This window comes from Alteromonas sp. HB246098 (assembly GCF_054890645.1).
On sequence record NZ_JBTZUG010000008.1, the window covers coordinates 57,672 to 113,999 of the forward strand.

Annotated in this window: 63 protein-coding genes and 3 tRNA genes (2 of these 66 running past the window's edge); 49 read left to right on the plus strand and 17 right to left on the minus strand. The window is 41.4% G+C overall.

Annotation, left to right across the window (positions count from 1 at the left end; translation table 11 throughout):
* The 15 genes from ACYTPF_RS15905 to ACYTPF_RS15975 all read left to right on the plus strand — a co-directional run.
* Positions 1-552 carry the end of a cryptochrome/photolyase family protein gene (locus tag ACYTPF_RS15905; protein WP_461852895.1) on the plus strand. The gene continues 873 nt to the left of window position 1, outside the view, so only the last 552 of its 1,425 coding nucleotides appear in the window; its start codon lies beyond the left edge, outside the window; the stop codon is at positions 550-552.
* 3 nt (positions 553-555) lie between these two features.
* Complete coding sequence (locus ACYTPF_RS15910) at positions 556-2,094, plus strand: cryptochrome/photolyase family protein (RefSeq protein ID WP_461852896.1); 1,539 nt, start codon at positions 556-558, stop codon at positions 2,092-2,094.
* On the plus strand, positions 2,081-2,227 hold the full coding sequence (locus tag ACYTPF_RS15915; protein ID WP_071951583.1) for a DUF2256 domain-containing protein: 147 nt from the start codon (positions 2,081-2,083) through the stop codon (positions 2,225-2,227). The genes ACYTPF_RS15910 and ACYTPF_RS15915 overlap by 14 nt, the downstream gene beginning before the upstream one ends.
* 290 nt (positions 2,228-2,517) lie before the next feature.
* The gene (locus ACYTPF_RS15920) at positions 2,518-3,885 is read left to right on the plus strand and encodes an MATE family efflux transporter (protein ID WP_461852897.1); all 1,368 of its coding nucleotides are present in this window, start codon (positions 2,518-2,520) and stop codon (positions 3,883-3,885) included.
* Between the two features lie 97 nt (positions 3,886-3,982).
* On the plus strand, positions 3,983-5,863 hold the full coding sequence (locus ACYTPF_RS15925; RefSeq protein ID WP_461852898.1) for an IucA/IucC family protein: 1,881 nt from the start codon (positions 3,983-3,985) through the stop codon (positions 5,861-5,863).
* Positions 5,853-7,667, plus strand: a complete 1,815-nt coding sequence (locus ACYTPF_RS15930) for an IucA/IucC family protein (RefSeq protein ID WP_461852899.1) — start codon at positions 5,853-5,855, stop codon at positions 7,665-7,667. The genes ACYTPF_RS15925 and ACYTPF_RS15930 overlap by 11 nt, the downstream gene beginning before the upstream one ends.
* The gene (locus ACYTPF_RS15935) at positions 7,660-8,964 is read left to right on the plus strand and encodes an AMP-binding protein (protein WP_461852900.1); all 1,305 of its coding nucleotides are present in this window, start codon (positions 7,660-7,662) and stop codon (positions 8,962-8,964) included. The genes ACYTPF_RS15930 and ACYTPF_RS15935 overlap by 8 nt, the downstream gene beginning before the upstream one ends.
* A gap of 8 nt (positions 8,965-8,972) precedes the next feature.
* Entirely contained in the window at positions 8,973-10,295 is a 1,323-nt protein-coding gene (locus ACYTPF_RS15940) for a DUF6005 family protein (protein WP_461852901.1), read from the plus strand.
* Complete coding sequence (locus ACYTPF_RS15945; protein WP_461852902.1) at positions 10,292-11,137, plus strand: sugar phosphate isomerase/epimerase family protein; 846 nt, start codon at positions 10,292-10,294, stop codon at positions 11,135-11,137. The genes ACYTPF_RS15940 and ACYTPF_RS15945 overlap by 4 nt, the downstream gene beginning before the upstream one ends.
* A gap of 38 nt (positions 11,138-11,175) precedes the next feature.
* Positions 11,176-11,511 carry a hypothetical protein gene (locus ACYTPF_RS15950; RefSeq protein ID WP_461852903.1) on the plus strand — a complete coding sequence of 112 codons (336 nt, stop codon included), beginning with the start codon at positions 11,176-11,178 and terminating at the stop codon, positions 11,509-11,511.
* Between the two features lie 246 nt (positions 11,512-11,757).
* Entirely contained in the window at positions 11,758-13,314 is a 1,557-nt protein-coding gene (locus ACYTPF_RS15955; RefSeq protein ID WP_461852904.1) for a PepSY-associated TM helix domain-containing protein, read from the plus strand.
* Between the two features lie 18 nt (positions 13,315-13,332).
* The gene (locus ACYTPF_RS15960; RefSeq protein ID WP_461852905.1) at positions 13,333-14,463 is read left to right on the plus strand and encodes a heparan-alpha-glucosaminide N-acetyltransferase domain-containing protein; all 1,131 of its coding nucleotides are present in this window, start codon (positions 13,333-13,335) and stop codon (positions 14,461-14,463) included.
* 192 nt (positions 14,464-14,655) lie between these two features.
* Entirely contained in the window at positions 14,656-15,996 is a 1,341-nt protein-coding gene (locus ACYTPF_RS15965) for a DUF2254 domain-containing protein (protein ID WP_461852906.1), read from the plus strand.
* Between the two features lie 1,802 nt (positions 15,997-17,798).
* Positions 17,799-19,055: a tyrosine-type recombinase/integrase gene (locus tag ACYTPF_RS15970; protein ID WP_232091171.1), complete on the plus strand. Its 1,257-nt coding sequence runs from the start codon at positions 17,799-17,801 to the stop codon at positions 19,053-19,055.
* 221 nt (positions 19,056-19,276) lie between these two features.
* The gene (locus tag ACYTPF_RS15975) at positions 19,277-19,627 is read left to right on the plus strand and encodes a hypothetical protein (protein ID WP_179983494.1); all 351 of its coding nucleotides are present in this window, start codon (positions 19,277-19,279) and stop codon (positions 19,625-19,627) included.
* A gap of 35 nt (positions 19,628-19,662) precedes the next feature.
* Here ACYTPF_RS15975 and ACYTPF_RS15980 read toward each other — a convergent pair whose 3' ends face one another.
* Positions 19,663-20,085: a universal stress protein gene (locus tag ACYTPF_RS15980; RefSeq protein ID WP_461852907.1), complete on the minus strand. Its 423-nt coding sequence runs from the start codon at positions 20,083-20,085 to the stop codon at positions 19,663-19,665.
* 183 nt (positions 20,086-20,268) lie between these two features.
* On the opposite strand from ACYTPF_RS15980, the gene ACYTPF_RS15985 reads away from it, so the two are divergent.
* On the plus strand, positions 20,269-20,742 hold the full coding sequence (locus ACYTPF_RS15985) for a c-type cytochrome (protein WP_461852908.1): 474 nt from the start codon (positions 20,269-20,271) through the stop codon (positions 20,740-20,742).
* 222 nt (positions 20,743-20,964) lie between these two features.
* On the opposite strand, the gene ACYTPF_RS15990 is transcribed toward ACYTPF_RS15985, so the two are convergent.
* On the minus strand, positions 20,965-22,596 hold the full coding sequence (locus ACYTPF_RS15990; protein ID WP_461852909.1) for an FMN-binding glutamate synthase family protein: 1,632 nt from the start codon (positions 22,594-22,596) through the stop codon (positions 20,965-20,967).
* A gap of 331 nt (positions 22,597-22,927) precedes the next feature.
* Here ACYTPF_RS15990 and ACYTPF_RS15995 point away from each other — a divergent pair, with 331 nt between their 5' ends.
* The 3 genes from ACYTPF_RS15995 (at position 22,928) to bfr (ACYTPF_RS16005) (ending at position 25,577) form a co-directional block, all read left to right on the plus strand.
* Positions 22,928-24,499, plus strand: coding sequence for a cation:proton antiporter domain-containing protein (locus tag ACYTPF_RS15995; RefSeq protein WP_461852910.1), 1,572 nt, complete (start codon positions 22,928-22,930; stop codon positions 24,497-24,499).
* A 134-nt stretch (positions 24,500-24,633) separates the two neighbouring features.
* On the plus strand, positions 24,634-25,110 hold the full coding sequence (gene bfr, locus ACYTPF_RS16000) for a bacterioferritin (protein ID WP_014949586.1): 477 nt from the start codon (positions 24,634-24,636) through the stop codon (positions 25,108-25,110).
* Positions 25,110-25,577, plus strand: a complete 468-nt coding sequence (gene bfr / locus ACYTPF_RS16005) for a bacterioferritin (protein WP_014979359.1) — start codon at positions 25,110-25,112, stop codon at positions 25,575-25,577. Before bfr (ACYTPF_RS16000) ends, bfr (ACYTPF_RS16005) begins: the two co-directional genes overlap by 1 nt.
* 125 nt (positions 25,578-25,702) lie before the next feature.
* Here bfr (ACYTPF_RS16005) and ACYTPF_RS16010 read toward each other — a convergent pair whose 3' ends face one another.
* Entirely contained in the window at positions 25,703-26,179 is a 477-nt protein-coding gene (locus tag ACYTPF_RS16010; RefSeq protein WP_461852911.1) for a hypothetical protein, read from the minus strand.
* Between the two features lie 229 nt (positions 26,180-26,408).
* On the opposite strand from ACYTPF_RS16010, the gene ccoN reads away from it, so the two are divergent.
* The 12 genes from ccoN to ACYTPF_RS16070 all read left to right on the plus strand — a co-directional run bounded on the left by ccoN (position 26,409) and on the right by ACYTPF_RS16070 (position 37,885).
* Positions 26,409-27,842, plus strand: coding sequence for a cytochrome-c oxidase, cbb3-type subunit I (gene ccoN, locus ACYTPF_RS16015; protein WP_014949589.1), 1,434 nt, complete (start codon positions 26,409-26,411; stop codon positions 27,840-27,842).
* 15 nt (positions 27,843-27,857) lie between these two features.
* A complete protein-coding gene (ccoO, locus tag ACYTPF_RS16020) occupies positions 27,858-28,463 on the plus strand; it encodes a cytochrome-c oxidase, cbb3-type subunit II (RefSeq protein ID WP_118494702.1) in 606 nt (201 codons plus the stop codon).
* 1 nt (position 28,464) lies between these two features.
* Positions 28,465-28,626 carry a cbb3-type cytochrome oxidase subunit 3 gene (locus ACYTPF_RS16025; protein WP_012518547.1) on the plus strand — a complete coding sequence of 54 codons (162 nt, stop codon included), beginning with the start codon at positions 28,465-28,467 and terminating at the stop codon, positions 28,624-28,626.
* A 16-nt stretch (positions 28,627-28,642) separates the two neighbouring features.
* Entirely contained in the window at positions 28,643-29,596 is a 954-nt protein-coding gene (gene ccoP / locus ACYTPF_RS16030) for a cytochrome-c oxidase, cbb3-type subunit III (RefSeq protein ID WP_461852912.1), read from the plus strand.
* Between the two features lie 230 nt (positions 29,597-29,826).
* A complete protein-coding gene (locus ACYTPF_RS16035; protein WP_461852913.1) occupies positions 29,827-30,306 on the plus strand; it encodes a FixH family protein in 480 nt (159 codons plus the stop codon).
* Complete coding sequence (locus tag ACYTPF_RS16040; RefSeq protein WP_461852914.1) at positions 30,306-32,792, plus strand: heavy metal translocating P-type ATPase; 2,487 nt, start codon at positions 30,306-30,308, stop codon at positions 32,790-32,792. Before ACYTPF_RS16035 ends, ACYTPF_RS16040 begins: the two co-directional genes overlap by 1 nt.
* 1 nt (position 32,793) lies before the next feature.
* A complete protein-coding gene (gene ccoS / locus ACYTPF_RS16045) occupies positions 32,794-33,024 on the plus strand; it encodes a cbb3-type cytochrome oxidase assembly protein CcoS (protein ID WP_179983502.1) in 231 nt (76 codons plus the stop codon).
* Positions 33,011-33,670, plus strand: coding sequence for a sulfite exporter TauE/SafE family protein (locus ACYTPF_RS16050; RefSeq protein ID WP_461852915.1), 660 nt, complete (start codon positions 33,011-33,013; stop codon positions 33,668-33,670). Before ccoS ends, ACYTPF_RS16050 begins: the two co-directional genes overlap by 14 nt.
* A 45-nt stretch (positions 33,671-33,715) precedes the next feature.
* Positions 33,716-34,456, plus strand: coding sequence for a fumarate/nitrate reduction transcriptional regulator Fnr (fnr, locus tag ACYTPF_RS16055; RefSeq protein WP_179983504.1), 741 nt, complete (start codon positions 33,716-33,718; stop codon positions 34,454-34,456).
* A gap of 292 nt (positions 34,457-34,748) precedes the next feature.
* A complete protein-coding gene (gene uspE, locus ACYTPF_RS16060; RefSeq protein ID WP_179983505.1) occupies positions 34,749-35,672 on the plus strand; it encodes a universal stress protein UspE in 924 nt (307 codons plus the stop codon).
* 233 nt (positions 35,673-35,905) lie between these two features.
* Entirely contained in the window at positions 35,906-36,859 is a 954-nt protein-coding gene (ttcA, locus tag ACYTPF_RS16065; protein ID WP_461852916.1) for a tRNA 2-thiocytidine(32) synthetase TtcA, read from the plus strand.
* A complete protein-coding gene (locus ACYTPF_RS16070; protein WP_179983507.1) occupies positions 36,860-37,885 on the plus strand; it encodes a patatin-like phospholipase family protein in 1,026 nt (341 codons plus the stop codon).
* Between the two features lie 23 nt (positions 37,886-37,908).
* Here ACYTPF_RS16070 and ACYTPF_RS16075 read toward each other — a convergent pair whose 3' ends face one another.
* The 9 genes from ACYTPF_RS16075 to ACYTPF_RS16115 all read right to left on the minus strand — a co-directional run bounded on the left by ACYTPF_RS16075 (position 37,909) and on the right by ACYTPF_RS16115 (position 44,917).
* Entirely contained in the window at positions 37,909-38,556 is a 648-nt protein-coding gene (locus ACYTPF_RS16075) for a DUF2987 domain-containing protein (protein WP_179983508.1), read from the minus strand.
* Positions 38,553-39,344: a glucosaminidase domain-containing protein gene (locus tag ACYTPF_RS16080; protein ID WP_179983509.1), complete on the minus strand. Its 792-nt coding sequence runs from the start codon at positions 39,342-39,344 to the stop codon at positions 38,553-38,555. The genes ACYTPF_RS16075 and ACYTPF_RS16080 overlap by 4 nt, the downstream gene beginning before the upstream one ends.
* Positions 39,337-40,068: a YciC family protein gene (locus ACYTPF_RS16085; RefSeq protein WP_461852917.1), complete on the minus strand. Its 732-nt coding sequence runs from the start codon at positions 40,066-40,068 to the stop codon at positions 39,337-39,339. Before ACYTPF_RS16085 ends, ACYTPF_RS16080 begins: the two co-directional genes overlap by 8 nt.
* A gap of 83 nt (positions 40,069-40,151) precedes the next feature.
* Positions 40,152-40,778 (minus strand): LysE family translocator, encoded by a 627-nt coding sequence (locus ACYTPF_RS16090; RefSeq protein WP_179983511.1) that lies wholly within the window; start codon positions 40,776-40,778, stop codon positions 40,152-40,154.
* 12 nt (positions 40,779-40,790) lie between these two features.
* Positions 40,791-41,516 (minus strand): Sir2 family NAD+-dependent deacetylase, encoded by a 726-nt coding sequence (cobB, locus tag ACYTPF_RS16095; RefSeq protein ID WP_461852918.1) that lies wholly within the window; start codon positions 41,514-41,516, stop codon positions 40,791-40,793.
* Between the two features lie 123 nt (positions 41,517-41,639).
* Positions 41,640-42,470 (minus strand): sulfurtransferase, encoded by an 831-nt coding sequence (locus ACYTPF_RS16100; protein ID WP_461852919.1) that lies wholly within the window; start codon positions 42,468-42,470, stop codon positions 41,640-41,642.
* A gap of 119 nt (positions 42,471-42,589) precedes the next feature.
* Positions 42,590-43,087, minus strand: a complete 498-nt coding sequence (gene tpx / locus ACYTPF_RS16105) for a thiol peroxidase (protein ID WP_461852920.1) — start codon at positions 43,085-43,087, stop codon at positions 42,590-42,592.
* Positions 43,088-43,161: 74 nt separating this feature from the next.
* On the minus strand, positions 43,162-43,854 hold the full coding sequence (locus tag ACYTPF_RS16110) for a tRNA-uridine aminocarboxypropyltransferase (RefSeq protein ID WP_461852996.1): 693 nt from the start codon (positions 43,852-43,854) through the stop codon (positions 43,162-43,164).
* Between the two features lie 478 nt (positions 43,855-44,332).
* Positions 44,333-44,917, minus strand: a complete 585-nt coding sequence (locus ACYTPF_RS16115; RefSeq protein ID WP_461852921.1) for a hypothetical protein — start codon at positions 44,915-44,917, stop codon at positions 44,333-44,335.
* 532 nt (positions 44,918-45,449) lie between these two features.
* Here ACYTPF_RS16115 and ACYTPF_RS16120 point away from each other — a divergent pair.
* Genes ACYTPF_RS16120 through ACYTPF_RS16130 form a run of 3 tightly spaced genes read left to right on the plus strand, consistent with a single transcriptional unit; the run spans position 45,450 to position 46,648 of the window.
* Complete coding sequence (locus ACYTPF_RS16120; RefSeq protein WP_461852922.1) at positions 45,450-45,926, plus strand: PH domain-containing protein; 477 nt, start codon at positions 45,450-45,452, stop codon at positions 45,924-45,926.
* Between the two features lie 13 nt (positions 45,927-45,939).
* Positions 45,940-46,383, plus strand: coding sequence for a hypothetical protein (locus ACYTPF_RS16125; protein WP_461852923.1), 444 nt, complete (start codon positions 45,940-45,942; stop codon positions 46,381-46,383).
* Between the two features lie 46 nt (positions 46,384-46,429).
* Positions 46,430-46,648: a hypothetical protein gene (locus ACYTPF_RS16130; RefSeq protein WP_461852924.1), complete on the plus strand. Its 219-nt coding sequence runs from the start codon at positions 46,430-46,432 to the stop codon at positions 46,646-46,648.
* Between the two features lie 663 nt (positions 46,649-47,311).
* On the opposite strand, the gene ACYTPF_RS16135 is transcribed toward ACYTPF_RS16130, so the two are convergent.
* A complete protein-coding gene (locus tag ACYTPF_RS16135; protein WP_461852925.1) occupies positions 47,312-48,133 on the minus strand; it encodes a hypothetical protein in 822 nt (273 codons plus the stop codon).
* Between the two features lie 622 nt (positions 48,134-48,755).
* Here ACYTPF_RS16135 and ACYTPF_RS16140 point away from each other — a divergent pair.
* From ACYTPF_RS16140 to ACYTPF_RS16200, 13 genes are all read left to right on the plus strand, one after another.
* Positions 48,756-48,920, plus strand: a complete 165-nt coding sequence (locus ACYTPF_RS16140; RefSeq protein WP_461852926.1) for a hypothetical protein — start codon at positions 48,756-48,758, stop codon at positions 48,918-48,920.
* A gap of 248 nt (positions 48,921-49,168) precedes the next feature.
* Positions 49,169-49,393 carry a hypothetical protein gene (locus ACYTPF_RS16145; protein ID WP_461852927.1) on the plus strand — a complete coding sequence of 75 codons (225 nt, stop codon included), beginning with the start codon at positions 49,169-49,171 and terminating at the stop codon, positions 49,391-49,393.
* A gap of 2 nt (positions 49,394-49,395) precedes the next feature.
* Complete coding sequence (locus tag ACYTPF_RS16150; RefSeq protein WP_461852928.1) at positions 49,396-49,527, plus strand: hypothetical protein; 132 nt, start codon at positions 49,396-49,398, stop codon at positions 49,525-49,527.
* 122 nt (positions 49,528-49,649) lie between these two features.
* Positions 49,650-49,865, plus strand: coding sequence for a hypothetical protein (locus tag ACYTPF_RS16155; RefSeq protein ID WP_461852929.1), 216 nt, complete (start codon positions 49,650-49,652; stop codon positions 49,863-49,865).
* A 28-nt stretch (positions 49,866-49,893) separates the two neighbouring features.
* A complete protein-coding gene (locus ACYTPF_RS16160) occupies positions 49,894-50,211 on the plus strand; it encodes a hypothetical protein (protein WP_461852930.1) in 318 nt (105 codons plus the stop codon).
* Positions 50,212-50,307: 96 nt separating this feature from the next.
* Positions 50,308-50,529, plus strand: coding sequence for a hypothetical protein (locus ACYTPF_RS16165; protein ID WP_461852931.1), 222 nt, complete (start codon positions 50,308-50,310; stop codon positions 50,527-50,529).
* 23 nt (positions 50,530-50,552) lie between these two features.
* Positions 50,553-50,816 (plus strand): hypothetical protein, encoded by a 264-nt coding sequence (locus ACYTPF_RS16170; protein ID WP_461852932.1) that lies wholly within the window; start codon positions 50,553-50,555, stop codon positions 50,814-50,816.
* A complete protein-coding gene (locus ACYTPF_RS16175; protein WP_461852933.1) occupies positions 50,816-51,151 on the plus strand; it encodes a hypothetical protein in 336 nt (111 codons plus the stop codon). The genes ACYTPF_RS16170 and ACYTPF_RS16175 overlap by 1 nt, the downstream gene beginning before the upstream one ends.
* Positions 51,152-51,215: 64 nt before the next feature.
* Entirely contained in the window at positions 51,216-51,713 is a 498-nt protein-coding gene (locus ACYTPF_RS16180; RefSeq protein ID WP_461852934.1) for a helix-turn-helix domain-containing protein, read from the plus strand.
* Entirely contained in the window at positions 51,697-51,993 is a 297-nt protein-coding gene (locus ACYTPF_RS16185) for a hypothetical protein (RefSeq protein ID WP_461852935.1), read from the plus strand. The genes ACYTPF_RS16180 and ACYTPF_RS16185 overlap by 17 nt, the downstream gene beginning before the upstream one ends.
* Entirely contained in the window at positions 51,990-52,703 is a 714-nt protein-coding gene (thyX, locus tag ACYTPF_RS16190) for an FAD-dependent thymidylate synthase (protein ID WP_461852936.1), read from the plus strand. Before ACYTPF_RS16185 ends, thyX begins: the two co-directional genes overlap by 4 nt.
* A 159-nt stretch (positions 52,704-52,862) precedes the next feature.
* Positions 52,863-53,042: a hypothetical protein gene (locus ACYTPF_RS16195; RefSeq protein ID WP_461852937.1), complete on the plus strand. Its 180-nt coding sequence runs from the start codon at positions 52,863-52,865 to the stop codon at positions 53,040-53,042.
* A gap of 117 nt (positions 53,043-53,159) precedes the next feature.
* Positions 53,160-54,224: a putative periplasmic lipoprotein gene (locus ACYTPF_RS16200; protein ID WP_461852938.1), complete on the plus strand. Its 1,065-nt coding sequence runs from the start codon at positions 53,160-53,162 to the stop codon at positions 54,222-54,224.
* Between the two features lie 41 nt (positions 54,225-54,265).
* Here ACYTPF_RS16200 and ACYTPF_RS16205 read toward each other — a convergent pair whose 3' ends face one another.
* Positions 54,266-54,529 (minus strand): hypothetical protein, encoded by a 264-nt coding sequence (locus tag ACYTPF_RS16205; RefSeq protein WP_461852939.1) that lies wholly within the window; start codon positions 54,527-54,529, stop codon positions 54,266-54,268.
* 37 nt (positions 54,530-54,566) lie between these two features.
* Between ACYTPF_RS16205 and ACYTPF_RS16210 the strand changes: the two genes are divergently transcribed.
* Positions 54,567-54,773 carry a hypothetical protein gene (locus ACYTPF_RS16210; RefSeq protein ID WP_461852940.1) on the plus strand — a complete coding sequence of 69 codons (207 nt, stop codon included), beginning with the start codon at positions 54,567-54,569 and terminating at the stop codon, positions 54,771-54,773.
* The gene (locus ACYTPF_RS16215; protein WP_461852941.1) at positions 54,757-56,007 is read left to right on the plus strand and encodes a tyrosine-type recombinase/integrase; all 1,251 of its coding nucleotides are present in this window, start codon (positions 54,757-54,759) and stop codon (positions 56,005-56,007) included. The genes ACYTPF_RS16210 and ACYTPF_RS16215 overlap by 17 nt, the downstream gene beginning before the upstream one ends.
* A 25-nt stretch (positions 56,008-56,032) precedes the next feature.
* On the opposite strand, the gene ACYTPF_RS16220 is transcribed toward ACYTPF_RS16215, so the two are convergent.
* From ACYTPF_RS16220 to ACYTPF_RS16230, 3 genes are all read right to left on the minus strand, one after another.
* A tRNA-Leu gene (locus tag ACYTPF_RS16220) sits at positions 56,033-56,119 on the minus strand.
* 59 nt (positions 56,120-56,178) lie between these two features.
* Positions 56,179-56,252 (minus strand) — tRNA-Cys (locus tag ACYTPF_RS16225).
* A gap of 41 nt (positions 56,253-56,293) precedes the next feature.
* Positions 56,294-56,328: transfer RNA gene (locus ACYTPF_RS16230), tRNA-Gly, on the minus strand; it runs 41 nt beyond the window's last position.

Here is a 56,328-nt window from a genome sequence, read left to right on the forward strand (position 1 = left end):
CCAAATAAAAACTTCAACGAAAAATTTAATAAGTTCCCTTGGCGTTCAGATGCTAAAGCGCTTAAGGCTTGGCAAACAGGAAAAACCGGAATACCAATTGTCGATGCGGGTATGAGAGAACTATGGCAAACCGGATACATGCACAACCGTGTACGCATGATTGTGGGATCATTTTTGGTGAAAAACTTACTGCTTAGCTGGCATGAAGGTGAGCGGTGGTTTTGGGATACACTGTTAGATGCAGACCTTGCCAGTAACAGTGCCGGTTGGCAATGGGTAGCAGGTTCTGGTGCCGACGCTTCGCCATACTTTCGCATTTTTAACCCTATATTGCAGGGCGAAAAGTTCGATAAAAAAGGCAGCTATGTTCGCAAGTTTTGTCCAGAATTGAATAAGCTATCTGATAAGTACATACACAAGCCTTGGGAAGCACCTAGTGCAATACTAAAAGATGCAGGGATTGAACTTGGTAAAGAATATCCCAAGCCACTAGTTGATTTAAAAGCATCACGGCAGCGTGCTTTAGACGCATTTCAGCAAATAAAAGAGTAGGGTATGGCAGCACTTATTTTAGTTTTAGGCGACCAGCTTACCGAAACCTTACCGGCTATTACCGATGCTGTAAAAAGCAAAGATACCATTTTAATGGCGGAGGTTCGTGAAGAAGCGACGTACGTAAAGCACCATAAAAAGAAAATAGCGTTTTTATTTAGCGCTATGCGCCACTTTGCTAAACGTTTGCGTGATGAAAACTATAACGTTAACTATGTACAGTACAACGATAGCGCTAACAAAGGCGACTTACTCGCTCAAGTTAAGCACACATTAAGCGAAAAGGATTTTGCTGAAGTAAAAGTGACCATGCCTGGTGAATACCGCTTGTTAAAAAGTATAGAGCAGTGGGAAAATGTGCTTGGCATACCCGTTACTATTTGCAAAGACAATCGTTTCTTATCCACACCCCAAGAGTTTAGCGACTGGGCGGAAGGTAAAAAGCAGCTTCGAATGGAGTTTTTTTACCGTGAAATGCGCCGTAAGCACAACGTACTTATGGAGGGGAAAAAACCCATTGGTGGTAAGTGGAATTACGATGCCCAAAATCGTGAATCTATGCCTGAAACTCACAAAGTGCCTAAGCACACCACATTCGACGTTGACGACATCACTTCGAATGTAATTGAACTAGTAAAAGACGAATTCAGCGATCATTTTGGCGATATTGATAACTTTCACTTTGCGGTCACGCGGGAAGACGCCCTTACCGTTTTAAACACCTTTATAGAACAAAGGCTACCGAATTTCGGTCAGTATCAGGACGCCATGGTCGAGGGGAAGCCTTGGCTTTATCATTCCCATATCGCGTTCTACCTAAACTGCGGGTTATTAACCCCCAAAGAAGCCATTCAAGCCGCCGAGCAAGCGTACCACGCTGGCCAAGTACCTCTTAATTCTGCCGAAGGGTTCATTCGACAGATACTGGGCTGGCGTGAATATGTGAGAGGTTTTTACTGGCACTTTATGCCGAATTTGAAAACGGACAATTATTTCAATAACGCTCGCTCGTTGCCTTCGTTCTTTTGGAATGCGCAAACCAATATGAACTGTATGCGCCAATGTATAAAAGAGACTCAACAAAACGCGTATGCGCACCACATACAGCGGCTGATGGTGATTGGTAACTTCAGCCTGTTAACCGAACTGAGCCCTGAAGAGGTACAAGCATGGTATTTGCTTGTTTATGCCGATGCTTATGAATGGGTTGAACTGCCCAATGTCGCGGGAATGATCTTGTACAGCGACGGTGGAAACTTAGCAAGCAAACCCTACGTCGCTAGCGGTAGCTATATCAACAAAATGAGTAACTATTGCAAAAACTGTGGCTATCAGGTCTCAAAAAAAACGGGACCAAAAGCTTGCCCCTTTAACTACCTCTACTGGCATTTCATTGATAAGCACAAAGAGAAGTTAAGTAACAATCACCGTATGGCTATGATTTATAAAACCTATGGGCGGATGAAAGAAGAGAATATTGAAACCATGAAACAGGACGCCACGATATTTTTATCAAAGCTAACCAAAAATGAAGAAGTCTGATTTACCTACAAAAATGTGCCCGGTCTGTGAAAGGCCGTTTACATGGCGCAAAAAGTGGGAGAAAAACTGGGAAAACGTGCGCTACTGCTCAAAGCGCTGTTCTTCGACAAAAAAGAAAGTTAGAAAACTTTAGTTAGTGAAGGCAACTAAACTGGCAGATTATGGCTAATGCAGATAATAGCGCTTCTTAATTTGCCGTTGTTATATCGAAGCACGAGTTTTCCGCTACCACCCACAGTATAAGATCAGCACCATTGCTTTCTCGGAAATTAGGCTTTTAAGAGCTCTCGTTGTTCTCTACTTGCGTATGCCCGTAACAGTGTTTATGCAACATACTATTAACATATGTTTCAAATGTAACCTTCATTGAATGGGCCGCTGAACGAACTTAGGATTACGACAAACCAAGTTCGAGAAGTAGTAATGGCACTGTCTACAAAAGCTGCAATTTTAAACAACCCTTTATTAAGCACTTTTTTCAAACAATCGTTTTTATCACTAATTGGCCTTACTGCTTTAACAACCGCTAGTTTAGTTGATGGTATCTTTGTAGGCCAATACGTCGGCCCTCTAGGATTAGCAGCAGTAGCGTTACTTTTACCCTACATTACGTTTCTCGTAGCGCTCTCCTTAATGCTCGCAATAGGCGGAAGCGTTACTATCGGCACTTTTATGGGGAAGGGGGATACCCGTTCCGGCAGCGCTTTGTTTACGCAAATATTAATAGTTACCGTAACACTTAATGTAATATTGGCAGTATTAAGCTACGTCGCCGAACCAGCTTTGTTTTGGCTACTTCATGTTCCTTCTGACATCGCGCCACTGACAAAACAATATTTTTCCGTGCTTAGATGGGTATTCATTCTTCAGTTCTCAGGTATGGTGCTTTACTACCTTGTACGCGCAGATGGCTACACCAAACTTGCTACCGCCGCATTACTTATAGGTGCAGTATCTAACATAGCGTTAGATGCGCTATTCGTAGGGCATTTGGGCTTTGGCATGGAAGGTGCAGCTTATGCAACTGGCCTAGCACAAGCTCTTCAGCTCATTATATTACTGGCATTTTTCGCTGATAAGAGCCGAGCAATTACGCTTTCAACGTTTAATAAACCGTGGCGGCGTCTATTTTACGTTTTAAAGAATGGCATTTCAGAGTTTACTAATGAAATTTCCGTGGGTGTGCTTTTCTTGGTCATCAACGCACTACTTGTAATAAGGTCTGGCAGCGAGGGTGTAGCTGCATACAGTGTGGTTAATTACTTTATATTTTTAAGTATTATGATCAGCTTTGGTATCGCAGACGCACTTCATCTACTTGTTAGCTACAACCGGGGTGCCTCACAACCGACAAGAGTCAATGCTTTCCTGTTAATAGCATTAGCGACAGTATTTGCTGTCGGGCTAATATTGACAGCGTGTTTGCTGTGGTTTAAACCTTTCTTCGTTGGCCTTTTTCTTGCCCCAACACAACATGAAGTATCTAACTACGCGTATATCATTATTCTGTATATTTGGCCGCTTTTCCTAGTAAACGGCTGTAATGTACTACTTAGTGTGTTTTTAACTGCCATTGAAAGGCCGTTTCATTCTGCTGTCATTGCATTAGGCAGAAGTATTCTGTTTCCAGTTTGCTTTTTACTATTTTTATTCCATTTCACTACTTCAACATCATTAGATAAAAGTACGGACTTTTCGTTTCTTATAGCACTTCCCATTGCAGAGTGGGTGACGCTGGGCTGCGCAGTCTTTTTTGTTTGTAAACATTATTATCTAAAACGAAACACTTAAAAAATAACCACATGTAACAAATGTAAAAGTCTTTGCTAATGATAACCATTCTCACTAAATTGGCCCAGTAATTTGCTCATCTTAAAAGGGTCTATGCATGACTTCAGTCGCTAAGAAACAGGCTAATAACGCGTCGTTTCAGGCATTCATGAATGCTTATATCAAAGAAATCGATACGGGGGTTTGGCACACTAAAGCAGAGTGGGTAATACGAACAGGTATTCAGTTACATCAAAATGATAAATATGCCGTTGAGCTTTTTCTAACCGCTAATAATACTCGGTTATCAGTATTCGCATCATATCGTTCCACGGTAGGACGCCATATATTCACCTCGGTATACAAACAACTTCCTAATAGTCTTCAATGGGAAGAAATTTCCTTCATGAGCGCTATTCTATTGCTTATCGACGAAATCTACAGTGAAGGCGAAACAAACACAATCGCAGAGCAAAGCTTAGAACTTTACGCCAGGACCATCGAAAGTCATCAAATTATGGCGATGTATCTAGAAAATCGTGCAGGCGATCCTGACCTGGAAAGTAATCGTTTTATCGACTCTGAACAAGCTATTCTCTTTGGGCATTGGTTACATCCCACACCCAAGTCCAGACAGGGAATGCATCGATGGCAGCACGAACTTTTCACGCCAGAACTAAAAGGCCAGTTCAAGCTACATTATTTTGCGGCTAAGCAACCTATCACATTTTCTAATAGCGCTGAAACAGAGTGCGCTTTTGAAATACTTGAAAATATAGCGCTAAGTGATGGAACCTCTTCTACCAAATCACTTATTGAAGAATTACATCGTAAAAATTTAAAGTTATTAGCGGTACATCCACTTCAAGCTGACTGGCTGTGCGCTCAGGCTCCTATACAAAAAATGCTTATTGAAGGTGAGTTGCTCCAACTAGGAGAGTTAGGGCCTTCATTTACGCCTACGTCTTCAGTGAGAACTCTGTATAACGCAGAGTTAAACTACATGGTGAAAGTTTCTATACCTGTGAAGGTAACTAATTCTTTAAGAAAGAATATGCACCATGAATTAGAGGCTGGCGTCACCCTTTGCCGTCTACTTAAACGATGTGGCTTTTCTACACATTATCCTCAGTTCAGATTTATTGAGGACCCTGCATATATTTCTCTAAACGCAGGTAACGGTAAAGAAAGTGGGTTTGAGTTAATACTAAGAAAAAACCCTTTCAATAAAACTAATGAATCTGCTGGTTCTTGCACAACGCAGTCTATAGCAGCCCTAGTTCAAGATCCTCTCGTGCCCGGTGGACAATCTCGACTTGCTTCTATCATTCACTCGCAGGCACAAAAAGAAGGCATTGATAGTAGTGAGGTGGCTGCAAAATGGTTTGATACTTATTTGAATTGTGCCATTGAGCCAGCAATAAGACTCTTCGACCAATGTGGAATAGCCTTAGAGGCGCATCAACAAAATTCACTATTAGCAATAGCTGAAGGCTATCCTACAGCTTACTATTACCGTGACAACCAAGGTTTTTATTTGTCAAAAGAAAGGCAACAAATACTTGAAACCATGGAGCCTCAACTCGTTCACTGCAAAGACCTGTTTTACAGTGAACAAATGATAATTAATCGATTTACATATTATCTGTTTTTCAATCAATTATTTGCTGTGATCAGTCGCCTCGGTAGCGACCAACTCGCGTTAGAGCCTACCTTACTAAATAAAACCTACCATAGATTAAAATCCATGCTGCCTAGTTTAGGTTCACTGGGCACCGCTTTCGTAACCTCAGTTTTGGCGCGAGCGAAACTTCCTTTTAAAGCCAACCTTCTTACCCGGGTAGAGGATGTTGATGAGCTTGAAGCACAAGATGAGTTAGCTGTGTATGTATGGGTAAATAACCCATTTAAAAATATTGAACAGCTTAGTGAAGCACCATCGCATGTTAACGAGCAACGACAGGAAAGTTCAGATAGGGTAGTTGCCAATGCTTGCTAACCCCAGTATACAAAAAACGATAGCACCTGAATTTGTATTGAAAAAAACACATGTTCCAGTAATGTGCGAAAATGAGAAGCGCGTTGTTCGACAGTTGTTTGAAGCGTTGCTTTATGAGGGCATAGTCGAATACTGTTTTAAAGGCGGGAAATTTACGCTAAATGTTGGCAAGGCACTGATAACAGCCCAGGGCCAAATAACTCACTTTAGTAGAGTTCGTTTAAATCCTAATTCGCTTAAAATAGATGGTGTACCGTTAACACTGTCACGCGCTATCAACGTCATTGCTTCGCTATCTTGCTCTGATGATAAGCGGAATAAACTCGTCGATGAATTAAAACACACGCTATTACTTTGCCGCTGGAATCAAAAGAATCTGGTTCAAATGCCGAGCAGACGCGCGCTTAGTTATAACCGCTTAGAATCTGCACTAATAGAAGGCCACCCGTACCACCCATGCTTTAAATCAAGAAGCGGTTTTAGTGTTGCAGATCATGAACAATACGGACCTGAAGCTGGCGGAACGTTTAAGCTTCAGTGGCTTGCGATAAAGCGTGAATTTTTAAGTGCAAACTTTAACGGCGAGACTGAACAAAGCTTCTGGAAAAGAGAGCTAGGCCATTCTACCTACAATTATTTGACCGACATCTTGCGCCAGCAGGGTGGGAATCATCAAGATTGTGGCCTGTTGCCCGTACACCCTTGGCAGTACAAAACCATTAGGCCTCTTCTGGAGCAACCTCTAGCAAATAGTGACGTTTACTCCCTTGGGCTAGCTGGAGATGACTACCAAGCCAGCACGTCTTTAAGAACCCTGCTTAATACAAGCAATGTAAATAAAGCCAGTGTAAAGCTACCGCTTAATGTGGTGAACACGTCGTCTTTGCGCACAATTGAACCTCATTCAGTGTGTACTGCACCCCATATATCTAATTGGTTAGCCACCTTAATTAATAATGATGAGTGGCTACAAAGGCAAAGTGTTTTATCTATTCAAAAAGAATACGCGGGTATTGCGTTAAAAAATCCCCGGGATGATAGCGAAAATAGTAGCTGGGCTACTGCATTAGCACCGAGTCTTAGCACTATTTTTCGTGACGCTAGCGTGTTAAACGAGCCTAACTCTCAGACCGTACCGTTTGCCATCCTTGCTAGTACTGAACAAGACGGTAAACCATTTGTCGCCCATTTAATTGAAAAGCACGGCGTAGAAAAATGGTTAGACGCACTCATTAATACTGCAGTGCTTCCCGTGTGGCACTTATTGGTTAATCACGGTATTGCAGTAGAAGCACATGCGCAAAACATGTCCTTAATATTGAAAGATGGTTTACCCAAGAAAGTAGTGCTACGTGATTTTCACGAAAGTTTAGAGTATGTGCCAGATTTTATTGCGAACGAATGCAGCGTGCCTGAATTTGAAAAGATTAACTCTGATTACGTCAACGCTCCCGTTAATCGCTATTACTGGATGGACAATATCGGCGCATTGCGAGAGCTATTCGTTGATACCGTATTTGTCTATAACTTAGCGGAGTTATCCTTTCTCTTTTCTAAACACAGTTATTGTAGCGAGGGGTTCTTTTGGTCAAAAGTCGCTGGCGCTATACGCTCATACAACGATAGCGGAATTACAGATTATTCCCGTATAGATCGCCTGAGTCTATTTGAACCACGCATTATTACTGAATCGCTCTTGAAGAAAAAACTCCATGCAGGCAATGCGCATGAAGAGTTTCATCACACCATTGAAAACCCATTAGCCAAATTTTTCAAAGATACTTGTGGAGAGTCACATGCTTAGTATCAACGATAAAGTCATCTCAGCCCAAGATATAAGCTCAAAATTTAAGGTATTTTCAAATACCTCTTACCTAAAAGCACAAAAAGGCAGTGTTGCTGTGTGCATAGAAAGCGTTACTGATTGGCTTTCACTGTGTTTTTACGCAAAAGAAGCTGGGCTTACTGTTATGCCTATTCATGCTAGTACTCCAGAATCGCTGGCCAAAAAGTACGCCGATAGAGCCGGGTGCTATGCACTTATTTACCAAACACTGGACAATGTGATTTTATTTCCGTATAACGAAACGCCTGACACAGCGCCGGGCTTAATCCAAATGAGTTCGGGGACCACCGGCGAACCTAAAAGCATCAAGCGCTCTTGGCGTAGCATTAATCAGGAAGTATCTGCTTACGTTTCTCATTTCAGTGCGCCAAACTCTATGACTCCAGTTATTGCTTGCCCAGTTACTCACTCATACGGGCTTATATGCGGGATATTAGTTGGATTAGCGCGAGGTAAACACCCTAGAGTCTTTACGAGTATCAATCCCAAGCATTTACTCAAAGCGCTGCTTAAACTTGAGCAACCTCTACTGTATTCGTCACCATTAATGATAGATACCATATGTATGCTATGGCCCAACAACAGTAAGCTTCACGCTGTTATGACCTCTGGCACTTTAATGTCAGGCCCCGTGTTTGAGCGAACCAAATCCAAAATCAAACATTTTTATCAGCAATACGGATGCTCTGAAGCTGGATGTGTTGCAATAAGCAAAACCTTTGACCGCGCTAATGTAATAGGTGAAGTGCTTCCTCATGTTACCGTTAAAGCTGGTGATAACTCAAAAACACCGAGTGAAATGGTAATAAAGGTAAAGCAACCACTCGATGGTCAAGTTTCAGAGATCCACACCAGCGACCTTGGATATTTCGAAACCATTGATGGCAGGAGACAGCTATGCTTCGTTGCGCGCCAGGATGACACCATAATTGTTTCGGGACTGAACGTTTACCCCAAAGATGTTGAAGACATTGTATTAACCCATCCCCACATTAAGGATGCGGTTTTATTTAAAGTAAAAGACCACAGCACAGGCTATCGAGCTTTCCTACAATTTTGTGCGCCTCATCGCTATAGCGATGAGGATAAAGCCGCGTTAAGACGCTGGTGTCACCAGCACTTAGCAACCTATCAAGTCCCTTTTGATTTTGTTCAAGTCGACGCTATTACCCGTTTGCCTAATGGCAAGGTAAATAGAAAAGCCATAGCAGAAAGCTACCAATTAGAAGCAGAAGTACAAGCGGTTACAGCCTAGAGCACGTTATGAATTTAGATTCTTTAATAAATACAATTAAGCATGTGCTTACGCACGACATGAAATCACAACACGCTGAAAAGTTTTCTCCTTCGGCACGCCTGAATGAAGATCTTTACATTGATTCAGTGGTGCTAATGCAGATGCTGATTCAACTAGAATTGTCTTACGACATTGAAGTGCCTGAAAGTGCAATATCTCAAGATGACGTTAAAACGGTAGAGAGTCTTGCGCGTTTTATTTTATCTCATCAAGGTGCAAATCAAGACGAAGATACTACCCAGGTTCAAGAAGTGCCCTTTGAAGATATAAAAGTTCACTGTTTTGTAAGTTGCTTGTGTGAAAGTATCAAAGCTTCTCCACAAGTCGACCACCGACCTTTTTACTTCGGAGTGTGGGATGCCGATGTTGTCGTAACGAAGGAATATACGCTTGCTTATCATGACGAGTCTGTCAGCCACGACTTCTTTATTCAGTGGTATAAACGTATTTATGGTGTAGAGGTTACGCCTTGGTATGACAACACGAAAACTAAGGCACAGAATATAGCCGAATTAGAAAGCTTACTCGACAATGCCACTGCTTCGCAAAACATCATGGTAATGCTAGACATGTACTTGCTACCAGAACGGGAGAACAAGTTTAACCAGAACCCATTTCCTCACTATGTGATGTTAAAGAAAACAGACAACCAGCAACGTTGGTTTATGTATGATCCAGACTTTAGGTGGGAAGGAGAGGTTGAACGCACGGATGTTATCAATGCCATCACATCACCACATGTTGCAGGTGGGTATCTATTCGACAGCAATGATATCGTGCCTTCGTCACTTGAAACTATTACCGAATACTTTAAAGCTACTTTTTTACCCGAGCATAACGTTCTTACAGATGCCATAAGGAAAATTGTCGTTGCCCATCGTGATAATCCTAACGGCAAGGGGGCTCAATTAGGCGAAGCCTTAAAGCAAATACCCGTTCTTGCCATTAGAAAGTATGCATATGAACACGGGTTCGCTTATTTCTGGCGTGACATTGGGTTTCCAGAAGTCACGTTTGAACTGTGGTGCGAAGAAATAGAAAAACTTGTATCGACGTATAAAGCAATACAATACCGTGCTATCAAACTTTCAAAGCTGGCGAAGGAAAGCAAAGAGACTGCACCGCTTTTCGAAGAAATTATTAGGTTACTCGATGAACAAGATAGTACTGAAAAACAAATAAAGTCAAAGCTTAACGATGTGTACTTTGAATGGTTGGCGTTTCACCAGCTTCATATTAAAGCACAGCCCGGTATAACGAGTGCTTGTGACCTGGAGGCTGCCCTATGAACCTTTCAGTATGCACCATATCGTTCAGACACCAGCTTATATCAATAGCTGAAATCGCAAAGTGGTCTGTGGCGAATAGCTTCCAAGGTATTGAACTGTGGGGAGCGCATGCGACCAATTTAGAAGATCAGCCTTTATACGGTAAAGAGTGGCTTTCAAGTTACTCATTGAGAGCCACAATGCTAAGTGACTACTTGCCTCTTTTTGAGGAGAGGGACACATTATATTCCAAAGTCCACCGACTCTGCCGCTTAGCTAAGCATTGGGGAGCCACTAAGATTCGTACGTTTGCCAGTAATGAAGCGAGTAGCGTTATACCCGACGACAAGAAGCATTTACTTTTTGAACGCCTGAAGCTCGTTTGTGATTGGCTGAGTGACTATAACCTTAACTTAGTGATAGAGACACATCCGAATACCTATGCCGACTCTGTCGCGTCTACTATCGAGCTTTTTGAGGAAGTTAACAAAGCGAATCTGCAACTAAACTACGACGTGTTACATGTGTGGGAGTCTGGCGCAGATGTTATTGCATCTTGCGAATTACTCGCTCCATACATTAACCATTTTCATTTCAAAAATATTAGTAGCAGTAAGCATTTAAGCGTGTTTGCACCCGATAATGTTTACGCTGCTGCAGGTTCACGAGAAGGCATGGTGCCCATTTTTGACGGTGCGGTAGATTATCAAGGGTTCATTGAATACCTGTATTCAAAGCCACAACTACGCAACATAGATTCGTCGTTAGAGTGGTTTGGCAACAACTGTAAAAACGTTCTTAGTCAAGACAGGTACAAACTTCAAAAAATGAGTCAAGCAGCCGTCACTGCTCTCGCCATTTAAACCCAATGGTAAAGATAAGCAAAAGGATTTGAATCTATATGTTTTTAATTACAAATATACTCGCATTACAAACATTATGGGGCGGGTGCGCAGCACTTTACTTTTCATCTACGCATCAAAGAACGGATGCCCCCACCATATCGAAGGTTTTAAGCAGAACTCTGTTCGTCGCCGCATTAATAGTGGCTGCTTTTCTTTTAAAAGAGCAATACAACATTTGGGCGGTTGTGTTTTCCATCATCACTATGATCATGATGAACTTTATTTTAATAACCCTTATCGGCGCACATGAAAATCGCTCATTAAGGGTTGTTGTGTATGGCACCGTAATCAACTTCGCCTTGTCTTTAATGGGAGGGGTTTATGTGGCGTAAAACACTGCTTTCATTCTTTATCGGGTTAGTGCTTAGCGTAAGCATTATTTTAAATATAAACCACTTTTTACCTGTTGATGTAGACAGCAAATTACTAGTGGGTTACATACTCGGCTTTTTACTTTGGGCTGGGTTGATCACCTATTTTTACTGTTTTGAAACCATCAAAAAGCCGTTCCTTCAATGCTTATGCGTTTTATTAGTTTCGCTTGTACTAAATGTACTTATTAAGATAGGAGTTGTCGCATGAAAGCCAGTGCAATTCGTTCTGCATTAGAAGGTCACGGATGGATAGGGCTCTTCATTTCAATTCCTCTGTTTATCGTGTTTTGGGCTGGTTCTCTTACTTTGTTCTATCCAGAATTAAAGGCCTGGTCGGTTTTACCCCATACAGAAGCCCGCTCAGAGTCAAACGCTTTATCGTTAAGTGAAATAGTAGATACGGCTCTCTCTGATTATGATGTGGACACGCAAGAAAGAATGTTCGTGGTACTGCCAACTGACACGCTGCCACTGTATGAGCTTTATCTTCCTGAGAAAAAAGATGGCACCGCTCATAGTGCGCTAACTTCGCTGTATGTAGACCCGATAAATGGAGAAACCGTAGCTTCTATTGACAGTTTCCACTTAGCTGATTTTCTTTATGGTTTACATATTGATTTAAATTTGCCATTAGGCGACCACATTGTTGGAATAATTACCTTATTTTTCACAGTTGTCATTTTTACCGGCCTAATTGTTCAGTTTAAAAAGCTAATAACACACTTTTTTTACTATAGAGGCTCAAAAGCTACACTGCGTAATCATCTTACAGATATGCACAATGTAGTAGGGGTGATGAGCTTACCTTATACGTTTATGTATGCGCTTACCGGCTTAATGTTTAATCTGGGCTTGATTTCGCAAATCGTCACGCTTTTATTTGTCTACGATGGCGATAGAACTGCGCTGATTAATGACTCAGGGTTCCCCAGAATAACAGAGTCGTACGCTGGCATCGAAAGAGAAATGCCAGACCTAGACGCACTGGTCGCATCGTGGGAAGAAGAGCAAAATGCAAAAGCTCACTCGCTACGGCTGACAAATTATGGTGACGAAAACGCGTTAATTCGCATCATAGGTCAACATGAAACAAACTTTTCCCAGCGAATAGATATGACTTACCGCGTACGTGAAAATGCATTTTCTGCAGAACTAAACCCCATTGAAAGAAATGCTTTTGCCGACGGAACCCGCTTTCTTTATGCGCTACATTTTGGTCACTTTGCAGGCCTTGATGTCAGAGTTGTTTTTTTCATTCTGGGCCTTGCCGTATGCGGTCTGATAATTGTTGGCAACATGCTGTGGCTTAATAAATTTCAAAATAATCGCAGTATCTCACAACGGTTTAAACGTAATATCTCCGCGCTTACTTTAGGAGGTTGTGCGGGCATTATTCCAGCTACCGCGACTGCATTCCTACTTGAGAGAACATTAGCTGCCAGTTTGGATAACAGGGCACTGATGGTTGAAGCTGCTTTCTTCTTAGTTTACGGCCTTTCGGTAGTCGCCGCATTTTTCTCGCAAAATGGGCTTAGAACAATAAGTGGCATGGTGCTACTGAGCGGGATCATTCTTGCATTTTTAACTGTGGTTGATGTGTTTGGCCACAGCCATAGCATAATGCAATATTTTAATACTAACTATAAAAGCCTTTTTTCTGTGTCTTTCATTTTTTTGAGTTGTTCCTGCCTGCTTCTTTGGTTAGGTATGAACTTATTAAAAAAGAGTGAACTGACAGGCAAAACCTTTACTGACCACTAATTATAAAAAGCGAAACGCATGAAACTATTCTATTTACCCCATAACTCAGCCACGCCCAGCGTTAATAGGCAACTGACTTTTGACGTAGCAAAAGGTGTGGCAGTGTTACTTATGATAATGATTCATGTACTCGATTTTTACGGTTTGGACGAGGTCAGGTTCAGCACAACTGGAATTGCAATCAAATTCGCTATAGGTTGGCCTGCAGCATCAATGTTTGTTTTTATTATGGGAGTTTTTGTAGGGTTCTCCACGTCGTCCACACCCCACGAGGAAATTAAACGCGCACTGTCGCTATTCGTACTTGGCTACCTACTCAACCTTGTTCGCGGAACAATACCCATGTGGCTATCGATTGAGTTAGGGCTTGTAACTTATCAGGATGTTGCACCTCACACGCCTTTAAGTGAACTGCTAATAGGGGATGTATTCCAGTTCGCTGGTATTTCTCTATTAATATGTTCCGCGTTGAAACATGCGACCAATAAAATCTACATTTGGTTAGGCGCGGCTACCGCTATTGCTTTTTTATCGCATAGTGTTTGGGATAAATACACGTCACTAACTATTTTTGATGAGTTGCTGAAACTATTTGTTGGGAACGAAGAAGTAGGGGCTATATTTCCTATTTTTCCATGGGCTGCTTATCCCATTGCAGGAATGGCATTCGGGCGCTTTTTGAAACGCAAAAATGATTGCGACGCTATAAACTTCACTTACTGTCTTAAGCTAGGCGTTGTTTGCACAATATTGGGCGCTGCGCTTACCTTAAGTAACCCTGACTATCACATCGTTACAAACCTTCGAAGTGGTCCGGGTGTAGTCTTGCTAATGACTGGCATTGTTATGCTATTTATCTTTGCAATTCATTTGTTTGTAGCTAGGTTCAAAGCAACCTATGTGGTTTCGCTATTTGCTTTTTGGGGTAAAAATGTTACCGCACTATATGTCTTACAATGGATATGTATAGGTTGGGGACTTATGCTAGTTGGACTACAGCAGCTATCGATGTTGAGCACCTTAGCAGCCATGCTTATTGTTTTATTCGCCTGTCACTACTTGGTATTACCTTGGTGCAACTATAAAAGCAGAACAAAAAGCGCCCCGCCTAAACCTCGCGCTTCAATTAAGGTCAAGGCACCAGTTTAGCGCCTGAACCGGAGATGTTTTCTACATGCTTTATCTAATGTACAGGTCTATATCGTTAGAAATAAACGCGCAATAGGCCTCCCTTTTAACGTATAGTTTTACGTACTGCTCTCATCTTATAAAAGTAAGATAAATCAGAAATCTAATAACTTTCGTACTTATTATTGAAAAGTTAACTAAAAAGAGAGCAACGTGGAAGCCCCAATAACTGTAGATAGACTCAGATTCCTTATTTATAGCCTAAAAGAAAAGCTTTGGGTGAAACCTCTCGGGTTTTGCCTTCTTTCTATTTTTGCAGTGTTTCTAGCCAAAGTGGCTGATGGCACTTCACTAGCTGAGCATATCCCTGAAATTAAACCTGAATCTGTAGAAACACTGCTTTCAATAATGGCATCTAGCATGATGGTTATTGCCACATTCTCAGCAGGGACTATGGTTAACGCCTATGCATCAGCAAGTCAATCATCTACGCCTCGTTCATTAAGCCTAATTATCTCTGACGATGTATCGCAAAATGCATTATCCGTCTTTATTGGTGCATTTATTTATAGTGCCGTAGCGCTTACTGCAATGACCCAGGCTTTTTTTAATGAAGCCGGACTTTTCATTTTATTTTGCCTAACCTGCTTAGCCTTTGTGATAGTTATTCTAACTTTTATTCGGTGGGTAGATAGTGTTGCTCGTTTAGGCCGTGTGGGACCTACGCTTTTAAAAGTGGAAGCCGCCACGGCGCGCGCGGTAAAAAATAGAATAGACAGCCCATGTTTAGGCGCAGTACCCCAAGAGCAAATAAAAGAGCAGGGGAGTTACGCTATTTTCACTGAGAAAGTAGGGTATATCCAGCTAATCGATATCGCAAGGCTTCAAGCCTTAGCAAAAAGCGAAGACTGCTTTATCAATGTCACCTTACTACCTGGTGAATTTGTTACTCCAGAGCGCCCGTTGGCGTATACAAACAAGGATATTAATAAAGATGAGATTGTTGGCGCTTTTACCATAGGCGAAGCACGATCGTTTGAAGCTGACCCCAGGTTTGGATTTATTGTTCTAGCTGAGATTGCATCGCGAGCATTGTCACCATCTGTTAACGACCATGGTACAGCGATAAATGCCATCAGTAGTATCACCAGACTAATGTTACTGTGGCACACACCCGTGCAAAGTGAGCATGGTGGTAAGAATAACAATGGCCATAATTCCCAGCAAGTTGGTAAAAACGAAAACAAGCAGAATCAGACTAAAAGCAACATCAAGTATGATCGGGTTTCTTTACCTAAAATAGGTGTGGATGATTTATTCGATGACGCTTATACAAGCATTGCTAGAGATGGTGCAGCTAATATAGAAGTGGCGATACGAATTCAAAAATCTCTTAACACTATAAAAGCGTGTTTCGATAACAGCGACATAGAGCTAGATAATGACTTTAAAAATGCAGCGCACAAATTAGCTAAACAGAGTTATGAGCGCGCAAAACTAGCACTAAACTATGCTGAAGATATAAAGCGAATTGAACAAACTTATAAAGACTGAGCTTAAACCAGTATTTAAGCTTATAACTGAAAGCTAACGCGGGATTCTTTAAATCTATTGTTTAGTATTACCTTTATTAAAACAACAAACTAGGTACCTGGAAAAGCACGGCAAAACAATCAATCTTTAATGAGATTGGTTTGACGCTTTTTAATTACGTCTTCATTTTATGTATTCAGCATTTCTAAATATGCAAACCCTGAGTAGAAAACAATTTAGCTTTTAAAAAACCTAAGTGTTTAATTATTCGTAGTTCTTAGGCTAATTCACTAAAAATTTTAACGTAACGCTACGTGAATGAAATTATATTTTGTAAGGTGTAGTGCACCAGATTTCACGTAGCGCACGATTTAATTTCACGACTCAATTCATCGTTCCAAATCAAAACATCTCAGTAGTTTAAAATTAAAAGTACTCGCGTAAGTGAGATGTTGACGCACGAGCTTAAAGCTAAGCACTGGACCAACACAACAGCCACGCATAAAAGTCTGTAAGTAATCACAGCCAACAAACCAATCGAATTAAGCGACATCAACGACCGAAATGTCCACACACACAATTACGCATAATGTATATTATGTTAAATAGAGTATGGAATTAGAAGTAATAAGAACGAACGACGCTTAACACTGTCCCAATGAACTAACCTTCTATGTGTAATTCATTTGTGTCGCATTTAAAAAGTATTATTACTAGGAATTTAATCCTTAATAACCATAGCGATATTCACATGTGTCAGCTCTATAACTGCGAACCTTTTATAAACTTTAAGAGACTGTGTATTTAATTTGCGTTCTTTTTTACCTTTATTATTTAGGGCTGTTTGAATCTATTCGTTTAAAAGAACTCTTTCTATATGATTAATATGCTTTATGCGTTTTGAGCTCTGTGGGTAAAAACTAACGCTGGTAATAGATGTCTATGGTTTTTAATTAACTAATAAATGCTGGGCCGCTGGAATGCTTTTCCAAATATTCGCGTTTTCATCGATATAGTTATTCAAGGATTAAGAAACTTATGAAGGTCGTTTCGAATAATATAATTAAACTAAGCAAAGCGTATCTATTTAGGAATAGCGCTAGTGTTAGGTGCTTGAAAGTTTTCAATTAGTGACTGGCGATGTTCGCGACTAAAAATAACGTTCGTAGAAGTTAGGCCCAATTAGCACTACGAATATAAAGCATTTAGTTTAGCTGCCACGTTAATTTTAAGCGCAAAGGCAAAAGTATGACTTATAAAAACTATCACCTATTCCTTTTCGAAAGATTGAAAAATCTGGCTCCCTAGATCAAACCAGTTGCTACTATCGTTTATTGCCAACACTTCAATAAGCATAATTTGCCCGGGTGAAATACAAACTAGGAATACAGATTTCCAAGCTATATATTCATGCATTTTGGCGCTCAATATTTAGGCGTCGCTACGTAAAATCTGAAGCAACATTAGGGGTATTGCCTTACAGATTTCACCTAGCGCACGATTGATAAATGGGGGTAAATTGAACAATATCGGCCTACAAACGCCGTTAAAGCTAATATAGCGACAGAGTTTTTTAGTTTTTGTGTTGCTTGCTTGTACATATTGCGGTTATAACTGTTCGTATATACAGTATTGTGGTAGAGTGTCACACAGTGATCGGCAAAGTTAGGGTTAAGCAAGTTATGCGTTTCGGTGAAATAGGCTCTTATATTCACGCATGATAATTACAGTTATCATGCGTGAATTATTTTAAATATCAGTACTTTACAGTATTTCTCACGTTCTAGCATAATACACACATATCGTGGCTATCGGGTTATTTAATGTCTTCAAAACCAAACAATTTGCACTTATCTGGGCGCAGAATGACTAAAGGCGTTACTAATAATTCTTCGATGAAAATTAAAAAGAGCACTGATAAAGCAAGTTATCCCTCAAACTCAACTGTAGTTGCTAATACTGCCGATAGTTATTTTACCAAGTCCGAACCTAAGGTACAGTTTTCAAGTAGTGCTACTGAGACTCAAGAAACATCATCCCTCCAGGTAACGTCTAATGACAAGAGTTTCGAAAATTACTACCAGCAATACTATCAGGACATTTTTACCAAACTTCCTTATAACACACAGCGTGCCTATATAAGTGACTATAACGAATTTGCAATTTTTTGCAGACAGCACGGCTTTGATGGTTTCAAAAACGATTTTGAACACAATGAAATCTGCATAAAAAATTATGTAGAAGAGTTGTGTCGTTCTCCCCTAGCCTATAGAACCATAAAGCGTCGCCTATCCGCACTTAGTAAATTTCTTGGCGTTGCCAAGTTACCTAATCCCATTATTAGGTCAGCGTACTTAAGAGACTTTATTCGACTGTCACTAATTGAAAATAGAAAGTATAGGCTCTCACATAAACAAGCGGTTCCTCTTACTATCGATATGGTCGAACAGATTAACAATGCAATAATTCCAGATTCATTGCTGGAACTACGCGACCTCGCTATTATTAATTTGATGTTCGATGCCTTGCTACGCGCCGATGAGCTAGTGAGAGTTTGTGTTGAGGATATATCTGCTCGAAATAACACACTGCTCGTTGTTTCATCTAAAAGCGATCAAACTGGCCAGGGCCAATATCGTTACGTTTCGTCTAGTACCATTTCTATGGTTCAAGAATATATCAACGAAGCAAATATAGACCCAAAGTCCAAAACTCAAAGACTACCTTCTGATTTACGCGGCTTGCACAAAGGCATTTTGTTCAGGCGACTTACGAATCATAAAACTGCACTTTTACCTTTCGACGAAAACATACCAAGCCATAAGGCTAACGTACTTAACTACTCGAGCGTATACAGAATTTGGCAACGCATTGCTCATCGTGCTGGTATTAGTGAAAACATTACACCACATAGTGGTCGTGTCGGAGGCGCGGTTTCTCTTGCAGAAGATGGGGCATCTCTACCTGAGCTTCAACTAGCTGGGGGCTGGCAATCACCTGAAATGCCCGGTCATTATACAAAACAAGCCAACGTAAAACGTGGTGGAATGGCAAAATTATCGGCGAAACGAAAAAGATAAATATCAGTAAAACAACAAGATACAACTACAAAATGTTACGCGTAACCAAATTTAGTATTTATATTCTCACTCACCTACTCTCTTTATCAACATACCAATCTGAATTGCCATAACGCGCGTATTTATAGTGCATGGTTAAATTGTTTTCTACAGTTTGTGGCACTAACTCAACAACTAGTTAGTTAAAAAATAGTAGAACGCACAAAATAAAGGAGTTATATATGAGTAGTGGTATTGATACTAAGCATGGAAAATTACTCGCGGAGTTGGTTGTCCCTTCTTCCTCATGGAAAGTCCAGCCAGAGAAACAAGACCCCTTTAAATCGCAAGAAGCTGCAATTGATTATTTAAAATCAAATAACGAGCCGTTATATCTTCATGTTCCCCTTGCGCAGTCTGACGATTTTGTTCGTATTTGTGTTACATCTCGCGGTGATGATGCCGTATTCACGATCAAAGACATCAATAAAGGCGGTGAGACGTCTGTGCATTATTCACATATAAAAAATCTAGAAAGTACCATTAGAAGTCTAGTCTTAGAATGTTGCGATCAAAAAATCAAAGCCCTTTAAACAGGGCTTTTTTATCTATCAATCGTAGTATTAAGTTATACTTTCACAGCTAGCACGTCGGTTTTAACGCCATGTAAAACCGCATTAGCTGTGGAGCCTAGTAGTAACCTTAGCCCGCTTTGGCCATGGGTTCCTACAACAATCAGGTCTGCACTAATTTTTTCCGCCATGTGATGAATTTCATCCGCTGGCGAACCAATCTCGACGTTTATATGGCTGTAAGGAATATCGTGTTTTGCGGCGACATCCTTTAACTGCCTTTTTGCCTGCTCCCTTACCTCTTCGGAAAAGTCTCTTTCTAAGAATAATCCATAAGGCTCAACATTAGTTTGTGGGTAAGCAACATATAACAAATGAATCTTATGGCTGTTACCGGCTATAGCAATCGCTTTTTCCACTACAAGTTCGTAATCAGAATATATATCAATGGGTACTAGTATGGTTTCATAGCTTTGCACTTTTACTCTCCTCAGCCTTGTTTTGTTAAGATTTTCGAGGCAACTGTTGTTTAGTACTTCACATAATAGAGCCTTACAAATATATATTCATTGCGCTAGGTCAATGTTTAGATTGCAAACTCGTTCATACTTAATTCTATACACATAGCTTTTTACAAACGTTAAACGTGTGAGGGGAACGATATGAAAACAACAATAATAGTTTTAGCAACACTTTTACTTTTTGCGTGCGACCAGGGACCGAAGTCGCCTCGCGGTTTTAGCTTACCGGAAGGTAACATGGAGCAAGGTTATCAGGTATTTAAGAAATATCAGTGCCAAGACTGCCATAGAATAGCTGGGGATAAAGAGCCGGAGGACGCTCAGTATTTAGTGGCAAAGCCCATTCCACTAGGTGGAAGTAGCGGTCGAATTAAGACATATGCAGAGTTAGTAACGAGTATTATTAACCCTTCACACAAGCTTACGCCTCGTCAGCCTGCCAGCTTTACGAGTGAAGATGGAGTTTCATTAATGCGGGTAGTCAATGACGAATTGACGGTTGCTGAACTTATTGATTTAGTTGCATACCTTCAGCCTAAATATAAAGTAGCGCCTTATAGAACCAGTGACTATCGCTTGTATCAATTGCGTATACCCGAAAAGTCCAATGAGTAGCGGCACCATATCTAGTTGCTAATAACCACTAAGCCAAGCCTTCGAATTTCTATTTAATTGAAAAGCTGGCTTAGTGGTGTTTTGTATTGCGCGTTTTGTCTTGCCCGTTATAGGTTGCGCTGTCATTTTGGTTAACTAACAAGGTTACCGGCTTAGCAAAACAATTCCGTGCACAGTACTCTTATCCTGCAAACCGGGCATGTGCTTACTCATAAGCAAACACTATGATACGTCCTTCGTTTCTTTTTCTATTTCAGCTAACAAACTACAGGGCATAAAACTTTGGGCGTTTGCTTCTTTTAAATGAAGTTTAAACCTGTCGGGTACATCGTCAGTTAGAAAGCTGCCCGTTTTAACCAGTGGGAAAATTTCGTCATAACGGGCAACATTGCATTGATCAACCCGTCTAAAAATATGGGTACGATTCAGTTCACTGGTTTTAACATGGCCGGTTGACGACAAGATATCCATCAATGCATGAATAGTCTTTTTATGAAAGCGGTACACACGTTCATACTTATCTTCAACGTTTAAACCTTTTGCTAACTTAGGGTCTTGAGTCGCAACACCGGTCGGGCATTTATTTGTATTGCAGGATAAAGACTGTACACAACCAAGTGCCAGCATCATCCCCCTGGCGCTGTTACAAATATCCGCTCCCAAGCTCAGATTTTTGGCTAACTGAAAGGCGGTAATAATCTTGCCCGATGCTATTACTTTAATTTTGTCACGCAGTCCAAAACCTGTAAGGCAGTCATCCACAAAAGCGAGTGCTTCACGTAGCGGAAAGCCAATAGAATTAGTATATTCAAGTGGCGCAGCTCCTGTACCGCCTTCGCCGCCATCAACCGTAATAAAGTCCGGTGTAACACCTTTTTCTACCATCGCTTTGCACATAGCAATAAATTCGCTTTTTCTGCCAAGGGCGAGTTTAATTCCCACCGGTTTATAACCACTTAACTCTCTAAGCTGGCTAATGAAATCAACCATTTCTAACGGCGTCGAAAAAGCTTTGTGTCTAGGTGGAGAATCGACTTGGGTACCAGGCTCAACGCCTCTTATTTCAGCTATTTCTGGGGTGTTTTTATATGCAGGAAGAATACCGCCGTGCCCGGGCTTAGCCCCTTGACTCAGCTTTATTTCTATCATTTTAACATTTTCGAGATTGGCTTTTTCTTCGAACAAATCAGGGTCGAAACCGCCATCCTTGGTTCGACAACCAAAGTAGCCCGTACCGATTTGCCACACAATATCGCCGCCGTTTTCAAGGTGATACGGGGTCAACCCGCCCTCGCCTGTGTTGTGGTAAAACTTACCCTTCGCTGCACCTTTATTAAGCGCTAAAATAGCATTTCTCGATAAACTACCAAAACTCATGGCACTGATATTAAGCACACTAGCGCGATACGGTTTTTTACAATGGGGACCTCCTACCAAAACGCGAGGGTCCTCATCCATATCCTCTACTTCTCTGGCGGATAGAGAGTGTCCAATCCATTCATAACCATCTTTATAAGTATCTAGTTGGGTGCCGAAAGGTACCGTTTCTCTACTATTTTTTGCTCGTTGATAGACAATAGAGCGAAACATGCGGGAAATAGGCGTACCGCCGGTGTCTGTTTCTATAATGTATTGCTGGATGTAGGGTCTTAAACCTTCTACCGTCCAGCGCACTCTGCCTATTAGTGGGAAGTTTTTCAAGATGGCGTGTTTAGTTTGGAAGGCGTCGTAAAGACCAAAAATCAATAGCGTGACAGATAAAAGCAAAAACCACCACACCGGTGCCCAGAGTAAGCCAATTACTAAATTAAAGGCGACCAGCAAGATGAGTATGGTTAAAATAGTTAAGCGCATTAAGAGTCCTTCTTTAATTCGGCCATATTTAAACTAGATAATATGCCTATAACCCTGTTCAATACACCTCAAACCTAAAACTAGATTCACTTTAAAGCTAAATGATTGATTTAAAGTTTTAATTTATACAACCAGCTCTAAAAAAACACAGGTTACGCGTTACCTTTTTATTGCTATCCGTTACTTTTTTAGCTGCGAAAACAAGTCATTACATGCTAGTCTACAAGCATTAAATTAGTGTGTTTACCTACTATCTGTAAATAGTGGGTTATAGATAATGTGACCTGTTAAGGGTAACGGATTTTACGTTCAACATTTTGAAAGGTAATTCATGGAGTATGCATTTCTTCTTTTCGCATTTATATGTGGCTTATCAGTAAAACTAATTGGCATTCCTCCTCTTGTCGGCTATTTGGTTGCAGGTTTTTTATTAAACTTTGCAGGTTACACACTCACTGAAGGTTTAACACAAATAGCCAATTTGGGTATTACCATTATGCTATTCACCATCGGCTTGAAACTCAACATCCGTGATTTAAGTCGTCGGGAAGTTTGGGCGGGAAGTGTTTCACATACCTTAATATGGGTGGGCGTTATTACCTGTTGTGTTTATGCAATAGGTGCGGTTGCCGCCAATTTCGTTGACGGGCTTACATGGAAAAGCGCTGCGCTTATCGCTTTTGCACTCAGCTTCAGTAGTACCGTGTGTGTAGTTAAAGTGTTAGAAGAAAGTGGCGAAAGTAAAACACGCCACGGCCGCCTTGCCATAGGCATTTTAGTTATGCAGGATGTTTTTGCTGTTATCTTTCTTGTTGCAGCAACCGGAAAGCTCCCTTCAGTGTGGGCGCTTGCCTTGTTAGCCTTATTCCCAGCAATGCCAATCATCAATAAAATGATTAATAAATCTGGGCACGGTGAATTGCTCCCACTCACTGGCTTTATCCTCGCTCTAGGTGGCTATCATTTGTTTGAACTGGTTAATATTAAGGGTGATTTAGGGGCGCTCATCTTTGGAATCATGTTGGCGCAACATGAAAAGGCTTCGGAGCTAGCGAAATCACTACTCAGTTTTAAAGACCTATTTTTAATCGGCTTCTTCCTTACTATCGGCCTAACCGCCCTTCCTGATCTCAGCATGATCGTGCTCGCTATTGTGTTCTGCTTATTTATACCGTTAAAAGCTGCACTGTTTTTTGGCTTATTTACTTCTCTTCGCCTTCGGGGGCGAACTGCGTATTTAAGCAGTTTAGTGCTTTCAAACTACAGCGAGTTTGGGCTTATTGTCGGTGCACTGGCAGTTTCCCTAGGGCTGTTAGAAAACACCTGGCTAGTGGTTATTGCTTTGGCCGTTTCCATCTCATTTGTGATTACCAGCGTGCTTTATCGTAATTCACATTCTCGATATCACAAGCATAAGCACACCATTAAGCGTTTCGAGAAAGAAGAACGTTTAAAAGAAGATATTTATCCGACACTTCATAATGCAGAATTCTTAGTGTTAGGCATGGGACGTGTTGGACGCGGTGCTTTTAATGCACTATCCAAATTAACCGGTGTTAACGTGTGGGGAATGGATGCCGATCGCGTAAAAGTAAAAGAAATGGCAGATGAAGGCTTTAATGTAATTTGTGGCGACGGTGAAGACGTAGATTTATGGGATAATCTAGATATCAAGCAAGTAGAGCTTGTCCTTCTTGCTTTACCTTCTATTCAAGATTCAATCAACATTACGCGACAACTCAAAAACGCAGGTTACACTGGCAAAGTTGCTGCAATTGCGCGCTATGAAGATGAAGTATCTCATCTTTTAGAGAACGGCGTTGATAAAGTGTTTAACTTCTTTACTGAAGCAGGGCTAGGTTTCGCAGAAGAAAGTCTTGCTTACGCCCACGCGCAACGGTAATGCTGTTCTAAATGCGAACAATGGATGAATTGAGAAACGTTATCGTTTGTAAACACCTGTTTTAAAAAGACTTTTTTGACAACCTCACTCATCTAGACTAAACTTCACGCAAATACGTTGATAGGGTTTACACAATGCAAGGTGATAAACAAGTTGTTGCGAAATTGAACGAAGTACTGACAAGTGAACTTACTTCGATAAATCAATACTTTCTGCACGCTCGTATGTTCAAAAACTGGGGTTTTTCTGAACTTAACGAAAAGAATTATAAGAAGTCTATCAAAGACATGAAACAAGCGGACGATCTCATCGAGCGCATTTTATTTCTTGAAGGCCTTCCTAACCTCCAAGCATTAGGCAAGCTATATATCGGTGAAGATACCGTTGAAATGCTGTCATGTGATGCGCGTTTTCAAAAAGAGCAGCTTCCACTACTTCGCGAAGCCATCGCGTTGTGCGAAGAGAAACAAGATTACGTTTCTCGTGATCTTCTTGAAGACCTTCTTGAATACGAAGAAGAGCACCTGGACTGGATTGAAACGCAAGAATACCAAATTGATGCAATGGGTATTGAAAATTACCTACAAGCGCAAGTAATGGGAGATGACTAATGAAAGGTAACCAGGCAATTATTAATGGCTTAAATGAACTACTCTCTTACGAGCTAGCCGCCATGGATCAGTATTTCATTCACTCTCAGATGTATCTAGATTGGGGTTTGAATAAACTTTATGAACGCATTGATCATGAATTTGACGATGAACGCGGTCACGCCACTAAGCTAATTGAACGCATGCTGTTTTTAGAAGGTACGCCTGATATGACAAAGCGTACAGGCTTTAAAGTAGGTAAAGACGTACCTGAAATGCTTGAGAGCGATTTGCGTGTAGAATATGAAGTTGACGCAAAGCTGCGCGAAGTTATCGCACTTTGCGAAACTGAGAAAGACTATGTTACCCGGGACATGCTTATTGTTTTATTAGACGATACAGAGATGGACCATGCACACTGGCTAGAACAGCAGCTGGGTCTTATCAAGCGTCTAGGGCTTCAAAACTATTTGCAGTCGCAAATGTAAAAAATAGCGTTCACGCTACAATTTACAGGTAATTAATAAAAGGCCGCTCTTAAATAAAGAGCGGCCTTTTTTGCGTGTTTACTCCCCTTTCTTTAGGGAGAGTCTTATTGCTTTTAATACAGTTACTACTGTGTAACAAAATACAAATAGCTGGGGCTTTCTTTATCTTTAATATTTAGACGTAGCTGCCATTTCATCACTGGCTCACTACAACTGCCTAACATAAACCAACCCGACCACTTTCCTTGACCGTCGTTATCTAACAGCACGGGAATTTTGCCCATATACATGTTTACGCCTTCAATCCACGCGCTTTCTATTACCTCGCCCTCGGGAACTAAAAGCTTAACCGTTACCGACTCTTCGGCTTCAGGCATGGTAGAAAATGTGGCAATTGCCAACTTGTCATCAATTAAGAATTCGCAAGTTTCATTGACAAAGTTGCAGCTGTTTCCTATTCCATTAACTACGCTCGTGTCTTTTAACACTGAAGACTGGAATTTATGTGCAAGGTATACACACACAGCTACGATAATAATAGCCACTAGCGGCAGCTGCGAATGTAAAATTTTTGATCGTTTATTGTTATCGTTATTTAGCATTTCTTAAATTTTGTGTATTTCTTCATTGATGGAGATCAAGCTTACGTAGTTTATGGTATCTTTTTGTAATTAAAAACCTTATCATCCGCGTACCAACTGGCTTGGAGACAATAATTATTACTCTTTCCGAGCTCGGTGTGAAGCGTTATTCCTTAGCTGATACACGTCTCGACCGTACTATTCCGGCAGTTGGAGACCATAGTTCATTTGAAGTGGAAGATTCATTAAAATGAGTGAAATAAGCCAAGCACAACCTGACTACAATTATAAAGTAGTTAGGCAATTTACCATCATGACCATAGTCTGGGGTATCATTGGTATGGGCCTAGGGGTATTTATTGCCGCGCAATTATTTGCACCTATGCTTAACTTTGACACACCATGGCTAACATTCTCACGTTTGCGTCCGTTGCACACTAATGCCGTTATTTTTGCCTTCGGCGGCTGTGCGCTATTTGCAACGTCGTACTACATCGTTCAGCGTACCTGCCAGGTAAGACTGTTCAGTGACAAACTTGCCGCATTTACCTTTTGGGGTTGGCAAGCCGTAATCGTTTTAGCAGTTATCACCCTGCCTATGGGTTTAACTAGCTCGAAAGAATACGCTGAACTAGAATGGCCAATTGATATCCTTTTGGCACTGGTTTGGGTCGCTTATATCATCAACTTCTTCGGAACCCTAGTAATCCGTAAAGTTTCGCACATCTATGTTGCAAACTGGTTCTTAGGCGCGTTCATGTTAACTGTTGCAATTCTTCATATTGGCAACAGCATGGCTATTCCGGTATCTTTCACTAAATCGTATTCACTGTATGCGGGCGCAGTAGACGCCATGATGCAGTGGTGGTACGGCCATAACGCGGTAGGCTTTTTCCTAACTGCGGGCTTCCTTGGTATGATGTACTACTTCGTACCTAAGCAAGCTGGTCGCCCGGTTTATTCATACAGACTTTCAATTGTTCACTTCTGGGCACTGATCTCTCTGTATATCTGGGCTGGTCCTCACCACCTTCACTACACTGCCCTACCCGACTGGACTCAGTCACTAGGTATGGTGATGTCTATTATCCTATTCGTTCCATCTTGGGGTGGTATGATTAACGGTATTATGACGCTATCTGGCGCGTGGCATAAACTTCGCACCGACCCAGTATTGCGTTTCCTTATTGTTTCGTTGTCTTTCTACGGTATGTCTACCTTCGAAGGCCCAATGATGGCAATTAAGACCGTTAACGCACTATCACACTACACTGACTGGACAATTGGTCACGTACACTCTGGTGCACTAGGTTGGGTTGCAATGGTTTCAATTGGTTCAATTTACCACTTAATTCCAGTGCTATTCGGTCAGCGCGCTATGTATAGCACCAAGCTAGTTAACGTACACTTCTGGTTCGCAACTATCGGTGTTGTTTTATACATCGTAGCAATGTGGATGTCTGGTGTGCTACAGGGTCTAATGTGGCGCGCAGTAAATGCTGACGGTACGTTAACCTACAGTTTTGTTGAGTCATTGGAAGCGTCTAAGCCTTTCTATGTGGTTCGTTTCATTGGTGGTTGTTTCGTGGTAGCAGGTATGCTTGTTATGGCATACAACACATGGAAAACCGTTCGTGCACCTAAAGGCAGTATCGCTGCAGACCCAGCGACTCAGCCAGCGTAGTAAAGGAGACGAATAATGAAAAACGCACATGAGTTAATTGAAAAGAACGTCGGTCTGTTAACGGTATTAATCCTTATCGCTATCAGCTTCGGTGCCATGGTTCAAATTACGCCGTTGATGTTTCAACAGCAAGTAATGGAACCAGTAACAGGCCTACGTCCATATACAGCGCTCGAGCTAGAAGGTCGTGATATTTACATCCGTGAAGGTTGTGTAGGTTGTCACAGCCAGATGATTCGCCCATTCCGCGCAGAAACAGAGCGTTATGGTCACTACAGCGTAGCAGGTGAGTCAGTATGGGAGCACCCTTTCCTATGGGGCTCTAAGCGTACTGGTCCTGACCTAGCACGTGTTGGTGGTCGTTACAGCGATGAATGGCACCGAGTTCACCTGCTTAATCCTCGTAACGTAGTACCAGAGTCGAATATGCCAGGTTTCCCTTGGCTTGCGGAAAACACGCTTGATGGCGAGTTAACAGCTGAAAAAATGGAAGTATTCCGTGGATTTGGTGTTCCGTATACCGACGAAGATATTGCGGGTGCGAAAGCGGCAGTACAGGGTAAAACGGAAATGCAAGCCCTTATTGCTTATCTACAGTCTCTTGGCACACATTTGAAATAATATGGACCAGGGAATTGTAGGCAGCATTTTTACTGTCATCGTCTTTGTAAGCTTCATCGGCGTCGTGTGGTGGGCGTTTAGCGGCCGCAACAAGAAGAAATTCGACGAAGCAGCAAACTTACCGTTTGCAGACGAAGAAAAAGAAAAATCAAAAGAAGATTAGCAGGAGTCTCGAACTCATGAGTATGTTTTGGACAATTTGGATTTCAGTGATAACCCTAGGGTTGATCATTGGTTGCTACTTCCTTCTTCGCTGGTGCCTGTCTAACAAGACTGGCGTCGCTGAAGGTGAGTCAATGGGCCACGAATTTGATGGTATTGAGGAGTTGAATAACCAACTACCTCGCTGGTGGACAATTATGTTCTACATGACCATCGTTTGGGGCTTTATATACCTAGCGCTTTATCCTGGCCTAGGTGCGTACGAAGGTATTTGGGGTTGGAAGAGTTCTAACCAAAATATCCAGTCGCTAGAAGAGTCTGCTCAAGCGCGTATTGACGCAAAAGAGCAAGGCTACCTAGTAGAATATGACCGTGAGCTTGATTTTGCTGCTGAGAAGTTCGACCCGATCTTCGAAGCGTATGCACAAGTTCCTGTTGAAGAACTGGCGAAAGACCCAGAAGCAAACAAAGTAGGTCAGCGTTTATTCCTACAGAACTGCTCTCAGTGTCACGGTTCAGATGCACGTGGTCAGAATGGCGGCTTCCCTAACCTAACGGACAACGATTGGTTGTACGGTGGTTCAGGTGCGAAAATCGTTGAAACTCTTACGCTTGGTCGTAAAGCAGCTATGCCAGCATGGCTAGATGCTATGGGTGAAGACGGTATCGAAGAAGTGGTTAACTACGTTCTTAGTTTAAGCGGTCGCGATGTGGACCCACAGCTAGCTAAAGCAGGTAAAGCGCGTTTCGCAGCGTGTGCGGCTTGTCACGGTATGGACGGTAAAGGTAACCAAGCACTTGGTGCACCAAACCTTACTGACAATATCTGGCTATACGGCGGCAGCCACAGAGCGGTAACAGAAACGCTTACTTACGGTCGTAACGGTGTAATGCCTTCATTCAAGAAAACCTTGGGTGATGACAAAATTCACGTTGTTGCAGCGTATGTATACAGCCTTTCAAATGATTAATGATTTAAATCATTAAATATCTTAAAAAGCCTCGTTACTACGGGGCTTTTTTTATGAGAAAATACAGCCATATAGACAGTGCCATTACGTACAAATTTAGTGGGCTGTAGGTGAGAATTACCAACACCATATTTATCGTTATTATGCAGTTCGAATACGGCTGTCCACTAGTAATAATAGATATGTTGTTAGCGACCTTGCTAGTGAAGTAAAGACGAGTAAATAATTAAATGAATAGACCCTGGTATAAAGAATTCTGGCCCTGGTTTTTAATTGCCGTACCTATCATTACCCTGATCATGGGCGGCGTGTTGTTAAACCTTGCTATTTCTACTGAAGATAGCCTTGTTGTAGACGATTACTACAAAGAAGGTAAAGCAATTAATGCCCGCCTGGACAAAGAAGCGATAGCCCGTCGCATGAACATTACCACCGATTTAACCATTGAAGATGGCAGCATAGCGCTAGAGTTCCATTCAGGCATTCCACAAGAAGGCAACGCGGTTAAACTAAGTTTTTACCACGTTACGCTTGAAGAGCGTGATGTCAGCGTTTTACTAAGTCGCGACGCTAACGGTATTTATCGCGGGTTTATTGAAGAAAACCTAGACGGTAAATGGCGCATATCGCTCACACCTATTGATGATAGCTGGAAAATTCAAAACACGGTCTATCTACCCCATACTGGTAAAATGAAGTTCAATCCATAATGGCGAATCACGATTGTTACCATTGTGGGCTGCCTGTAGCAGCCGCAGACGATGGGAAATTCACTACTGTCATATTGGGGCAACATCGGGATATGTGTTGCCCAGGTTGTTTAGCGGTAGCTGAAGCTATTGTTAACAATGGTTTAGAAGACTATTACCAGTTTAGGACCGAACCTGCACAAAAATCTGATGACGGTATTTTAGAAACACTAGATAAACTCAAAGTCTATGACGACCCTTCCCTTCAGGAAGAGTTTGTGTTTGAAGAAGGGCAAGATAAGCAAATTCAGCTGACACTTGAGGGTATTACATGTGCTGCCTGTGGCTGGCTTATTGAAAAGCAATTATCGAAAGTTGAAGGCATTAAGCAAGTAGCTGTAAATGTTCAAGAGCGTCGGGCTTTAGTTACTTGGTCACCGTTTCAAATTAAGCTTAGCCAAATTCTCTCTACGCTGAAAAGCATCGGCTATATTGGCTCTCCATTTCACCCTGATGAGCACGAAGCCAGCTATAAACGCGAGCAAAAAACCTTCCTTAAGAAATTAGGGCTAGCAGGTATTATGGCCATGCAGGTTATGATGCTGATGACGGGTCTTTATTTTGACTGGTTTGGCGCCATCGAATTAGAAACACGACAGTATTTTTACTGGGTTGCCCTTACACTCACCACCCCGGTTGTACTGTATTCTGGTAGCACCTTCTATGTCGGTGCAGCTAAAGCGCTAAGCGCACGAACAGTTAATATGGATGTACCTGTTACGCTTGCCATATTTGGTACCTATATTGCCGGTATTCGCTCTACCATGCTAGAACAAGGCGAAGTGTATTTCGAATCCATTTGTATGTTCATTTTTCTGCTGTTGCTTAGCCGATTCTTAGAACATCGCAGTCGACACAGAGCGGCGCAGATTTCTGCCAATATGATGCAGTATGTTCCTGTGTCAGCGACTAAATTAATGCCAGATGGCAGCGTTACTGAATGCTTAGCAAAGCAACTAAAAGTGAACGATGTAGTGCTAGTTAAGCCCGGTGAGACAATTCCCATTGATGGGCTGGTAACAGAAGGTAACGCTGCGGTTGATGAGTCTATGCTAACGGGTGAATTTAACCCTGTGCGCAAGACAAACAACAGCGTTGTATATGGTGGTACCGTATGTCAGGATGGCAGCCTTACCATTACTGTTACGCAAACACTTAAAAATGCGCTGGTAAATCAAATTGTGAGGCTTCAAGCAAGTGCGATGGCCAGCAAACCCAAGGCCGCGCAAATAGCCGATAATTTTTCTCGATATTTTGTAACTGCGGTACTGCTGATTTCAGCGTTAACCTACACCTTTTGGGCCTATAACGGCAGTGTTGATGCATTTTGGATCACCATTTCGGTGCTAGTAGCAACCTGCCCTTGCGCCTTAGGGTTAGCCACACCATCAGCGCTCACTTGCGCTATGGCGAAATTAAACAGACAAGGCATTTTGCTAAAGCGAGCCGATGCTCTTGAGCAAATAACTGGCATTGACACTATCGCGCTCGACAAAACCGGTACGCTTACACAAGGTAAGTTCACTATATCAAACGCCTGGTATGCTGACGGCGTAGACAGCGACAGCGCGTTTTCCATTGCACGCGCACTTGAATCTCGCTCTGAGCACCCTATTGCTAAAGCCTTTAGCGGGGATAAAGCCTTTAGCGATAATATGGCCTTTAGCGATAATAAGGCCTTTAGCGATAATAAGGCCTTTAGCGATGATAAAACGTCAAACGGCAACACCATACACAAAGTGTCCAATTTTACAGTCACGCCAGGTGGTGGAATTAGCGGTGAAATTAATGACACACTATTTTGCATGGGCTCAGCAGCATTCAGTGTTCACGAATCTCAGCAATCATTTATCGAGGGTTACCCCTCGGCTAATGTGTTTCTTACCGTCAAAGGCCGTATGATGGCGGCTTTTGAAGTTCGTGACTCACTGCGTGACGATACCCAAGAAACCCTCGATATATTGGCAAAAAGTCATACCCTAGCTGTATTAAGCGGCGATACACAGAAAAACGTCGACTCCCTAACGAAACCTTTACCAATTTCCACCGCTAAAGGGGGTCTTACCCCAGAACAGAAATACGAAGCGGTTCAAGCTATGCAGCAATCGGGCACCAAGGTAATGATGATGGGCGATGGTATTAATGACGCGCCAGTGCTTGCTAGTGCCGATGTAGCGATAGCAGTAGGTAATGCGACAGATGTTGCGAAGACTGCTGCCGACGTGATATTGCTAGGCGACCAGCTACTTTCTGTACCAGAGTTAATTAAAACCTCACACCAAGTGAAACAAAAAATAAGACAAAATATTGGTTGGTCGTTAGGTTACAATGTGCTGATCTTACCCTTCGCCGTAACAGGCCTGCTTTCACCGTGGATGGCGGTTGTTGGAATGTCATTAAGCAGTATCATAGTAGTGACAAACTCTACGCGACTTCTGGGCAAATAGTATGAGCATAATTTACGTTTTAATACCAATCGCGATCATCATAGTAGCTGTGGCAATTGTGATATTTTTCTGGGCGGTTAAAACCAATCAGTTTGAAGATTTAGACCGTCAGGGTTACAGTATTTTGTTTGATGATGACCTTCCGCCTGAGGAAAAAAAGCTCGCTGAGCAACGCAAGCAATTTCAGGATAGTAAAGTAGATAAAAGCCAAGAGTCGCATGGAGGGGATTAATTATTTCTCAGCCTTTCTTATCGGCTTAGCTGGCGGTGTTCACTGCGTGGGCATGTGCGGGGGTATAGTGGCAGCGCTAAGAATGGTGTCACCAAAAGGTGCTTCAGCATTACCCTATACCCTAGCCTACAATATAGGACGTATAGCAAGCTACACCATCGCTGGCGCGCTAACTGGGGCGCTTGGAAAAATAGCCGCCGACTACGTGCCCCTTGCCAACTATGCCCTATCTTTGCTTAGCGGCCTTATGCTGTTGTTGCTAGCCTGTTATTTAGGTAAATGGTGGACGGGTTTAACGGTATTGGAAAACGCTGGAAAAGGATTGTTTTCTAAACTGCAGCCATTATCTAAGCGTTTTTTACCGTTCAAAACCCCTTTTAGCGCTATCCCTTATGGGTTTATCTGGGGCTGGTTACCTTGTGGATTAGTGTATTCAACACTTACTTGGTCTTTGGCTGCGGGCAATGCAGTACAAGGCGCCGCCGTGATGTTTTTCTTCGGTTTAGGTACTTTGCCAACGCTACTCGCAGCAAGTGCAGGCAGTCAGTATATTGTTAGTAGTTTTCAAAACAGTCATATTAGACAAATCATCGCAGTAATAATGGCCATATATGCAGCCTATCTTATTCATGGCGCAATCGTTTAAAAATAGGTGTATTATTGTCGTGGGGTCTTTATAAGAGCATGCATTATGAGCAAAGGAAGCCAATTTTCTATTCACTGTCAAAACTGTAGCTTTAGTCACCTGTGTTTACCCGTTGCACTAAACAAAACAGAAATTGAATCTCTTGACGATATAATCGAGCGCAAAAAGCCGCTTCATAAAGGCGATACGCTCATTCAAACTGGCGATAAATTTCGTTCCCTTTTTGCGGTAAGAACGGGTTCTTTTAAGTCATTTGTAACCAACCAAGAAGGTGAAGAGCAAATCACCGGCTTCCACTTCCCGGGTGATATTATTGGTTTTGATGCCCTGCGTGAAAGTAAGCATCAAAGTTACACTTCTGCGCTAGAAACCGCCATGGTGTGTGAACTGCCTTATGACACACTTGATGAAATGTCGGTTCAATTTCCCAAACTACGCCATCAGATCATGAGCTTTATGAGCGCTGAGATAAAACAAGATCACGACATGATCATGCTTTTAAACAAGCGTACTGCTGAAGAGCGTTTGCTGTATTTTATATCACACCTTTCCCAGCGTTTTGAAGAGCGTGGCTTTTCGCACAGAGAGTTTCACCTAACTATGACCCGAAACGAAATCGGCAACTATTTAGGCTTAACGATAGAAACCATTAGCCGTCTATTAAGTCGTTTTCAGAAGGAAAACATTATCAAGGTAGACGGAAAATTGATCTCTATTTTGGATTTTGATCGGTTAAATACCAAGCTAGAGGCGTTAAATGGCCCTAGTGTAGTTTGTAACGGTTAATTTATTCTTCTTTTATCTTAAGCGCGCTACATGCGCGCTTTTTAGTTTTAATCTTTAAAGTTTCACTGTATTCCCTCACTGAGTTACACAATATCCATCCATTGAGCGTGGAAGCTCCCGTAAAATTCAGTGTAGCCTTTTTTGTTTATCAACGAATTATTTACGCCTTGATCCAAAACAACTCACGTTTTTTTAAATGTCGTTTATAGTTAATGTAAATGGTTTTTATAAACTGTTTTGAAAAAATATCGATGTCGACAGCCATACAAAGCTTTGTAGTTGAGGAGACGTTATGATTGAGTGTAAACGAATTCTTGCCGTGGTGGACGCGGAACGCGACAACCAGCCTGCCCTAAGCCGTGCCTATGAACTTGCGTCAAAAACCGGCGCTACGGTTACCGCTATGATGGTGGTATATGATTTGTCTTACGATATGACAACCATGCTTAGCCCCGACGAACGTGAATCAATGCGCGATGCCGTTACAAAAGAACACGCCAAATGGCTATCTGCCCAGCTAAAAGAACAAGGCTTTTCAGAGACCGATATTGTGGTTGAGTGGAACAACCGTGCTTATGAGTCGATTATTTATTACGCCCTTAATAACCAAATCGACTTAGTAGTAAAAGCTACTAAAAAACATGACGACCTTGCCTCAGTGATCTTTACACCTACGGACTGGCACTTAATGCGCAAATGCCCTCGCCCTGTTCTACTCGTGAAAGAACATGATTGGCCAGAAGGCGGTGAAATCATTGCTGCAGTGAACGTAGGGAGCGAAGATGATGAACACGCTGCACTAAACGACAAGCTTACATTAATCGCGAATGACTATGCCTCTTTGCTGAAAGGTAACGTTAATTTAGTCAACAGCTACCCTTCAACACCACTCAACATTGCCATCGAAGTACCGGAGTTTGACCCTGACACGTATCACGATGCGGTAAAAAACCATCATATGAAGGAAATGCGTAGTCACGCACTCAAATACGGTATTCCAGATAATAAATGTGTGGTGAAAGAAGGCTTACCTGAAAAAGTTATCCCACAAGTAGCAAAAACACTCGATGCAGAGTTAGTTGTAATAGGCACAGTGGGACGGGTGGGTATTTCAGCAGCGCTTATTGGCAATACTGCCGAACACGTTATCGATGAACTGAATTGTGACGTATTAGCAATTAAGCCCGATGGATTTGAATCACCGATAACCGTGTAGTTAACGACTTAATTGCGCTTAAATATCAAGACACTTAATGGCGACAAATAGCGAGTCGGCGATGGGCGCTTTTCATAAAAAAACTCGCATTTAGCGGTTAAAATCTGGGGCTTAGCCACATACGCTTTAATCAGTACTTAACGTTTCTCGATAAATTTAACCACACAGCCATAGTCTCGAAAAGGCGCTTTAATGTATAATGGCGCCTTTATCACAAACCAAGCTAGTTAATTATGAGTTTAGGCACAAGCAGTGCTGACGCGCCGACGTTAAACGCCGAGCAAAGTAAGCAAAAGTACAACTTCAACAAACTTCAGAAACGACTTCGTCGCAACGTGGGTAAGGCCATTGGCGATTTCGGTATGATTGAAAACAACGACAAGGTCATGGTGTGTTTATCTGGCGGTAAAGACAGCTATACCATGCTTGATATTCTATTGTTTTTAAGGAAGATTGCGCCTATTCATTTTGATATTGTTGCGGTAAATCTTGACCAAAAGCAACCTGGTTTTCCCGAACATATCTTACCCGAGTACTTAGACAGCATTGGCGTTGACTACAAGATTGTAGAAGAAGACACCTACTCTATTGTTAAAGACAAAATTCCTGAAGGGAAAACGACCTGTTCGCTTTGTTCTCGTTTGCGTCGTGGTATTTTGTACCGTACAGCGAAAGAGTTAGGAGCGACTAAAATTGCATTAGGTCACCATCGTGACGACATGCTAGAAACTTTCTTCTTAAATATGTTTCATGGTGGTAAGCTAAAATCAATGCCACCAAAACTGGTTAGTGATAACGGCGAACATATTGTTATTCGTCCACTAGCTTACTGCAGCGAAAAGGACATTTTGAAATATTCACAAGCCGCTGAGTTCCCAATAATTCCGTGTAACCTTTGTGGTTCACAGGAAAATCTACAGCGTCAGAGTATCAAAGCAATGCTTCAAGACTGGAACCGCCGTTTCCCAGGTCGTATTGAATCAATGTTCCGCGCGCTTCAAAACGTGGCCCCTTCACACCTTGTAGACAGTAACCTTTATGACTTTAAGTCTATTGCCACCCAAGACGGCCCCGTTGCAGATGGTGATATCGGATTTGATGAACCTTCTTTTACTACAGAAAATAGTGCAGATCTTAACGATGAAGATAACGCTATCGAGGTAGTAAATATTATGGAACCAAAGTAAATGAAAATTGGACTTGCGTTAGGTGCCGGTGCCGCAAGGGGCTGGACTCACATTGGTATAATTGAAGCGTTGGAAAAGCTTGGCGTTAAAATTGACGTTGTAGCTGGTTGCTCGATCGGTGCTTATGTTGGCGCTGCCTACGCAAGTGGCAAGCTAGAAGGTTTAAAAGAATGGGCCTGTTCGCTTAGCGACTGGCAGGTGCTCGCGCTTATGGGTGTAGGGCTCAGGCGAGGCGGCATTGCTAGCGGGCAAAAAGTTTTTGACAAGCTTGCTAGCGAGTTTTGTGTTTCCTCGTATGAAGAAATGCTTAAGCCCTTTGCAACAGTGGCGACTGACCTATATACAGGACGTGAAGTGGTATTTAATTCAGGTCCTATTGGCGACACCATTCAAGCATCTTGCGCTATCCCAGCACTTTTTACGCCCGTGGCACATGGTGATCGCTGGTTAGTAGATGGCGCAGTTGTTAACCCTGTACCGGTTAACCTGTGTCGACAGTTAGGCGCAGACTTTGTAATTGCAGTTAATCTTAACGCCGATTTTCGCCCGCTTCGATTAGAAAAGTTAAGGCAAGATCACGAAGAAAACCAACGTAAAACCGAAGACTTTTTTACTAAAAGCCAAAACGTATTGCGTCAATGGTTTTCGCCAGACAGTAAAGATGACAAAGCATCAGAGGAAAATGAAGAGCAGCTTCAGGTTAATGCTTCTGATGATGTGAAGACTGAAGAAAGTATCGCGACCGATGTTATTGAAAAAGTCGAAGAAGAATTTACCGAAGTTCCTGCAAAGGTGAATAAGCGAAACCCACCAGGAATTATGAGCGTAATGAGTAGCTCACTTGAGATACTTCAAGCCCGCGTTACCCGTTCACGTTTAGCCGGCGATCCGCCAGATATACTTATCGAACCTCAGCTTACTGATGTGGGTATTATGGAGTTTCATAGGGCGGAAGAACTGTGCGCAAAGGGCGAAGAAACCATCGCGCGGGTTGCTGAGCAAATTAGGTATCAGTTGCTAACCTGATACCTAATTGTCCAAAAGGTAGATTAACTAGACGCCATAGCTGTTACACGCAGCGGCGCTTGAGGCAGCGTTAAGCCTTTCGCCTCATTTATCCACTCTTGCTCTAAATGCAAAACACCATTGTTAATTTGTACACCCTGCGGCGTGACGAAATCTAAATTTTTGTCTTCGAACTGAATCATTAAGCCCTTCACCGACGGCATCATAAAAGACAAAAAGCTCCCCATTTCATTGAAAAAGGCTTCATACTGTTCATACAAGAAACTGAGTTCTTCTTTTTTGTAATACTGTTTAAGGTATTCTGGCTTGGTTTCAAGCTGCACCGACATATCACAAACGTTCGCACGTTCGTTTAAATCAATACGTACCAGTGCATTAGCCAATTTCAGTGCTTTTTCAGTGGGTACGGTAAAACGTCCTTCATCTGTAACTTCTAATGGCATTGTTTTCTTATCGGTAACGATAGATGCACCGTTAACCTCGCATAAACGCCCTTCACCTACTCGGACAAAACCAAACGCAAACTGAAGCGCTTGGGTATCTTCGTTATCTAGCTTTTTAACATGGCTGTAGAAACGGCTGTACTCTACATCTATCGTTTCAGCCGTTACGGATGTACTAGCAAAACCGACAAACAGAGATGAAGCAAGAAATAATGCAGCGCGTATCATTCGGATAAAAACTCCTCGTTAAATAGGATCATTGTTTGAAGCTCTTCAACATAAGCGGCTCCTCGCTCGGAATAATTCATTAGCCCTTCAGCCAATGCAACACCAGTAATGGGTAATTGATTAGCTCTCAGTCGGCTTCGTATCTCTCGTAAATCAGCATAGGCATCGTGTCTGTTGAGGTTACGCATATAGGTGTACGTAGCTCGCGACAGACTATCAAACTTAGCCACTTCGTGTGAGGCGCCGGCATTTCGGCGATTTGGGACGAAACCGCACCCTTTTGAAAAACACCACAAACCGAAAAAGTTGTAGCCCTTTCTTGCAAATCGGCTCGTTCCCCATGCAGATTCATTCGCAGCCTGAACAAGTACCAGCTCTTCAGGTAAAACATCAATTTTCTGCAGTAAGGCCAATAGTTTGGTTTTTAAGGGCTGTGTAGACTTTACCCGATACTCTTCTTCAAGCCATTCAAGCCTAGCCATGTCATCTTCTGAAAGCGATTCGTTGACTAATGCCTTCCTATACAAGGTTTGTACATAATGTCTTAAGGTAAGTAAGTAAGCATTTTGCTTCTCTACCTCGGGCCGTAGATAGTTAAAAAAAGCCTCTTTTTTTTCTTTTACATCACTATAGACTGAGAAGTCAGGCACCGGTTTTTTCGCCTCTACCGTTTGCGGTATGTCTAAAATATCTGGCTCGTCCTTAGTAAAAATAATGGCGTTAATGACAATGACCGCCAAAACCCCCAGCGTTATAAGGACAATTTTAAAGGTTTCTCGTTTATGCATCGAAGCTCGACTCATTCACATCATTTACAGATGCTTCCGTGCTCACTCCTTGCTCGCCAATCAGTTCCTGATAGAGCAATCCCATCATACTAAAATAAAAAGGTAACACCCAAATAAGGGAAACCCCGAACGTCAGTGGTACCGAAACAAACAGTAAGAAGAGCACACCGAAGATACTGGCAATTTGAGCCCAGTACGCGTTGAATACTCTGCATGAAAGAATAATTGCGCTTATTGGGGTTAGTTTTCTGTCGGCCACTAACATAAGAGAAAAAGACGACGCTAGATAAAAATACACGCCTGGTAAGATAAGCAACATCATGCCTAACTGCACAAGAATACTGCTAACTAATTGGGTTAACGCAACCAGAAATATAAGGGGGAAAAACTGAAATACCGTAAATACCGATGTTTTTACGCCTCGCGCTATAAAAACGCCCATCATGTATAAGCCCGTAAGTAACGGCGCCACAATGCAGATTGCCACAATCTGGATAATAGACTGGTGCTCGAATACATAGCTACCGTCGTCATTGATGGTAATGTACTGTTGGGCAATTACCCCAAGCATCACAAAGGTCAAGAATAAAACAAGGCTACCTTGAAACAATGATGAAAAATTAGCTTTTGTTAAACCGGCAGCGCGGCGCAAAAGACTTTTAGTATCGAATTGATACTGTTTAGACAACGTATTGTTCAGGCGGTCTGGGTTTACGTCTTTCACACAACTCTCTTATATTTTTGGAAAAATCGGCGCGATTATACCAATTTACAAAAATAAATGCCTGCTTGTGTAATAAACAAAAGTTAACCCAACACCAACTTAGCTGCTAACCCGACTAAAAGCACGCCCATAGCCCTATCCAACCAATAGCCTTTTTTGCCAATAAGTTCGGCGACTTTACTGGTACTTAAAAGGAAGGAAAGAAAACAAAACCATAACCCCGTGGCAAATGCTAAGTAGATACCGTAACCAAGCTTTACGCTAAATGGCGTATCAATACTGATGATGGCGGTAAAAAGTGAAAGGAAAAACAACGTCGCTTTAGGATTGAGTCCGTTTGTCAGAAAACCCATCCAAACGGCACGTTTTGCCGAGATTTGTGATGTCTTCTTTTCTGCATCTATATCCTGCTTCTGCTTTACGGGGCCGCTTCTAAGCGCTCCGAAAGCAAGATAAAGTAAATAAGCAGCAGCAGCGTAGCTAAAAGTGGTAAAAAGCCAAGGCGTAGTAGCAATTACCACGCTTAGCCCTACTAGCGAATAAGCAACATGCAATAAGATTGCTAGTCCAATACCGACACTAGTGTACATGGCTATACGCCTACCATAGGCAACGCTGTTTCGAACAACCACCGCAAAGTCAGGTCCCGGGCTAGCAACAGCCACAAGATGTACCAATGCAATGGTAAGAAATTCGTTCATATACTGCATGTTTTGCGCCTCCTACAGCGCATATTTTGAAATTATTTCATCAACCCATTGCGGAACTATACGCGAGGCAGGACCGGTGAGTGATTCGTCAAACAAGGCATTGGATACACCTGGTTCTAAATTCGCTTCTATTGTGTGTGCCCCATTTTCTTTAGCAATCTGAACAAAGCCAGCAGCGGGATACACATTACCCGATGTACCAATAGCTATAAATACATCGGCCTGTGAGAGCGCATCGTATATTTCTTCCATATACATAGGCATTTCGCCAAACCACACGATATCCGGTCGTAGGGTGACTCTGTTACAGCAGGGGCATTTTGTGGTGTGATCAAAGCTTTCACGCCAATCAAAAGTTTGCTGGCTAATAGAACAGCGGGCCGACAGTAGTTTACCATGCATATGATAAACCGACTCACTTCCCCCACGCTCATGTAAGTCATCTACATTTTGCGTCACCAACGTTAACTTATGACCGAAGGCTTTCTCGAGTTTAGCAAGCGCCATGTGTGCTGCGTTGGGCAAAACATCATTTTGTTGAAGCTGTGCTCGCCGCGCGTTATAGAAGCGATAAACCAAGCTGGGGTTTTGTTCGAACGCTTCGGGTGTAGCGACTTCTTCAACGCTGTGATTTTCCCAAAGGCCGTCATTATCGCGAAACGTTTTTAACCCAGATTCAGCGGAGATGCCCGCACCGGTGAGAATAACAATATTGGGTAAGGGTTGATTAGCTGACATCAAGTTATTTTTACTCTGTTCCAATAAAGCGAGTGATTCAGTTTATTTTGTAATTCGCGATAATATCGTGCTTAGGCATACATCGCACATAAATGATTTCAGCACTTCACGGCTTCTATGCTTTTACACGCCTTTAACTACAGGGTACTGAGTATTAGCGCCCCATTCAGACCACGAACCATCATATACCGAGACTTGCGTAGCGCCGCACATAAGAGCTGCAACACCAATGATACAAGCGGTAACGCCTGAACCACACGTGCATATAATAGGTTTACGTAAATCGACTTTTGCTTGTGCAAAAACAGCATTAAGTTCATCTACAGGTAAGAAATGGCCGTCTTTTACTAATGTATCGAAAGGAACATTGAACGCGCCGGGCATGTGTCCTGAGCGCACTCCCTCTCGAGGCTCCGAAATTTCGCCTTTAAAGCGCGGGGCACTTCTCGCATCAAGCAATTGGGCTTCGGTGTTTATAGCTTGAAGCACTGCGCTAGAGTTTGCAAACCACCCAGGTCGAGGTGTTGCTTGGTAGGTAAGTTTCCCATACTGCTGTTGTTCTGAAACGGGAAGCCCAGCCCCCTCCCATGCAGGTTGGCCACCATTTAATATATATACATCTTTATGGCCAAGTGCTTTAAGCATCCACCACACTCTAGGCGCAGAATAAATACCTCGGGTATCATATACCGCTATGGGCGTATTCGCTGTTATGCCCTGATTACCAAGATAAATAGCAAGGTCTTCAGCTGATGGCATACTGTGTGGTAAACCTGTAGTGTGATCGCTTCCTTCGCTATCGAGATCAAAATCCACTGACGCAGGCAATACCATTGCCGTTCGTGTATCTGGTGTTTTTGAAACGGGATCATCCATCAACGCTCTTACAAGCGTAACTGGCTTTTGTTGCATTGCATTGGCTAGCTCGCCTATTGATAGCAATACTGTTGCCATTACATCCTCCTGGAAAGCGCCCATATAAGTGGGCGCCCTGTGATACCGAGTTAAAAACTAGACGGTATGTGTTGATTCACATTAAACATTCAGTTTTTGTTTACGACTAAGCGACCTTCTTAGCTTAACGCAGCAATAGCAGACTCGTAATTTGGTTCTTCAGTAGTTTCTGCTACTTGCTCTGTATAAACCACTTTACCTTCACTATCGATAACGACAACCGAGCGCGACAGTAAACCTGTTAACGGTGCTGATTCGAATGTTACACCGTAATCATCGCCAAAGGTTGAGCGGAAGGTAGAGCCTGTAAGAACGTTTTCGATGCCTTCTGCGCCACAGAAACGGCCCGCAGCAAACGGCAGGTCTGCTGACACACAGATAACGGTTGTATTATCTAATTTTGCAGCTTCTTCGTTAAATTTACGCACTGACATCGCGCAAGTGCCTGTGTCGATTGAAGGGAAGATATTCAAAACTACGTTTTTCCCTGCAAGTTCTGACAGCGTTACTTCGCCCAAATCTGCCTTTACTAGAGTAAAGTCTGGCGCAGCTGTACCTACTTCTGGTAACTGCCCCTTAGTTGTAACTGTGTTGCCTTGAAAAGTAACTGATGCCATTCGCTTTCTCCGTTTTTCTTTAATATAAAATAGTGGATGTAAAACAATACTTTCGCAAATAAAAGTGACACTTTTTAGATGTTGTCTTTAACGTGCGACTCTGCAAACGCGAGTTTATGCTGTAAATGGGGCTTACCTTTTAAGTATTCCCGCCTGAACACACTAAAATAATGCGCTAGCGTTTGAGCCCCTTGCTTTTGTTCAGCAAGTGCTAAAACGCTAATACCTACCTCTGCCGTGCAATGTTGGAAATCATGGGTAGACTCTCTAAGCAAATAGTCTGAAGCCACTTCCATGCTAACGCCCAACACAGGAAAATTATGTAAGTATGGGCTTTTTACAAACATCTTCTTTGCTTCACGCCAGGTTCCATCCAAGAAAATAAATAGTAACGTTTTCCCTGTATTCAATGGTGGAGCGTCAATACAGCGTTCAGCTGCAGCATATTCGTGTGGAAATACCACAATGGGAAAGTATTTGTCGTCGCTTAGCAGTTCGAGTAACGCTTCATCAGGTTCAGTTCGTTTCCATAAAAACGCGTGGTTGTCTTTAACCACATCCGCTATCAAACGACCCGTATTGGTAGGTTTATAGTATTCGCCTTTGTACATTAAAAACAAAACCGCCACATCTGTGCCAGCTTCAGGCTTAAATTCACAAATACAGTTTTGCGTTGGAAGCAAACATTCATCACAGCGAATTACTTTGCTACCACGGGCGTGAAATGGACGTTCAGCACGAGATAGCTCGTCTAAACGAAGTGACATAACAGAATTCAAAATAGTACGTCTTTGCCAAAGATTTTTACGGATTTTACCATAGTAAATCGAAGTAAAAGAGCGTGAATAACAAAGTTTTATAGTTAGTAGAAACGGGAAGCCAGACTTGAACTGGTGGGCAAAATAAATACCAGAAGCATATGTGCGCTTAACTCTTAGAAAGTACGAAGCTCAGATGTGCCTATAAGTGTCTATCGATTCTCACAATCTGGTCGCGAATCTTTGGATGATAAAATTAACTCTAACTGTATGTAAAAGCCCCATTATTAACTCCTCTTCATTCGGTTTCTTAGATGCTTGAGCAAAGCAGATTTGATCTCATCATCTGTTAGTTGAGTCATGGTGAGATAAGTTATAAGAAAGGAAATGTTGAAGGAAATTGAAAGTATTGCGTAGGCTTAGGGTTAAGCCTTAAAGCCAAGCGTTGCGCTTGGCTATGAGTATTACTTTAGCACAAGGTATCTAGTTATTTGAATACTGTTGGTATTACGCTGGTCATCTCTATAACATTAATATGAGCCTTACCAAAAACGATATTTAACTTGGCTTTTAACCAGTAATAGTCCTCTTTATTAACTGTTTCGGAATATGCAGCTTCAAAAAGAATAGGTGCTACTTCTTGCTCATAATCTATGACAGGGTCTTTAAAGAATCTTTTCCACTGAGGTAAAAGGTGTTCGGGTAAAAGTGCTACGATTTTCCTAGAAACGAAAGTAACTTTTTTCTCAAATTCAAAAAATTCTTCAAAGTCTGAATCTCGTCCGTAGTAGCAATTCCTAAAAGACTCCATAGCGTACTTTTCATATTCAATAAGTAAATCATTGAATGAGTCCAAAGCGTTATTAATCATATTGTAGTTGTGCTGTATCTGCCATCGTTTATAAACCATGAATGCGATATAAGCAGTAAACAAAGCACCTAATCCCGCAACTATAGAACCCATACCAGACATTATTTCTGATAAGTCTTTATCGACTAAATCAACTATGCCTAACCCAAAAGTTAAGCCTGTAAGTAACCCCATGATAAAGGTCTTTGCATCGAACTCCATTTCACTCCCCTCATAGTGAATTTCCTGATCAAATAATATACCGCAACTTTTTGAAAATTTTCATAATTTAGTATGAGTGTATTACTACCGTATTTTCGTTAAAAACGAAACCTACACCCCTATCCCTCTACACAAAGCCTTGCGGCTTTTTCTGGCAATGTTGCCTGAATCTATTTGGGAGAATTATTATTGTCAAAGTAATCGCAAAATTAATTAACGTACTAATCGAAGTTACTAGATTTGGCAGAAAATGTAGCTGTATCTGTTATCGGGAAGTGGTCATGTTAATGACGCGGAAATGCGTCTTCGTTAATCAATAATTGAAAGATGCTATGTCTTCAGACACCTCTCAATTGCTAATATTTATATCCTTCTATATCACTTTGCAAGATGTTCGTCTTGTTGACGTAAAATTTTAAATAACGGAAGATACATCGATTGAGTTAGTAAAGCGTAGACTGATTGGAAAGAGCTGGATATAGCAATCTAGAAGTCAGGGCTGCTTATTAAGCCTTCAACATGGAAGTAAAAAATGTCATTTATCTCTAATTCCCTCTCTAGCAATGAAGAAGTTTGTCACACTTTTGATTTTCATTGGTTGATTTGGTTACAACCAATTTCATTAGTGCTATTTTCACTTTTGATCGTGTCAATCGGCGCTGCTTCTGGAAGTGATTTATTACCGCTCGGTATTACCATGACAATTAGTGCTTTGATATACAGTACGTACCATTATTTTGATATAAAAAACTCAGAACGTGGAATAACGGACAGAAGAATAGTGTCGAAAGAAGGGATTTTTTCAACAAAAAGTAATGAGTTGAGATTAGTAGAAGTAGAATCTGTAAATCTTCACCAAAACATATTAGAGAAGCTTTCAGGTGCAGGTAAGTTGGTACTTTCCGGCACTGGGAATAAACTTTTATTCATTACTTTTCTTGAAGAACCGTTCGAATCCAAGCGTCAAATTGAAGAGTTAATTGAACAAGCTAAACGTTCAGAACAATAGAAAAAGGAATTTTATGTTTATCGAACATGATTATCTAGGAAAAGCAGCCAAAGCAAAGCATGACGCAAAAGCCGCAATAAAAGAAAAAAACTTTGATCTAGCATGGCGTAACTTCCACATACAAAAAGATTACTACTTAAAGCATGCTAAAAGATGCGGTTTTACATTAAAACAAACTCTAGCTCTTGATTCTTCGGTTCACGAAGACATGGCCAATGTTCTCAGAATAGAAGGCCGCCACCTACAAGCTTTCACTGACATACTGTACTGGGTTATTGCGCAGTCAGATCGTGCTAAAAAGCGTCATTACACTAAGCTGAAGGCTTATTTCAATCGTTGTAAATTCAAAAATGTTAGCTATAACGAAGTTGAGAAGTTCGCTCAATCGAAGTATGACAATCCTGACTTTTTTACCGCAAGCAATAAAGTACAAGAATGGAAAGAACTAGAGAAGTAATGCCTTTTCAATGAACATCAATAATCTTTAATTCAATGGAGTGACTATGAAATTTACCATATCGAACATAACACAGTTTCCAGATTCAGACTTTTTTTGGGTAACAGTTTCTATCAGAGAAACGGAAAAAGATGAGCTTGGTACTCAAAAGTCATGTGATGTGAAAGTATCGCTAAAAAGCAAAGACTATAAGCTTTCGGAGATAGAAACATTAGCGATTCAAAAAGCTAAAGACTTTTTGGTATCGGCCTCACAAAGTGAATAATCAGCTCAAGATATCGGTCCTATAACTAGCTAAAAAATTACGCTCTGATTCTTAACGGAGCGTTTTTTTATCCTCTCTAAAAAGCCGCACTAGTCAATCCTCAACTTCGTAAAATGTTCGGAAGGTGTTTTACAAGTGACTAGTGCGGTTATTTTAATTTGCTGCATAAGTGACACTGAGATTGTAAGCGTCTGGTAATCTTCTCGTTTAATTCATAAGCTAGCTACAGTGTAGTGTTCTCTTTGCTAAGGAGGGAGGTAACTAATAGCAAAGTAGCAGCTTCCCTAACACTTTTGAGCTGTCTTACTAAGAGAAGCTGAAGAGAAGTTGCATTTATTGTGGAATTAAAAAAAGCCTCTTTAATAACTAAAAAGAGGCTTATTGACATCTATCGTATAATATTTACTGATGAATTCATCTACGTTGAATAGCTAATATAAACGACACTAAAACACTTGCGACAACTCCTATAAGCAACCCGATAAGTAGCCATAAATGAGAGTGAATAAAGAGTAAATGATGTTTTTCTTCAACGAAATATACCTTACTATATTTGAATAAATTGATAGCTACACTAACGTGTATACAAAGCACTGTTACTGTTAATAATATAGGTACCAGCGTGGGAATTATATTAGGTGAATAAACTTCGGTCATAATTTTTTATCTTAAGCATCTTGGGACAATTAATTTACACTCGTATTCGCCGTCACTTTTTCTGGAGCAGGTAGTTTGGAATGAAAGTGCGCAGTGGGTATATGTAAGTTCTGTTGTGGTGCCAAAAACTAAGTTAACGTAGCTTTGGAAATTTTGACCTTCTTCGAATGATCCAAAAACGAAATTGCCGCCAAGACCGCTCTCTTGTGTAGGGATAACGTTACCATTACAGTCCATGACGCTCCCGTCTACAATGTCAAAAGTGTCAGCATGAGGATTTGCAACTACAGCAGCCGAACCTGCTCCTTCCCATGTCACACGGGTAGGTATCGTAACGACAGCCGCAGAGATAACACCCACACTTATTTCAGCATTAAATGCACTAACTAATCTATTCCAAGTATTTCGGAATGTTTGCATTGTTGGGCTTTGAAGAATCGCTCTAGAGTAGCCCTGACTTCTTAAATAAGACGTTGTGATATAAGCGTACATTTCGCTGGTATTCGTACAAACTTTAATATCATTCGTTGTAGAAGCGCTCTCTTTTGGGTGAGGGCTTTGAGACGATGAAAATACCTTGTTTTGGCTTGTACCACTTGAGACTGGCGAAACGTCTATAAAACTTTCAGAAACATCTTTACGCGCTCTTACAAACTCATTGAATGTCGAATCAATGTATGATGAAGGATTAAAAGAGCTGACCCAACGGCTTCCAAATTCTATGTCGTTAAAGAGATAATAGCCAGATACGGACTCATTTTCAAAGTCTACAAAGTAGAACGTCGAAATGTGCTCGATTGTCGATTGGCTAAAGGCCATATTTCGCATATCGTTTTGGCTACATCCGTTACACAGAAGAACTTTACTAGCCCCTGCGGTTGAATCAAACGAACAGAGCAAGAGTGATGCAAAAAAGCACTGCAAACATTCGATTAAAATTAATTATATTCATTGTTGTATTTCCTTTTTATTTATGGGTTAAACTTCCTTGCTATATAAGCAATATCGCAACTATACCGCCTTGTCAACCACTTTCTTTTCACGAAGAGTCTTTCACTAAGATTAACTAAGACACTGGCCAGTTAACGCGACCCTTTTCTTCGTGTAATCGTGAATTACATTTCAATAGCGTCTGACGAATAGCTGACTGATACAAAAAAGCTGGATTTTAGGCCGAATCGGTACGGGAGCAAGATAAAGTGCATTGCTCTACAGCCTCACCGAAACCGTTAGACCTGATGATCTTAATGCGTTCGAGTATGTGATGACTTGTTTTCATGAACTTAGTTAGCTCGGCGTCGATGTCGAGCGACTAAGACTATGCCAGATTGTTACCTGCTAGGTAGTATTGCTAGACGGATACCGTAATTCCTCTTCTAAGTGTAGGCGCACTGTGGGTTCAATTCCCGATGCAGCGCACTATTCAAGTTAATAAAAAAGAGATTTACGCATGGGTTTTATGGATTACGTTTATATTGCCCTTGCCGTTGTAGCGTGTTTAGTTGCTCTACCTTGGGTAATAGGTTTAGTCATGTTTATCGTAGGCATCATCTTAAATATCTTTATGTCAATTGGTGAAGCCTTTCGAGGAAACGATACGAATAAACCTCACTAACCACAGAACACCTCATAGTAGTGCCAGTCAGGTAACGAACTGACTTAAATAAATCGTCCAGCCGAGTTTTCTCCGTAACTCAAGGCACAGCTGGCTAAAACTCTCCTAGAGCGTTTTAGGGATATGTCTACAACCATTCTGTTTAACCAAAATTATATTGTTTGTCACAAAAACCAGACATATCCACTAAAGCGCTTTATGTGCTTTTCACCATGATAATCAAACCCTTAAATAAAGAGACATTAAATATGCAGTATGTACTTAAGAATAAAGAAGGCTTGTTCGGAATTGGTAAAGCTCTACCGACACTAGTTGGTGAAGTAACCCGAATTCATGAACTGACTGATGAACTTCAAGAAGCCACTGTATTTGAAAGTGAAGAATTTCTTGAGTTCGCTAAATCAAAAGGCTTTCTTCCTATCGAAGTTCGTCAAGTAACTGTAACTGAAATCGCTAAACAAGAAGCAGCGTAAACATGCAACAGCCACATGAAGTATTCCGCTTCAATCGTGTGTTTGTGGCCGTGTGGATGGCGTTAGAAGAACGAAAACTCTACGGATACAAACCGAAGCGAAGAAGACGTAAACGTGCAACCACTAAAAAGTAAGCTATGAGTTCATTAGCAACACCCCTACCCTTGGTTCTTAAACCAGGTCTTAAACTTGTTCCTCTTTATACAGGTCGAGTTGTAACGCCATTATCACAGAAGCAACCGAAGGTTATTACACCGTGGTTACTGACTTTGGTAATGAACTAAAACTTACTGAGAAAGAGATACGTGGCATGTTTGAGGCCACGTATACACAATTTGAATATGAAGTAATCTACGAACAAGTTATGGGTGAACCAATAGACGTTCACCGAGAACTAGTTGAACGGTTTGAACGTCAACTAGAACTCATTTCCAATCAACTTAACAAACTTAAAAAGCCTACCGCAGCGTAGGCTTTTTCATTTTTACGGAGAAATAACTATGAGTACCAAGATTTCTGTAAAAGCCCGAAAAGAAATGCTAAAGGCCGCATTGAATGACAAGTTCAAAAGCCAAGTAGACAGGCTACAAGGGCGCATTAAAGAGCGTATTCAGAACGAACTACGAAAACTGCCTGAAACCAATTTGGCTCAAGACTTAGTAAAAGAAACCCAAAAGCGAATAGCTAAAGATGGGATTACTAAAATAGGCGATCAGGCACATGTTACTGAACACAGTTTCCTTCGTTTAACGTCCAATGTACGCATTGAACGAAACGATGTGCCACAGAGAGCATCACAATGCTTTATCGCACCATGAGATGAAACGCTGTTTGAACTTTCATTTTCTGCATCGTTAGATTTTTACATTCCTAAAACTGAATTTTACGGAACACCAAACTACCCAGTTTCGATAGTGAGCGATTTGATTGAAGAAGCAAAAGTATTGTTCTATGAAATCATTAACTTAGCAGACGTTATGTGGGCTGTTTTGTGCGCTGTATCAACGTACAAGAAGCTAAGTGAGTTCACTCCAGTATTTGAATCTTATTACCCAAAAACAAGCGCTACAACAACGCTGATGCCTTCTGATGCGCTTCTTCGAGTTAATAACCTAATCACTAAGAAAGCAGCTTAGGCTGCTTTCATAAAGGAACACACATGCAAGATTTTCCATTTGAATGTCTAACAGTAAAAGAGTTACGTGAAGTTTTAGAAAGCTTTGACGATGATTTACCTGTTGTTTCAAACGTTAGCTTTGGAGACAGATGCGGTACACAACAAGCCATTATGGTTGATGAAATTGATTATGTGGCCCTAACTCCAAGTTCGTATTCTGAATCTGGATACAAAGTTATCGATACGGTGGACGAAGATGAGGATGACATTCGTGCTGTATCACTAAACTTCGGAGCTGTAGGTTAATGAGTAAATCTATTCGCACTCCAGTAATCATTGGCTTTGCGGGTAAGAAAGGTTCAGGTAAAAACTTTGCTGCAAGTATTGTTAATCAGCTTGCGATAGAAGAAGGTTTTACCATTGAAGAAATAGCATTTGCTGATCCAATTGACCGTTCATCTCATTTTCAAGAAGAGATGTTACAGCACCAAATCAATAACATTAGAACAAAACAACGTGAACTGAACCCAACGGGTAAGTGTTATTACTGCCTAGAGGAAGTTGAGCATCCTCGTTTGTTTTGTGACGAATTTTGTAGTGAAGACTACGAAAAACTGAAACGCGCTCAGAATATGCGCTAACCCCTTCTCCGTTTTGTGGAGCAGGGTTACTTCTGTTCCACACATATCCTCAAACATACCCACTATGAACAGAATTGACCCTCTCCCTTATTTACGTAAACCCCCTTTTGATAGCGACAAACCAGAAGTAGAAAAACTTATTTACGATGGTAAGTCAGACGCTGAAATCGCTCATATCTTCAATGTAACCAAAGACACTATATGGAGTCGCAGGAAACGTTGGAATTTGCCTAGTGGCAGCGAAATCAGAGAAGCCCAAATTAAAGATGGACTAACCCAAATGTGGATTGAATGTTACACACCACAAGAAATGGCAGAAGTCCTTGGTATCAACGAACAAACCGTTTATGCGAAGTTAAATGAGTATCGCATCCGCGATATTCCTCGAATGGGTATCAACGCACCAGTTGTTCCCTTTGCTTCCCTTAAACAAGGGATAACACCAGAACAAGAAGACGAGGTTTGGGTAATAAGCCATAACCGAGTACCCAAATGGGCTCTTGTTCCTATCGATCAATACAAAGACTTGATAGAAGGTGTGTACGATGACCTTAGAAGTTAAGCACGTTAGTTACGAAGTACAGCCTCAAGTTGAGGTATGGAGAACTAGCCGACATACCTTCAACGTCATGTACCCCACTCACGATACAGCGGTAATCATGGGCCTAAGAGGTACGTTCAATCGAGAAGACTATCTTGGTTTGAACAATATCTTTTATGAAAAAGGCATTCGTAAAATCATTTTTGAGCGTGATGTGAATGGAAAGCTGGTTCAAAAAGAGCGCTCCGTCAACACACCTTATCCTTTTGTTATTGCTAACACCTTTGAGAGAAAAGAATGAAAGCACAATACATTGATCACATGGGCGATGATCTTGCAGTTGTTAATGCAGCCCGTGTTAGTTTTGATAAAACGTCTACCTATGTTTACTTAGACGAAGATGGTAATGAGGTTGAAGAAGAACTGCCTAATGGCTTCTCTAAAAGCTTCTTTGATACGCCTAAAGTGCTACGGGAAAAAGATGTTCGCCTGATTAAATACCTGGCAAAACATGATCACTGGACTCCCTTCGCTCATACAGCAATTAAATTGCGTATGGGTGCGCCTGTACCCATTCGTACACAGTGTTTTAAGCACAAGATAGGAATGGTTGAAAACGAAGAATCCAGACGTTATATAAGCTCTGAGCCAGAGATTTATGTACCTCTGTTCCGTAAAGCAGCTGACAACAAAAAACAAGGTTCAGCCGAACCGTTTGTTGGTGATGAACAGTATAATCTGCAACAAGCATACGAGAAGTTTACCAGTGATGGAGTAGACTTTTATAAGTCGCTTTTGGCGCGTGGTGTATGTGAAGAACAAGCTAGATTTGCTCTACCACAAGGTGCTGTTGTGAACTGGATTTGGACTGGAAATTTGGTATCATTTGCCAACTTCTATAAGAAGCGTTCAGCATCGGACGCACAAGGCGAGATTCAACTACTTGCTAAAGAAGTAGACCGAATCATTGCCCCTCTCTTTCCGCATAGCTGGAAAGCACTTACTGAATAAAATGACCCTCATAGTTGGAAGGCTTAGCCTTCTACTATAAATGGCGATGACACTAGCCATGTGACTAACCACCACGAAGCCGTAAGGCGTGTCACTGCCTTTAAATTTTCATCCCAAAAGCCACCTTTATAAGTGGCTTTTTTCGTATATGGATTTTATATGGTCACACATTTAAAGCTGTCAGATTTAGGTATAAAGCAAAGCGGTGACAGCTGCTTAATAGAGTTGCCTAATGGCGCTTACATCGATATAGAGCAACAAGACGAATCACTCTACATAGATGAAAGAGAAATCAAAGAAGGTGATTCTTTAGACTGTATTGTCGTCAGATTGGTTTAAAGGAAGTTAAAACAACAGCCCTAAATATGGCGATTTAGTCTTAAAAACACGATAACATTAGAATTCTTCTTATACTTAAGTATATGAGAAGCTTTTAACTAACATGGAAAGGACTTTATGAAAAAGATTCTTATAGTTTCAGCCTTAGCTGTAGCGCTTGCTGGTTGCGGCTCTACTCCGGCGACCTCTACTAGTTCACCTGTGACAAATAAGCCAGTTACTAAAACTGTAGACAAGAAAGAGTTTGTCTATGACCCTCAAGGTCGTGAAGAGTTTGTTTTTGACGAAATAAGCGAAAAATTACAACAATACCATTATCGTGATGTGTGTTACAAAATGCCCAAGAGGTCAGTGTCTACAGAGTGCCTTTTGAATAAGTTAGATTACGATAAATACGTTGGCAAAAAAGGCTATTACACAGACCGAGAACCATTTAAAGACTTATCTAAAAACGTTGTACGAGAAGCGGTCCTAGAAACAGGTGAGACTGTTTATCTCGTTTCTTCTGAAAAATATAAGCACGTTGGCGGCTACTTCATGTCGAAAGATAAACATGATGAGATCGCAAATTTCAAACCAGAACCTATCATTGACGGGGCATCAGTCATGATTACTGGTTATAGTGAATTACAGCGTGACAATTTAACGGTGAGTAGTCAAAAAGATCATAGTTACTCAACGGATGAAATAAAAACTATCCGAAAAATCGCAAATCAATTCCCAAAGAATAAAGTTGCGATTGCAGAGTTACTTACGACCTTAAAAGTCGATTTTGACTCCTTTTCAGGCAGAACAAGAATATCAGGTATGCCGTACAACAATCGCGGTTCATATCTTTCAGTCAATATAGTTGTCGAAGATGGTAAAGCTTATCCTTTCATGAAAGCTTTTTATAAAGCTGATGACTGGCTATTTGTTAAGAGCTTTACAACCTCTGCTGATGGAGACAAGTGGACAAGCGGTAAAGTAGATTTCGAGCGAGATCATTCATCTGGGACAATATGGGAGTGGTCTGTAGAGTCACTAGACAATGAAAGTACCGAAATGTCAGAGAAAATGGCATTTGCTGATTCAGCAATAATTAGGTATCACGGTAGTAAGTATTATGATGACCATACCTTAACTGATAAGCAAAAATCTGAATTAAAACGTCTTGTTGAATTAGTTAAGTTAATGAAGTAATTCACAAACAAACACCGCCTTATTAGGCGGTGTTTTTGTATTTATTCCGATACTTCCTTGTTAAACCCTTCATGTGTATAAAGCCACATTTGGTAAATTGCTTTAGGTAACATTGTAAGAATAAACACTCCTATTAGCGGTACACCTATCCAAGCTGCTGCGTATTCACTCTCTAAAATCTTATCGAGTGTTCCTTCTAACGAAAGAACTATATGTAGCCCGATGTACCAGCACATACCTAATAGACCAATAATCCATGTGAAGATAACAGATAACCGTCTGTATCCTTCTTTTTTATTACTCATGTATAACCCTCAACATAAATAACAGGAGCGTAATTTTATGCAACCTACATACATTCGTCTAGGCTGGGTTAAGCCTATTGTTATTGAAAATTTAAAAGGCATTACCGTTGGCGCATTAGATAAACGAAAGATTCGCGGCAAGCTAATCGAAGGTATTCACTGGAAAAAAGTGCATGGTACAGTTATGTATCACTACGAGCGAATTGACCAGTTGTTTGAGGATATTGATGAGTCAGCTGCATGATTTAGTAAAAGAAGTTAAAGGGGTTTCTATTCATGGGAACTCCTTTCGTATTCAGTTTCACTACAAAGGCGTTAAGTGCCGCGAAACGATCAAAAACATTAAACTTACTAAAGCCAATCTAGAATACGTAAAGCGTTTACGTGAAGGCATCTTAGTAGAGATAAGCAAAGGTACGTTTGACTACCGAAAACAATTTCCTGGTTCTAAAAGAGCAGATTTGTTTTCACCGGTACAACATATACCGACAGTGGATGAAGCATTAGATACTTGGCTTGCTATGATAAAGCCAACCGTTACGCCTAAGACATTTAGTAACTATAACAGTAGTGCGGAAAACTACATTCGTCCTAAGTTTGGTTCAAGGACACTTGATTCACTCTTACAGTCTGAAATCAAAACATGGCGTGTTCGTGATTTAGGCCATCTAACTAACAAAACTATCAATGACATTCTTACACCGCTTAGAGGTGTATATAAGGATGCAATGGCAGATAGGGTTGTTGACTTCAATCCACTAGACCATGTGAAGAACTTAGAGCGCGATTCAGAAGACAATGCTGATCCGTTCTCAATGTCAGAGCTTCAAATTATTACTAAAGCAGAAACCAATCGAGTATCAGAACGTAATGCGTTCGTCTTTGCTTGTTGGTCTGGTTTACGTATTTCTGAGTGGTTGTCCCTCGCTTGGGAAGATATTGATTTCCAGAAACAAGAACTGAAAGTAAAACGAAGTGTTGTACGCGGTCATTATAAAGTACCCAAAACCAAAGGTAGTGTGAGAACTGTTCACCTACTCGACCAAGCATGGGAGGTATTACAAAAACAAAAAGAACTCACTTTTATGCAGCGACCAGTAACTGTTGAAGTTACCCAAGCTGATAATAGAAAGAAGAAGAAAGAAAAACTCACTTTTATATTTACGGATACGTTCACACAAGAACCGTATATAAATAGTGCAAGGGTATCAGAACGATTCTTTGAGTCATTTCTCAAAAAGATAGGTATTCGTTATCGAGGACCAAATCAAGCTCGCCATACTTTCGCTAGTCAACTTTTAACTAAGGGAGTTGCCGAAAGATGGATCATGAGAGAAATGGGTCATACTTCGATCCAAATGTTTGAAAAACATTATGGTCGATGGATGGATTCTGAGATGCCTGATATGGCTAAGACGGTATCGCAAATGTTCCAAAAAGACCCAACAGCGACCCATGAAAATTTAAAAGTCATGTAAGTTGTTGATTTATAAGGAAAAATAGTGGTGCCCGGGGCCGGACTTGAACCGGCACGCTGTTACCAGCGAGGGATTTTAAATCCCTTGTGTCTACCAATTTCACCACCCGGGCATCGGGTTGCTTTTCAGCAAAGGTGTCAGGCGTAGAACCTGATGCTGCGTTGCAGCGTTTGGAGGCGGAACCCGGAGTCGAACCGAGATAGACGGATTTGCAATCCGCTGCATAGCCATTCTGCCATTCCGCCAGATGCGTCTGGCGCGTGATTAAAACTTATCTCTGAGAGATTGGAGCGGGAAACGAGATTCGAACTCGCGACCCCG

What these genes read in the sequence shown, in the direction of transcription:
- ACYTPF_RS15915 (WP_071951583.1), top strand. Translation starts at nt 2,081, where the DNA reads ATGAAGAAGTCTGATTTACCTACAAAAATGTGCCCGGTCTGTGAAAGG.
- ACYTPF_RS15920 (WP_461852897.1), top strand. Translation starts at nt 2,518, where the DNA reads ATGGCACTGTCTACAAAAGCTGCAATTTTAAACAACCCTTTATTAAGC.
- ACYTPF_RS16170 (WP_461852932.1), top strand. Translation starts at nt 50,553, where the DNA reads ATGCAAGATTTTCCATTTGAATGTCTAACAGTAAAAGAGTTACGTGAA.
- ACYTPF_RS16145 (WP_461852927.1), top strand. Translation starts at nt 49,169, where the DNA reads ATGCAGTATGTACTTAAGAATAAAGAAGGCTTGTTCGGAATTGGTAAA.
- ACYTPF_RS16120 (WP_461852922.1), top strand. Translation starts at nt 45,450, where the DNA reads ATGTCATTTATCTCTAATTCCCTCTCTAGCAATGAAGAAGTTTGTCAC.
- ACYTPF_RS16050 (WP_461852915.1), top strand. Translation starts at nt 33,011, where the DNA reads ATGGAGGGGATTAATTATTTCTCAGCCTTTCTTATCGGCTTAGCTGGC.
- ACYTPF_RS15945 (WP_461852902.1), top strand. Translation starts at nt 10,292, where the DNA reads ATGAACCTTTCAGTATGCACCATATCGTTCAGACACCAGCTTATATCA.
- bfr (WP_014979359.1), top strand. Translation starts at nt 25,110, where the DNA reads ATGAAAGGTAACCAGGCAATTATTAATGGCTTAAATGAACTACTCTCT.
- ACYTPF_RS16075 (WP_179983508.1), bottom strand. Translation starts at nt 38,556, where the DNA reads ATGATACGCGCTGCATTATTTCTTGCTTCATCTCTGTTTGTCGGTTTT.
- ACYTPF_RS15975 (WP_179983494.1), top strand. Translation starts at nt 19,277, where the DNA reads ATGAGTAGTGGTATTGATACTAAGCATGGAAAATTACTCGCGGAGTTG.
- ACYTPF_RS16100 (WP_461852919.1), bottom strand. Translation starts at nt 42,470, where the DNA reads ATGGCAACAGTATTGCTATCAATAGGCGAGCTAGCCAATGCAATGCAA.
- uspE (WP_179983505.1), top strand. Translation starts at nt 34,749, where the DNA reads ATGATTGAGTGTAAACGAATTCTTGCCGTGGTGGACGCGGAACGCGAC.
- ACYTPF_RS16025 (WP_012518547.1), top strand. Translation starts at nt 28,465, where the DNA reads ATGGACCAGGGAATTGTAGGCAGCATTTTTACTGTCATCGTCTTTGTA.
- ACYTPF_RS15930 (WP_461852899.1), top strand. Translation starts at nt 5,853, where the DNA reads ATGCTTGCTAACCCCAGTATACAAAAAACGATAGCACCTGAATTTGTA.
- ACYTPF_RS15970 (WP_232091171.1), top strand. Translation starts at nt 17,799, where the DNA reads ATGTCTTCAAAACCAAACAATTTGCACTTATCTGGGCGCAGAATGACT.
- ACYTPF_RS16130 (WP_461852924.1), top strand. Translation starts at nt 46,430, where the DNA reads ATGAAATTTACCATATCGAACATAACACAGTTTCCAGATTCAGACTTT.
- ccoP (WP_461852912.1), top strand. Translation starts at nt 28,643, where the DNA reads ATGAGTATGTTTTGGACAATTTGGATTTCAGTGATAACCCTAGGGTTG.
- ACYTPF_RS16140 (WP_461852926.1), top strand. Translation starts at nt 48,756, where the DNA reads ATGGGTTTTATGGATTACGTTTATATTGCCCTTGCCGTTGTAGCGTGT.
- ACYTPF_RS16205 (WP_461852939.1), bottom strand. Translation starts at nt 54,529, where the DNA reads ATGAGTAATAAAAAAGAAGGATACAGACGGTTATCTGTTATCTTCACA.
- ccoN (WP_014949589.1), top strand. Translation starts at nt 26,409, where the DNA reads ATGAGTGAAATAAGCCAAGCACAACCTGACTACAATTATAAAGTAGTT.
- ACYTPF_RS15955 (WP_461852904.1), top strand. Translation starts at nt 11,758, where the DNA reads ATGAAAGCCAGTGCAATTCGTTCTGCATTAGAAGGTCACGGATGGATA.
- fnr (WP_179983504.1), top strand. Translation starts at nt 33,716, where the DNA reads ATGAGCAAAGGAAGCCAATTTTCTATTCACTGTCAAAACTGTAGCTTT.
- ACYTPF_RS16115 (WP_461852921.1), bottom strand. Translation starts at nt 44,917, where the DNA reads ATGGAGTTCGATGCAAAGACCTTTATCATGGGGTTACTTACAGGCTTA.
- ACYTPF_RS16160 (WP_461852930.1), top strand. Translation starts at nt 49,894, where the DNA reads ATGAGTACCAAGATTTCTGTAAAAGCCCGAAAAGAAATGCTAAAGGCC.
- tpx (WP_461852920.1), bottom strand. Translation starts at nt 43,087, where the DNA reads ATGGCATCAGTTACTTTTCAAGGCAACACAGTTACAACTAAGGGGCAG.
- ACYTPF_RS16175 (WP_461852933.1), top strand. Translation starts at nt 50,816, where the DNA reads ATGAGTAAATCTATTCGCACTCCAGTAATCATTGGCTTTGCGGGTAAG.
- ACYTPF_RS15925 (WP_461852898.1), top strand. Translation starts at nt 3,983, where the DNA reads ATGACTTCAGTCGCTAAGAAACAGGCTAATAACGCGTCGTTTCAGGCA.
- cobB (WP_461852918.1), bottom strand. Translation starts at nt 41,516, where the DNA reads ATGTCAGCTAATCAACCCTTACCCAATATTGTTATTCTCACCGGTGCG.
- bfr (WP_014949586.1), top strand. Translation starts at nt 24,634, where the DNA reads ATGCAAGGTGATAAACAAGTTGTTGCGAAATTGAACGAAGTACTGACA.
- ACYTPF_RS15985 (WP_461852908.1), top strand. Translation starts at nt 20,269, where the DNA reads ATGAAAACAACAATAATAGTTTTAGCAACACTTTTACTTTTTGCGTGC.
- ACYTPF_RS16180 (WP_461852934.1), top strand. Translation starts at nt 51,216, where the DNA reads ATGAACAGAATTGACCCTCTCCCTTATTTACGTAAACCCCCTTTTGAT.
- ACYTPF_RS15990 (WP_461852909.1), bottom strand. Translation starts at nt 22,596, where the DNA reads ATGCGCTTAACTATTTTAACCATACTCATCTTGCTGGTCGCCTTTAAT.
- ACYTPF_RS16195 (WP_461852937.1), top strand. Translation starts at nt 52,863, where the DNA reads ATGGTCACACATTTAAAGCTGTCAGATTTAGGTATAAAGCAAAGCGGT.
- ACYTPF_RS15940 (WP_461852901.1), top strand. Translation starts at nt 8,973, where the DNA reads ATGAATTTAGATTCTTTAATAAATACAATTAAGCATGTGCTTACGCAC.
- ACYTPF_RS15950 (WP_461852903.1), top strand. Translation starts at nt 11,176, where the DNA reads ATGTTTTTAATTACAAATATACTCGCATTACAAACATTATGGGGCGGG.
- thyX (WP_461852936.1), top strand. Translation starts at nt 51,990, where the DNA reads ATGAAAGCACAATACATTGATCACATGGGCGATGATCTTGCAGTTGTT.
- ACYTPF_RS16035 (WP_461852913.1), top strand. Translation starts at nt 29,827, where the DNA reads ATGAATAGACCCTGGTATAAAGAATTCTGGCCCTGGTTTTTAATTGCC.
- ACYTPF_RS16210 (WP_461852940.1), top strand. Translation starts at nt 54,567, where the DNA reads ATGCAACCTACATACATTCGTCTAGGCTGGGTTAAGCCTATTGTTATT.
- ACYTPF_RS15910 (WP_461852896.1), top strand. Translation starts at nt 556, where the DNA reads ATGGCAGCACTTATTTTAGTTTTAGGCGACCAGCTTACCGAAACCTTA.
- ACYTPF_RS16150 (WP_461852928.1), top strand. Translation starts at nt 49,396, where the DNA reads ATGCAACAGCCACATGAAGTATTCCGCTTCAATCGTGTGTTTGTGGCC.
- ACYTPF_RS16215 (WP_461852941.1), top strand. Translation starts at nt 54,757, where the DNA reads ATGAGTCAGCTGCATGATTTAGTAAAAGAAGTTAAAGGGGTTTCTATT.
- ACYTPF_RS15935 (WP_461852900.1), top strand. Translation starts at nt 7,660, where the DNA reads ATGCTTAGTATCAACGATAAAGTCATCTCAGCCCAAGATATAAGCTCA.
- ACYTPF_RS15995 (WP_461852910.1), top strand. Translation starts at nt 22,928, where the DNA reads ATGGAGTATGCATTTCTTCTTTTCGCATTTATATGTGGCTTATCAGTA.
- ccoO (WP_118494702.1), top strand. Translation starts at nt 27,858, where the DNA reads ATGAAAAACGCACATGAGTTAATTGAAAAGAACGTCGGTCTGTTAACG.
- ACYTPF_RS16040 (WP_461852914.1), top strand. Translation starts at nt 30,306, where the DNA reads ATGGCGAATCACGATTGTTACCATTGTGGGCTGCCTGTAGCAGCCGCA.
- ACYTPF_RS16080 (WP_179983509.1), bottom strand. Translation starts at nt 39,344, where the DNA reads ATGCATAAACGAGAAACCTTTAAAATTGTCCTTATAACGCTGGGGGTT.
- ACYTPF_RS16110 (WP_461852996.1), bottom strand. Translation starts at nt 43,854, where the DNA reads ATGTCACTTCGTTTAGACGAGCTATCTCGTGCTGAACGTCCATTTCAC.
- ACYTPF_RS15960 (WP_461852905.1), top strand. Translation starts at nt 13,333, where the DNA reads ATGAAACTATTCTATTTACCCCATAACTCAGCCACGCCCAGCGTTAAT.
- ACYTPF_RS16200 (WP_461852938.1), top strand. Translation starts at nt 53,160, where the DNA reads ATGAAAAAGATTCTTATAGTTTCAGCCTTAGCTGTAGCGCTTGCTGGT.
- ACYTPF_RS16185 (WP_461852935.1), top strand. Translation starts at nt 51,697, where the DNA reads ATGACCTTAGAAGTTAAGCACGTTAGTTACGAAGTACAGCCTCAAGTT.
- ACYTPF_RS16070 (WP_179983507.1), top strand. Translation starts at nt 36,860, where the DNA reads ATGAAAATTGGACTTGCGTTAGGTGCCGGTGCCGCAAGGGGCTGGACT.
- ACYTPF_RS16125 (WP_461852923.1), top strand. Translation starts at nt 45,940, where the DNA reads ATGTTTATCGAACATGATTATCTAGGAAAAGCAGCCAAAGCAAAGCAT.
- ccoS (WP_179983502.1), top strand. Translation starts at nt 32,794, where the DNA reads ATGAGCATAATTTACGTTTTAATACCAATCGCGATCATCATAGTAGCT.
- ACYTPF_RS16090 (WP_179983511.1), bottom strand. Translation starts at nt 40,778, where the DNA reads ATGCAGTATATGAACGAATTTCTTACCATTGCATTGGTACATCTTGTG.
- ACYTPF_RS16135 (WP_461852925.1), bottom strand. Translation starts at nt 48,133, where the DNA reads ATGCGAAATATGGCCTTTAGCCAATCGACAATCGAGCACATTTCGACG.
- ttcA (WP_461852916.1), top strand. Translation starts at nt 35,906, where the DNA reads ATGAGTTTAGGCACAAGCAGTGCTGACGCGCCGACGTTAAACGCCGAG.
- ACYTPF_RS16010 (WP_461852911.1), bottom strand. Translation starts at nt 26,179, where the DNA reads ATGCTAAATAACGATAACAATAAACGATCAAAAATTTTACATTCGCAG.